Annotated in this window: 45 protein-coding genes and 5 tRNA genes (1 of these 50 running past the window's edge); 43 read left to right on the top strand and 7 right to left on the bottom strand. The window is 34.4% G+C overall.

The features are described from left to right. From ICJ83_RS00250 to ICJ83_RS16900, 11 genes are all read left to right on the top strand, one after another. Positions 1–714 carry the end of a tetratricopeptide repeat protein gene (locus ICJ83_RS00250; RefSeq protein WP_188228365.1) on the top strand. Its footprint begins 2313 nt before the window's first position, so 714 of the gene's 3027 nt are visible here — the last part of the coding sequence; the start codon falls outside the window, past its left edge; the stop codon is at positions 712–714. Beyond that, positions 671–2491 carry a TonB-dependent receptor gene (locus ICJ83_RS00245; RefSeq protein WP_223154551.1) on the top strand — a complete coding sequence of 607 codons (1821 nt, stop codon included), beginning with the start codon at positions 671–673 and terminating at the stop codon, positions 2489–2491. Before ICJ83_RS00250 ends, ICJ83_RS00245 begins: the two co-directional genes overlap by 44 nt. Positions 2492–2683: 192 nt before the next feature. Next, positions 2684–3229: an RNA polymerase sigma-70 factor gene (locus ICJ83_RS00240; protein WP_188228364.1), complete on the top strand. Its 546-nt coding sequence runs from the start codon at positions 2684–2686 to the stop codon at positions 3227–3229. Between the two features lie 110 nt (positions 3230–3339). Then, positions 3340–4527: a FecR family protein gene (locus ICJ83_RS00235; RefSeq protein ID WP_188228363.1), complete on the top strand. Its 1188-nt coding sequence runs from the start codon at positions 3340–3342 to the stop codon at positions 4525–4527. A gap of 165 nt (positions 4528–4692) precedes the next feature. Beyond that, entirely contained in the window at positions 4693–7944 is a 3252-nt protein-coding gene (locus ICJ83_RS00230; RefSeq protein WP_188228362.1) for a SusC/RagA family TonB-linked outer membrane protein, read from the top strand. A 22-nt stretch (positions 7945–7966) separates the two neighbouring features. Beyond that, positions 7967–9394, top strand: a complete 1428-nt coding sequence (locus ICJ83_RS00225) for a RagB/SusD family nutrient uptake outer membrane protein (protein WP_188228361.1) — start codon at positions 7967–7969, stop codon at positions 9392–9394. Positions 9395–9412: 18 nt separating this feature from the next. Next, positions 9413–10186 carry a DUF4843 domain-containing protein gene (locus tag ICJ83_RS00220; protein WP_188228360.1) on the top strand — a complete coding sequence of 258 codons (774 nt, stop codon included), beginning with the start codon at positions 9413–9415 and terminating at the stop codon, positions 10184–10186. Between the two features lie 14 nt (positions 10187–10200). Continuing rightward, positions 10201–11703, top strand: coding sequence for a PKD-like family lipoprotein (locus tag ICJ83_RS00215; RefSeq protein WP_188228359.1), 1503 nt, complete (start codon positions 10201–10203; stop codon positions 11701–11703). Between the two features lie 214 nt (positions 11704–11917). Further along, positions 11918–13324, top strand: a complete 1407-nt coding sequence (locus ICJ83_RS00210; protein ID WP_188228358.1) for a TlpA family protein disulfide reductase — start codon at positions 11918–11920, stop codon at positions 13322–13324. Positions 13325–13328: 4 nt separating this feature from the next. Further along, positions 13329–14750, top strand: a complete 1422-nt coding sequence (locus ICJ83_RS00205) for a TlpA disulfide reductase family protein (protein WP_188228357.1) — start codon at positions 13329–13331, stop codon at positions 14748–14750. 228 nt (positions 14751–14978) lie between these two features. Continuing rightward, entirely contained in the window at positions 14979–16385 is a 1407-nt protein-coding gene (locus ICJ83_RS16900; protein ID WP_223154550.1) for a TlpA family protein disulfide reductase, read from the top strand. A gap of 83 nt (positions 16386–16468) precedes the next feature. On the opposite strand, the gene ICJ83_RS00195 is transcribed toward ICJ83_RS16900, so the two are convergent. After that, positions 16469–17173, bottom strand: coding sequence for a class I SAM-dependent methyltransferase (locus tag ICJ83_RS00195; RefSeq protein ID WP_188228356.1), 705 nt, complete (start codon positions 17171–17173; stop codon positions 16469–16471). Between the two features lie 62 nt (positions 17174–17235). Between ICJ83_RS00195 and ICJ83_RS00190 the strand changes: the two genes are divergently transcribed. Continuing rightward, positions 17236–17727 carry a YkgJ family cysteine cluster protein gene (locus ICJ83_RS00190; protein ID WP_188228355.1) on the top strand — a complete coding sequence of 164 codons (492 nt, stop codon included), beginning with the start codon at positions 17236–17238 and terminating at the stop codon, positions 17725–17727. A 4-nt stretch (positions 17728–17731) separates the two neighbouring features. On the opposite strand, the gene ICJ83_RS00185 is transcribed toward ICJ83_RS00190, so the two are convergent. Then, on the bottom strand, positions 17732–18805 hold the full coding sequence (locus tag ICJ83_RS00185) for a serine hydrolase domain-containing protein (protein ID WP_188228354.1): 1074 nt from the start codon (positions 18803–18805) through the stop codon (positions 17732–17734). A 5-nt stretch (positions 18806–18810) separates the two neighbouring features. After that, positions 18811–20049, bottom strand: a complete 1239-nt coding sequence (locus ICJ83_RS00180; protein WP_188228353.1) for an exo-beta-N-acetylmuramidase NamZ family protein — start codon at positions 20047–20049, stop codon at positions 18811–18813. 8 nt (positions 20050–20057) lie between these two features. Between ICJ83_RS00180 and ICJ83_RS00175 the strand changes: the two genes are divergently transcribed. Further along, a complete protein-coding gene (locus ICJ83_RS00175) occupies positions 20058–21293 on the top strand; it encodes an ABC transporter permease (protein WP_188228352.1) in 1236 nt (411 codons plus the stop codon). Between the two features lie 16 nt (positions 21294–21309). Here ICJ83_RS00175 and ICJ83_RS00170 read toward each other — a convergent pair whose 3' ends face one another. Beyond that, on the bottom strand, positions 21310–22182 hold the full coding sequence (locus ICJ83_RS00170; RefSeq protein ID WP_188228351.1) for a hypothetical protein: 873 nt from the start codon (positions 22180–22182) through the stop codon (positions 21310–21312). 18 nt (positions 22183–22200) lie between these two features. Next, positions 22201–22596 carry a DUF2721 domain-containing protein gene (locus ICJ83_RS00165; RefSeq protein WP_188228350.1) on the bottom strand — a complete coding sequence of 132 codons (396 nt, stop codon included), beginning with the start codon at positions 22594–22596 and terminating at the stop codon, positions 22201–22203. 84 nt (positions 22597–22680) lie between these two features. Here ICJ83_RS00165 and ICJ83_RS00160 point away from each other — a divergent pair, with 84 nt between their 5' ends. The 24 genes from ICJ83_RS00160 to ICJ83_RS00045 all read left to right on the top strand — a co-directional run bounded on the left by ICJ83_RS00160 (position 22681) and on the right by ICJ83_RS00045 (position 44587). After that, on the top strand, positions 22681–23961 hold the full coding sequence (locus tag ICJ83_RS00160) for a DUF2851 family protein (protein WP_188228349.1): 1281 nt from the start codon (positions 22681–22683) through the stop codon (positions 23959–23961). Between the two features lie 125 nt (positions 23962–24086). Continuing rightward, positions 24087–24314, top strand: coding sequence for a PspC domain-containing protein (locus tag ICJ83_RS00155; protein WP_188228348.1), 228 nt, complete (start codon positions 24087–24089; stop codon positions 24312–24314). A gap of 66 nt (positions 24315–24380) precedes the next feature. Beyond that, positions 24381–25403, top strand: a complete 1023-nt coding sequence (locus ICJ83_RS00150; protein ID WP_223154549.1) for a potassium channel family protein — start codon at positions 24381–24383, stop codon at positions 25401–25403. 115 nt (positions 25404–25518) lie between these two features. Beyond that, entirely contained in the window at positions 25519–27141 is a 1623-nt protein-coding gene (locus ICJ83_RS00145; RefSeq protein ID WP_188228347.1) for an alanine/glycine:cation symporter family protein, read from the top strand. Positions 27142–27161: 20 nt separating this feature from the next. Next, positions 27162–28031 carry a ComEA family DNA-binding protein gene (locus ICJ83_RS00140; RefSeq protein ID WP_188228346.1) on the top strand — a complete coding sequence of 290 codons (870 nt, stop codon included), beginning with the start codon at positions 27162–27164 and terminating at the stop codon, positions 28029–28031. Between the two features lie 13 nt (positions 28032–28044). Next, positions 28045–29211 (top strand): acyl-CoA dehydrogenase family protein, encoded by a 1167-nt coding sequence (locus tag ICJ83_RS00135; RefSeq protein WP_188228345.1) that lies wholly within the window; start codon positions 28045–28047, stop codon positions 29209–29211. Between the two features lie 85 nt (positions 29212–29296). Continuing rightward, complete coding sequence (gene rpsU / locus ICJ83_RS00130; protein ID WP_188228344.1) at positions 29297–29491, top strand: 30S ribosomal protein S21; 195 nt, start codon at positions 29297–29299, stop codon at positions 29489–29491. A gap of 187 nt (positions 29492–29678) precedes the next feature. Next, positions 29679–30569 (top strand): tyrosine-type recombinase/integrase, encoded by an 891-nt coding sequence (locus ICJ83_RS00125; RefSeq protein ID WP_188228343.1) that lies wholly within the window; start codon positions 29679–29681, stop codon positions 30567–30569. A gap of 36 nt (positions 30570–30605) precedes the next feature. Continuing rightward, positions 30606–30908, top strand: a complete 303-nt coding sequence (gene hpf / locus ICJ83_RS00120; RefSeq protein ID WP_188228342.1) for a ribosome hibernation-promoting factor, HPF/YfiA family — start codon at positions 30606–30608, stop codon at positions 30906–30908. Positions 30909–31009: 101 nt separating this feature from the next. Then, positions 31010–31083 (top strand) — tRNA-Thr (locus tag ICJ83_RS00115). Positions 31084–31125: 42 nt separating this feature from the next. Then, positions 31126–31207, top strand: a tRNA-Tyr gene (locus tag ICJ83_RS00110). A gap of 40 nt (positions 31208–31247) precedes the next feature. Next, positions 31248–31320, top strand: a tRNA-Gly gene (locus tag ICJ83_RS00105). A gap of 12 nt (positions 31321–31332) precedes the next feature. Further along, positions 31333–31404: transfer RNA gene (locus ICJ83_RS00100), tRNA-Thr, on the top strand. 71 nt (positions 31405–31475) lie between these two features. Continuing rightward, a complete protein-coding gene (gene tuf / locus ICJ83_RS00095) occupies positions 31476–32663 on the top strand; it encodes an elongation factor Tu (protein WP_188228341.1) in 1188 nt (395 codons plus the stop codon). A 63-nt stretch (positions 32664–32726) separates the two neighbouring features. Further along, positions 32727–32799 (top strand) — tRNA-Trp (locus ICJ83_RS00090). 111 nt (positions 32800–32910) lie between these two features. Further along, positions 32911–33105, top strand: a complete 195-nt coding sequence (gene secE / locus ICJ83_RS00085; RefSeq protein WP_188228340.1) for a preprotein translocase subunit SecE — start codon at positions 32911–32913, stop codon at positions 33103–33105. An 18-nt stretch (positions 33106–33123) separates the two neighbouring features. After that, on the top strand, positions 33124–33678 hold the full coding sequence (nusG, locus tag ICJ83_RS00080) for a transcription termination/antitermination protein NusG (protein WP_188228339.1): 555 nt from the start codon (positions 33124–33126) through the stop codon (positions 33676–33678). A gap of 71 nt (positions 33679–33749) precedes the next feature. Continuing rightward, positions 33750–34187, top strand: a complete 438-nt coding sequence (rplK, locus tag ICJ83_RS00075; protein WP_188228338.1) for a 50S ribosomal protein L11 — start codon at positions 33750–33752, stop codon at positions 34185–34187. Positions 34188–34206: 19 nt separating this feature from the next. Further along, positions 34207–34896: a 50S ribosomal protein L1 gene (rplA, locus tag ICJ83_RS00070; protein ID WP_188228337.1), complete on the top strand. Its 690-nt coding sequence runs from the start codon at positions 34207–34209 to the stop codon at positions 34894–34896. Between the two features lie 19 nt (positions 34897–34915). Next, the gene (gene rplJ / locus ICJ83_RS00065) at positions 34916–35437 is read left to right on the top strand and encodes a 50S ribosomal protein L10 (RefSeq protein ID WP_188228336.1); all 522 of its coding nucleotides are present in this window, start codon (positions 34916–34918) and stop codon (positions 35435–35437) included. Positions 35438–35502: 65 nt separating this feature from the next. Then, a complete protein-coding gene (gene rplL, locus ICJ83_RS00060; protein WP_188228335.1) occupies positions 35503–35877 on the top strand; it encodes a 50S ribosomal protein L7/L12 in 375 nt (124 codons plus the stop codon). Between the two features lie 124 nt (positions 35878–36001). Beyond that, positions 36002–39814: a DNA-directed RNA polymerase subunit beta gene (rpoB, locus tag ICJ83_RS00055; RefSeq protein WP_188228334.1), complete on the top strand. Its 3813-nt coding sequence runs from the start codon at positions 36002–36004 to the stop codon at positions 39812–39814. Between the two features lie 62 nt (positions 39815–39876). After that, positions 39877–44178, top strand: coding sequence for a DNA-directed RNA polymerase subunit beta' (rpoC, locus tag ICJ83_RS00050; protein WP_188228333.1), 4302 nt, complete (start codon positions 39877–39879; stop codon positions 44176–44178). Positions 44179–44269: 91 nt separating this feature from the next. Next, positions 44270–44587 (top strand): DUF3467 domain-containing protein, encoded by a 318-nt coding sequence (locus ICJ83_RS00045; RefSeq protein WP_188228332.1) that lies wholly within the window; start codon positions 44270–44272, stop codon positions 44585–44587. Positions 44588–44654: 67 nt separating this feature from the next. On the opposite strand, the gene ICJ83_RS00040 is transcribed toward ICJ83_RS00045, so the two are convergent. After that, the gene (locus tag ICJ83_RS00040; RefSeq protein WP_188228331.1) at positions 44655–44924 is read right to left on the bottom strand and encodes a (4Fe-4S)-binding protein; all 270 of its coding nucleotides are present in this window, start codon (positions 44922–44924) and stop codon (positions 44655–44657) included. A 126-nt stretch (positions 44925–45050) separates the two neighbouring features. Continuing rightward, a complete protein-coding gene (locus ICJ83_RS00035) occupies positions 45051–46637 on the bottom strand; it encodes a peptide chain release factor 3 (RefSeq protein ID WP_188228330.1) in 1587 nt (528 codons plus the stop codon). A gap of 953 nt (positions 46638–47590) precedes the next feature. Here ICJ83_RS00035 and ICJ83_RS00030 point away from each other — a divergent pair. The 6 genes from ICJ83_RS00030 to ICJ83_RS00005 all read left to right on the top strand — a co-directional run. Beyond that, complete coding sequence (locus ICJ83_RS00030; protein ID WP_188228329.1) at positions 47591–49018, top strand: T9SS type B sorting domain-containing protein; 1428 nt, start codon at positions 47591–47593, stop codon at positions 49016–49018. A gap of 13 nt (positions 49019–49031) precedes the next feature. After that, positions 49032–49949 (top strand): PorP/SprF family type IX secretion system membrane protein, encoded by a 918-nt coding sequence (locus ICJ83_RS00025; protein ID WP_188228328.1) that lies wholly within the window; start codon positions 49032–49034, stop codon positions 49947–49949. 13 nt (positions 49950–49962) lie between these two features. After that, complete coding sequence (locus ICJ83_RS00020; protein ID WP_188228327.1) at positions 49963–51912, top strand: OmpA family protein; 1950 nt, start codon at positions 49963–49965, stop codon at positions 51910–51912. A gap of 49 nt (positions 51913–51961) precedes the next feature. Further along, positions 51962–52714, top strand: a complete 753-nt coding sequence (locus ICJ83_RS00015) for a response regulator transcription factor (protein ID WP_188228326.1) — start codon at positions 51962–51964, stop codon at positions 52712–52714. A 43-nt stretch (positions 52715–52757) separates the two neighbouring features. After that, complete coding sequence (locus ICJ83_RS00010) at positions 52758–53519, top strand: response regulator transcription factor (RefSeq protein ID WP_188228325.1); 762 nt, start codon at positions 52758–52760, stop codon at positions 53517–53519. Positions 53520–53742: 223 nt separating this feature from the next. After that, positions 53743–57671, top strand: a 3929-nt coding sequence (locus tag ICJ83_RS00005) for a DUF4347 domain-containing protein (protein ID WP_188228324.1), incomplete at its 3' end; no start/stop codon positions are given.

The following is a 57671-nucleotide window of genomic DNA, read 5'->3' as shown; positions in this document are numbered from 1 at the left end:
AAACAAAATTTGGCGGCCAATGCAGCCCCACACTACGAATATGTTATCAATACACCTCAAAATGAATTTACCGAAGTAGCTTTATCACGATTATCGCAATACCATTTAGAGGCTAAAAATTGGGAGAAGGCGATACCGCTGCTTAAGCGGCTAGAAGATGAAGCGAGTCTTCCTCAAAATGTTGTTTTTGCACAGTCAAACTTAATGAAGGCAAACTATCAGTTAGAGCTCTATTCTGAAGCCGTAACTTATGCTGAAAAAGTCCTGACAAATTCTAAAATAGATAACAAAATTAAGGGCGATGCCCATATTATAATAGCCCGTTCAGCCATGAAAACAGGTCATGAAAATAAGGCTAAATTGGCATATACTCAAGTTGAATCGGTTGCAACGGGCGAAACTGCCGCTGAAGCCCTTTATTATAATGCCTATTTTAAACATAAGGAAGGTGCTTATGAAGCATCTAATGCTACGGTGCAAAAATTAGCTAAAGATTTTTCTGGATATAAATACTATAGCGCTAAAGGTTTGGTGCTAATGGCTAAGAATTTTTATGCCCTGAACGATGCTTTTCAGGCAACTTATATTTTGGAAAGTGTTATAGAAAACTTTAAAGAATTTAGTGATGTTGTCGATGAAGCCACGAACGAATTGAAGTCTATAAAGGCTAATGAAGCAAAAACAAATTCATCAGTACAACCAGATGGGAATTAAAAAACATCAATCTTATAAAAACGAAAATAAAGACTATATGCGAAAGCAAGTTAAATATATTATATGTTTAGGCTTAGGATTTACTGGTTCTGCAATATTTGCCCAAACAAAACCTAAAGATACGCTTAACACCGGAGTAATAGATGTAGTAAAACCGTATACCCCCAGCATTTCAGATGCTTTTAAAGTAAAGGAAGTACCTACTTTAGATGATGAAACGACAGAAACCAAAAAGGATATTCAATATAATATATTCTCATTTCCAGTGGCTTCAACTTTTACACCTGCAAAAGGTAAAGCCGAGGGGATTGAAAAAGCAAAACCAATAAAGTTATTCGACAATTATGCTACTTTGGGTTTTGGTTCGTATACAACGATATTAGGCGAGTTGTACGTTAATCATGCGTTAAGCAGAAATGAAACTGTAGGTGGTTATTTTAGTCATCATTCATCAGGAGGAGGTATTGAAGATTTAGTTTTCGACGATAATTTTTCAGATTCAAAAATAAACCTGAATTATACTTCACAATTACGCTATATGTCCTGGAAGGTTGAAGGTGGTTTTCAGTATCAAAATTATAATTGGTATGGTGTACCCGAAAGTCAGATAGATCAGGCGCAATTAAATGGGGCTCTTATGGATCATAAATTCAATAACGCACATCTTGGAGGCGAGGTGTCGTTTCAGGATACGTATTTGGAGTCAGGAAGTTTGTTATTTAGGCATTTTGGTGACAATCGAGGATCAGGAGAAAATCGATTAGTTTTAAAAGGTAACGCAGATATTCCTATAAATTACGAAGAAATAACTACTGAGATTAAATTGGATTATTTGGGCGGTAAATTTGAGAGAAGTTATGCGGCTGAAACAGGGCTAAATTATAGTAATTTTCAAATAGGAGTTTCGCCAACCTATCAGTTAAAGCAAGACGATTTAACGCTCGATTTGGGGGTTTCGGTTTATTTTATGAGTGATATGGAAGCGAGCGATAATAAGCTGTATTTGTATCCAAATATTACAGCAAGTTACCGTTTGGTTGATGATGTTTTAATAGCTTATGGAGGTATTAAAGGGGATTTAATTCAAAATTCATATTACGATTTTGCTAAAGAGAATCCGTTTGTTTCTCCAACTTTATTCATTCAACCAACCGATCAATTATATAATGCATATGCCGGAATTAAGGGGAAAGTAACCAGTTTTATGAGTTATAAATTTGCAGGACATTATATTTCAGATAAAAACAAGGCACTTTTTAGAAACAATATCATTCAAACTGAAAATCAAATGGATTATTCGTATGGAAATTCATTCGGAATTGTATATGATGATATGAAGTCCTTCGGAGTATCTGGTGAATTAAGTGTAGATTTAAATAGAAACTTTACCATGGCCTTAAAAGGACAGTATTTCGCTTATTCTTTAGATAATGAAGCTGAAGCCTGGAATTTACCTGATTTTAAAGGATCTTTATTTTTAGATTATCAAATTGATGCGAATTGGTTTGTAGGTGCTAACCTTTATTTTGTAGGAGAGCGTAAAGATCAGTACTATATAGCACCAGGGTCTGAGTTTATGAATGCTGAACCTCCGGTTGTACTTACCTTAAATAGTTATTTCGATGCCAACGCACATGCCGGATATCATATTACAGAGCAATTTTCTATTTATGCTAAACTAAACAATATGGCTAGCCAAGGGTATCAACGCTGGCAAAACTTTCCAGTGCAAAGTTTTCAGGCTTTAGCCGGAGCCACTTATAAATTCGATTTTTAGAGTAATTACAAATATTGGAAAAAAAAGACTTCATTTAGGTGAGGTCTTTTTTTTTATTTTTTATGTTTAGTGGTATTAATTATGGTTTTGCTTACCTTATAAAAATATTTGATGGAGATTTTGATTTAACGAAAGTTAATTTATATTTAGCAAATATTTAACAAATCCTTAGAATTAATAAAAAAAAACAAGTTGATAGCTGAAAATACAGAAATTACAGCAATAAAATTTCAGGAAATATACTACACATTGTATCCGCGTTTACTTTCTTTTAGTTTAAAGTACGTCAAGGATCAATTTGTTGCTGAAGAAGTTGTTGAAGACTGTATGTTGTATTTATGGGAGAAAAGAAAGGAATTGCAGGCTGTTAACAATTTAAAATCTTATTTATACACAATGGTTAAGAATAGGAGTTATGCCTATCTTCGGAATAACCATAAGGAAATACCTTTGGAAACGGTAAATTACGAATCTATCTCTCAGGAAGATCAATACATTATTGAAGAAGAAGCTCATGCTATTCTACTTAATGCTGTTGAAGAATTACCGGATAAATGCAAAAAGGTGTTCAAAATGTCCTGCCTTGATGGTGTTAAATATAAAGATATTGCACAAGAAATGGATATCTCTGTAAATACGGTTAAATCGCAAAGATCTCGGGCTATTGAATTGCTTAAAAGAAGTCTAAAAGACAAGCCTTTTGTTGTGCTTTATTTATCACTGTTGTTAAAAATGTAATTTTTTAAAACTTTTTTTCCACCCTTTTTGCATTTAATTTACTCTTAATTAAAAGACGATGTTTTTTTAACAATCGTATAATGTTTTTTTCATATAAATAATTGTAACAATTGCATTCAAAATTTAAAATAGCTGAATTAATAAGTAAGTCGCTTTCGCAGACCATAACTTCGGAAGAACAGATTGAACTTAATATTTGGCTGCAAGATAAAGAAGCTCAAAAATTATATAAGGAAATTATTGATGAACGAAATTTAAACGCCAAGTATGAATTTTATAAATCGATAAATACCAATAAAAAATATAATAAGCTTCAAGATCGCATTAAAGCCTCTAAACGAACTAGACGTATTAAACAAGTGTTTAAATATGCAGCTATACTGGTTTTAATGGTATCGGTAACTTTTTATTGGCAATATCGTTCCAATCAGCAAGATATCATAATTACTCAAGAAACCTTAAAGGAAATTCAGCCTGGCTATTCGCGTGCTACATTAATTCTAGCCGATGGAACCGAGGTGGCTTTAGATGCGAGTAAAAACCAAAACATTCAGTCTAGTGGTGTGAGTCTAATTGAAAATAAAGATGATGTGTTGCAGTATAAATCATCAAACGAAAAACATAAGGCATTGCACGTGGGATACAATACTTTACACGTACCACATGGAGGGATTTACAGTGTTGTATTGCCAGATGGGACTACCGTTTCGGTAAATTCGGCATCTTCAATTACATATCCTGAGGCTTTTGTTGGAGATACTAGAGAAATAGAATTAGAGGGTGAAGCTTACTTCGATGTTGTTAAGAGCAATAAAAAATTTATAGTAAAAACAAAGTCCTGCAATGTTACGGTACTAGGTACATCATTTAATGTAAGCGCCTACAGCGACGATGATTATTTTGCAACAACACTAGTTGAAGGTAAGGTAGAATTAACGCAGGGGCATGATGGAAAAGTTATGCTAGCACCTAATCAGCAAGGATACTTCAAAAAGGGAGAAGAAACGATTAAAATTTTAAATAATGTTAATGTTCGGAATTATACAGCATGGAAGGATGGTAGATTTTACTTCGAACATGAATCTTTGGATAACATTCTTAAAAAATTGGGTCGATGGTATGGTTTCGAATTTACGTTTGCAGATGAAAATGCTAAAGATGTGATATTTACAGGTTTAGCAAGAAAGGACAACAAGTTAAGAGACTTGATGGATATGATAGCAAAAACAGCCAGAATAGATTATAAAATTTATAAAAATGAAAATAATAAGATAGAAGTAGAAATATCGAAAAACTAACAGTGAAAAACCGACTGATATTGGTAGTATCAATCGGTTGTAATTTACTGTTGATTAACTAAGTGACTAAAAATAATTAACCAATTTAACAAAAGTATGAAAAAAAACTTTTCAAGAGGAGTGTATTTTCTTCTCAGGCGATTTATGCCACAAATTTTGAGCATTATGAGGCGATCAATCTATTTGTTTATTATTTTATTCAATGTCGGTGCGTTTGCATTTTCACAAAAAATCACATTAAATCTTAAAGAAGTTCCGCTTCACGAAGCGTTGAGAACCGTTAGCGACAAGGCTAATGTAGATTTCTTTTACAGTGATAATGAATTGGATATTGATAAAATAATTAATGTAGATTTTGTCGATACCGATGTAGAAGTGATTGTAAGTTCAATTATAGGAGCTCAATATAAATTAGAAAAACAATACGATGGCTTGTTTTTAATTGTTCCCGTTAAAAATGCGGCACAAGCCTTTAGTGTAATAGGTGCCGTAACTGATGAAACAGGGCAGCCTTTGCCTGGAGTTACCGTTTTAATTGAAGAGACAAAACAAGGCGTAAGTACGGATTTCGATGGTAAGTACCGTGTTATAGTAAGTAAGGGGCAAACTTTGGTTTTTAGCTATGTTGGCTTTAAAAGTCAAACCGTTGTTTTCGATGGTCAAAAAGAAATCAATATTTCGCTTGAAGAAGATATTTCAGCATTAGAGGAGGTCATTGTTACCGGTATCGTTGAAAGGAAAAAGGAAACCTATACGGGAGCGGTGAATACCGTAACAGGTGAAGAGTTAAAAGCTATAGGTAACGTAAATGTTATCGAAAGTTTAAAAACTTTAGATCCGTCATTCATTGTACTTGAGAATAATCTTCAAGGGTCTAACCCCAATGTGCTACCAAACATTGAAGTTAGAGGGCAAACCAGTATTTCAAACGAAGATTTAAGAGACGAATTTGGAGCCGATCCTAATAGTCCATTGTTTATTTTAGATGGTTTTGAAACCAACCTAAGAACCATTGTGGATTTAGATATGAACCGAGTAGCATCCATAACTATTCTAAAAGATGCGGCCTCAACAGCTTTATATGGTTCTAAAGCAGCAAATGGTGTTGTTGTAGTTGAAACCATTAAACCAAAAGAAGGACAGATACAATTAACGTATACAGGAGATTTTACCGTAGAAATTCCAGATTTAACAGATTATAATCTAATGAATTCTTCAGAGAAATTGGAGTATGAGAGGTTAGCAGGTATGTGGACGTATTACATTAATGATATGGGGCCTCAAATAAGGCTGGATAGTATTTATAATTCTAAGTTAGCTGAAGTTCGTCGTGGCGTAGATACCTATTGGTTGAGTGAACCGGTACGAACAGCGGTATCTCAACGACATGCAATTGCTGGGAGTGGGGGGACCGAAGCTTTAAGATTTAACGCGGGCTTTAACTTTCGTGATGGACAAGGGGTTATGAAGGGCTCTGGCAGAGATACTTGGGGAGGAAATGTTGATTTAATCTACAGACGTGGTAAAGTGAATATTGCGAATAGATTGTATGTGAATGGTTTCGAAGCGAAAGAGTCTAATTATGGATCATTCTCCGATTATGCAACTGCCAATCCATATTACAGAAAATACGATGAATTTGGGGAAATTACCAGATATTTAGATGATTCGGTAAGGGGACTTTTAGTAAATCCACTTTACCAAACCTTATTGAATAGCAGTGATCAAACGGTTGGCTTTAGTATTTTAAATAATTTGGGAATAATAGTTGATTTAACTTCCAAATTTAGACTTCAAGGTGGGGTACAAATAAGAAAAGAAACTACCGAAAGAGAAGCTTTTGTTTCTCCTGAAGATCCCATATTTGACGATAGTAGCTTCTTTGAAAAAGGAACCTATACCAACACGCAAACCGAAAACTTTAGTTATATGGCTAACGCTATGCTTGTTTATAATAACGTTTTTGCAGATAAACACAGTGTAACGGTGAACCTTAGAACTGAAATCGAAGAGCAAAACAATGAAAGTTATGGAACAAGAGCTGTTGGTTTTCCGGCAGGTGCCAATCCAAACCCAAGTTTCTCTTTTAGCTATCAAACAGATGCAAAACCGTCGTATAGTACAAGAAAGTACCGTCGAAATAATGTTATGGGATCTGTAAATTACGCGTTCGATAATCGATATTTACTCGATTTAAACTACAGGTTAGATGGTTCTACGGCATTTGGTTCTAACGAAAAATATTCACCATTCTGGTCTGCTGGTTTTGGTTGGAATATTCATAAAGAAAGAGGGTTCAATTCTAATGTTATTAACTTATTAAGACTTAAGCAAACTTTTGGGTATACCGGAAATCAAAACTTAGGAAGTGTGGCTTCCACGTCAGTATACTCCTATGGAAATACGGTAAATATATTAGGAGTTGGAACACAGTTAACCACTTTTGCTAATGCTAATTTAGAGTGGCAACGTACGTTCGATTCCAATCTTGGTTTAGACATAGCTATGTTTAATAGACGATTAGATGGGCGATTCAACTTATTTAAAAAGAATACCGATCCATTAGTAGTACCTGTTAGTTTGGCTTCGTCAACAGGTCTGGTGTCTTACCCTTTAAATGTAGGTCGTTTAGAAGTTAATGGGTTCGAGGCTATCGTTAATTATAAAATCATTAACAACATTCGAAAAGATTTTATGTGGCGCGTAGGTTTAACAGGCTCTGTAATTAGAATGGAGTACGATGATTTTGGAAATAAATTACAAAACCTAGACGAAGAGAATATCGATAGCGGTTCTTTAGTAAGGTATAGAGACGGATACAGTCCTAATGATATTTGGGCGGTACCTTCTTTAGGCATCGATCCGGCAACAGGACAAGAGGTGTTTTTAAAGAAAAACGGACAAACCTCTTTCGATTATGATTACAGCGATGAAGTTGTAGTTGGTAATACGAGGCCAGATGTGGAGGGTGTATTTAGTAACTTTGTAAGTCTTAAAGGGTTTACACTAGGTGTTAATATAAGATACCGTTTCGGAGGTGAGCAATTTAATAATGCTTTATTTAATAAAGTTGAAAATATCGGTTATTTCGGTGTAGTAAATAATCAAGACCGAAGAGCGCTTTACGACCGATGGCAACAACCAGGAGATGTTGCCAAATTTAAAGATATCGCCGATACCGATGCCGTACCAATTTCATCAAGATTTGTTCAAGACGAAAACGTATTAATAGGAGAGTCTATAAACTTAGGGTATAGAACTACCGATAAAAAATGGGTGAAAGCCTTAGGTATGAATTCATTTAGATTTAATGCGTATATGAATAATATTTTCAGAGCGTCTTCGGTTTTAGCCGAACGAGGAATAGATTATCCGTTTGCACGTTCTGTATCATTCAGTATAAACGCAACCTTCTAATAAGTAAAACTATAAAGATATTATGAAAAACATTTTAAATAAAATAACATGTATAGTAATGATAGGGGCTTTAAATGTAGCTTGTAGTGATTACTTAGATGTTACCCCAGAAGATAAACTACTGGAGTCACAGTTATACAGTACCGAGGCTGGTATTAGAAATCAGCTCAATGGTGTCTATCATAAAATTACATCCGAGCCATTATATGGAGGAAGATTAACCTTGAATATCATGGAAGTGTTGGGGCAACGTTACACCATTCCACGTTCCGATTCTTATTACACACCATTTCGTACTTATGATTATGCAGATGGAGATGTTCGCAATGTATTCGAAGGTATTTGGTCTAACGCTTATATCGCTATTTTAAATTTAAACGATTTAATTACAAATATCGATAAGTATGACGTTCTTAACGAGAACTTATCGAACCAGTTTAAAGGAGAAGCCTATGGTTTACGCGCCATGATTCATTTCGATTTGTTAAGAATATTTGGGCCGATATATAGCGAAAATCCCGACAATATTGCCATACCTTATTATACTAAGGCCATGGCGCAAAATGGTGAGATTTTATCTGCAAGCGAAGTTATGGCTTTGGTCTTAAGTGATTTGGAAATGGCCGAAACATTATTGCAAAACGATCCAATAATTGGTAGTACGCCTCCATCATCAGATTATGATGCAAATATTAGACAATTACGTTTTAATTATTACGCGGTAAAGGCATTGCAGGCGAGAGCTAATTTGTATGCAGGAAACAAAGAAGCTGCTAATACCGCTGCTAAAGTGGTAATCGACGAAGCTGCCTCAACCTTTCCTTGGACGGCACCATCGGATATTATTTCGGCAGGAGGAAGTCCAGATCGCATTTTCTCAAAAGAGGTTATTTTCGGCCCTCAAAATGTGAATTTATACAACAGACACAATGCTTTATTCTCAGATCAGCTAAGAGCAATAAATGTTCTTTATTATAGCGAAGCGAGATTAGAACAAATGTTCGAAGCTAATGAAAATGATTACCGATATAATTCAACTTGGATTAGACCAACTTCGGGAGAAATTACATTTCGAACATTTTACAAATTTGCCGATGTAGCAGAAAATAGAATGGCTTTTAGGTTTATGCAACCTTTAATACGAATAAGCGAAATGTATTATATCGCTGCCGAAACAGAAGCGGATCAAATAATGGCATTGGAATATTTAAATACCGTAAGATATAACCGTGGTTTAATAGATCTTGAAGCCGATGCCGATTTACAGGATGAAATCCGTAAGGAATATATGAGAGAGTTTTATGGTGAAGGTCAAATGTTTTTCTATTACAAGCGTTTAAATGTGGATAGAATACCAAATGCCAATTCTAATTCATCACGATCGTTTATAACGATGACGCCAGAAAATTATGTGATTCCATTACCAGATTCAGAATTGAAATATCAATAGAATTAAAAAAACAGAATTATGAAAAAAATCATTCTATATATAACCATGTCGTGTTTGTGCTGTTTTATGATGGCATGCGACGAAGATACTTTAGACACCTATAGTGCAAAAGATAGTATTTATTATACCTGGCCTGTAGATGGTGCCTGGATTGAGGGAGCGCGTGTTTATCCCGATAGTCTAGGAACAACATTTGCCTTTAAACCAGCAGAAATTACAGAAACCATTTTTCCATTGGGAGTTTCGGTTCAAGGTAATGTGGTTGACTACGATAGAGAAATTAATGTGAAAGTAAAAGAATCTAGTACCGCAGTACAAGGTGTTCATTTTGATTTACCTGAAAAAATCATTTTTGGAGCAAACAAAGCAGTCGATTCTATTCCAATAACATTATACAGAACCGCAGATATGAAAGACAACTCCTTTACTCTGGTTTTAGAATTGGTAGAAGGAGCCGATTTTGCTGTTGAAATGAGAGATGAGATAATAGATGTGTTAACTGAAGAAAAAAGAGATTTTACCGTTTTTCAGCTTACAGTAAACGACATTATAAGAACACCTAAATACTGGTATTTTTATTATTTGGGAGATTTTTCAGCCAAAAAAATGCTTTTAATCTCTGAGGTTTTAGACGTGCCGTTAGACATATATGAAAATACTCGAGATTACAACTTGATGCGCTATCACGGGTATTTTATACAGCGCTACTTAAATGAAAAAGATAAAGCTGGAGAGCCTATTTTAGAAGAAGATGGATCCCCAATGGTGATGGGACCTAATGTTCAAAATTAAAATTTAAAACGATTATGATTAAAAAAATAAAATATCTGGCATTACTTGTTTTAAGTGCAGGCCTGCTGAATGCTTGTTCAGAAGATTTAGGTAATTATGATTATAACGATATTAACGAAGTTGTATTCGGTAATATGGATACGCATTACGAAGCTTTATTAGGAGAGCCTTTTGAAGTTAAACCAGAATTAAGCTTTACACAAGATGCTATAGGAAATGAAGAAGATTACGAGTACAATTGGTCGGCTGTAAGGATAGCAGCACAAGTACTACCTGCAGAAAGAGGTACTGTAATTGGTTCTGATAAGGATTTAATTTTGGAAGCCGTTCAGTTGCCTCCCGGCGAATATAGTGTGCATTATCGTGTAACCGATAAAAAAACAGGCGTACAATGGAATGCTCAGTTTTACTTAAACGTAAACAGTGCGATTTATGAAGGTTATATGCTATTATGTGACGATAATGGTACGGCACGATTAGATATGTTATCATTAATTAGTGGAGAATACACACCTATTAAGGATGTTTTAGATTATGCAGGTTCTTCGTTAAAACTTGAAGGTGCACCTAAATTTGTATACTGTTACCCTTATGAATATGGTTTTTATGGTGTTTACGTAAGTACAGATGGAACAGGGACAACAAAAATACATCCTGACACTTTCGATTGGAAGCCAGAGTATTACTTGTCGTATGAAATGTTAGATGCCTCGGCACCAACCGATTTTGAGGCGGATTTTATAAACATATCATCATTTGGATCGAATACATCTTTAATGGGTAAGGATGGTAATCTATACTATTATTTTAGAACGTTTCAATATCAGTATTCAATTCCAATTAATACGGTGGTAAGTGAGGCAGAGTACTTTAAAGCAGCGCCATTTGTGGCCGATTGTTATTTGTTTTTAAATATTCTTTACGACGAAGATAATCAACGCTTCCTTAAACACACCTATAACCAACAAAGTTGTAGTTTGTTACCTAATGGCACATTGTTCGATTATAACACAGGGAAAGATTTACTTTATATGACCCGTACCGAATACAATGGTGGAGAGGTTCATGCTATATTAAAAGACCCTGCAGATTCGAAACTTTATTTAGCTAGAATGACAGTAAGTCTTTTTGGAGCCGTAAATCAAGCGTATTATGCAGAAATACCAGCCGAAATTGCTGCCGATATGAATCAAGCAGAAAATTTTGCGGTAAGTCCTGAATTTGGTTATTTACTTTATAATGTTGGAAGTAAAGTGTATGAGTACGACTTTAGTTTAAAAACATCTAAACTGGTATTAGATAAAGGTAATGAAGAAATTACTTTAATGAAGTTTGAAGGAAGAAATAGAATACCACGTGAATATGCCAACGATTTACATGTGTATACTTACGATAGCGGTGCCCAGAACGGCGCAGTAGAACGTTACACCGTACCACCGGTTAATGGCGATTTAATTTTAGAAACAAGACATGATGGTTTCGGTAAGATTGTTAGTGCATCTTACCGCATTCGATAATCAATTTAAATAGAGGAAAGGATGTATAAATCCTTTCCTCTTAACTATATTATTGTGCACTTTTATAATAAATAGATCATGTTTATTATATAAGGTTTAGGAGTTTATGGCCTTATTTTAAGGCTATACATCATAAAAGAAGCCCCTCCAAAGATTAAAATTCGAAAGCGAATTTATATTTCAACAATCAAAAAACGAAAAATTTTTAAAAACGATGAAAAGGCAATTTCTATTTGTTTTAGCCAGTGCATTATTTCTTGTAAATGTGTTGCATGCGACAACTAAAACAACCCAAACAACAATAACCGGACATTTTAATTTCAAGCCCAAAACCAATAAAATTACCTTACAATATGTGGTTAACGGAAAAGCAGCAGAGCATTCTACGACTTCGTTGAGCTCTAATGGCGACTTTGGATTTCAGCTACCTGTAGATCAGCCTGGTTTTTATTATCTCGACTACGGGCAAAATGAGCGAGGATCGCGCGGTCAGGTGATTCGATTTTATTTGGAAGCAGGGTTAGATTTAAAAATTGATGTTAACGAAACACATTACCTGCTAAAAGGAAGTAAAACGGGTAAAAACAGTTTAGTGCAAAAGGCGAATGAAATTCATAATAAATTTAGAGTATATAATAAGCTTGGAGGAGCTATAACCTACAAAGATTTCTTTCCATTTTTAGAAAATGAAGGTGTGGAAATGGTTGAGAATTTTAAAAAATTGATAAACACAAAAGATGAAGCATTTAATAAACTTTTAAAATTGGCGGTGCAGTCTGATTTTGAAAACGAATTATATTATTTCTTTCGCTTGCCTCGCATGGCTCACCCTAAACAAGAAGAACATCCGCAACTTTATAAAGATATGTATGTGTCTGGAATTAAATTTTCCGACCCCGATATTTTAAAGCTTGATAATGGTTTAACCTGGATGAATGGTTATTGTTACTATTTTAATCGATTTTTTCCTTCAGTAAGAATGGATAAAGTAGATATTATCGATACCGATCTTAAAAGTATATCGCATGAAGCTTTAAAAGAAGTTTATATCATGGATGCACTTAAAAGTTTACGCTTAAAACCAGAAGAATACAAAAAGGTTATGCCTCCATTGTATCAATATCTAACATCCGAAGAAAGTAAGAACTATATCGTAGAGTACGAAAAGGATATGCATAAAGAGGTAGGACAACCCGGTTTTGAATTTGAATATCAAGATGTTAATGATAAACCAGTGTCTTTTAACGATTTTAAAGGTAAATACTTGTATATCGATTTATGGGCTACCTGGTGTAAACCTTGTAAAAATGAAATTCCATTCTTAAAGGAATTAGAACATGACTATAAAGGAAAAGATATTGTGTTTATGAGTATTTCTTTAGATAAACCGGAAGATATTCAAAAATGGAAAGATTTTGTTAATACCGAAAGTCTTGGAGGCGTTCAATTAATGGTCGATAATGCCTTTAGTTCTGGAATAGCTAAAAATTATGAAGTTCGTTCTATTCCAAGGTTTTTACTATTCGATAAAGAAGGTAAAATTATTTCTACCGACGCCTTAAGACCTTCAAATAAATTAATTAGAGAACAATTCGATTCTTTATTAAAACAAAAAAACTAAAAACATGAAAAAAATACATTTAATACTAGGATTGTCAGGCTTGATACTTGTAGGTTGCTCTTCAGTAAAAAAAGCAAGCGAGATCACTCAGGAACAATTAAATCAATTAAATACTGAAGAAGCTAGCAAAACAATTAAACTTCTTTTAAAGAGTAAGGATGAAGGCGATTATAAAAAAGTAGTTGCTTATTATAGTTCTAAAAAGAATAAAGAAAAAGTAACAGAGGTTAAAGATGATGCGGTCGATAAATTTCCAAATGGTTACTATGCTTCGCTTAGGGCAACCTCGGTTATGAACGCAGAAACCAACCCGGAAGAAAAAGTGAGACTTTTAGATGACATGAAAAAAAGGTTTCCGAGTAAATATATGAACAGTGCTTATTATTCTATGGTTAGGTTTCAGGTGGATAATGGAAATTTAAATGAGGCAATAGGGTATCAGCAAGCAATGGAGGAGTCAAATGTGTTTCGATATTTAGCTTTGGATGTCATTTCTGGCGAAGCTGCAAAATCCGATATCGATTTGGATATTACTGATTTACTGGAGAGCGAACTTTCTAAGTATAATAAAAACAAGGAAACCTGGGGAAATCAAGCTTGGAATAAGGATAATCAAATTTTTAAACGGGTTAAGTATAATTTGGCTATTGCACAGTTTCAACAAGGAAATAAAGCCGAGGCGGTAAACATAATCCATGAATTAAAAAGTATGTCGTCTGATGCATTTGGTTCACAAAATTTAAATTATGCAACGATGTTGGCAAAATGTGAGGTGTACGAGGAAGCTGTACCTGTTTTAGAACAAGCCGTTATTAAAGGTAGACCCCGAACAGATACGAAATATTATCTTCAAAAAGCTTATGAAGCAAAAGGTAAATCTAATTTTAAAGTTTACTACAATGGCTTAATGAAAGAAATGAATGAAGACATTCTTTCTCATGTAAAAGAAATTGTAATTAATGAACCTGCACCTAAGTTTGTCATTAAGGATGTAAACGGTAACGAAGTAACTAATAAAGATTTAAAAGGTAAAACATTAGTGATAGACTTTTGGGCAACGTGGTGTGGGCCATGTAAAGCATCTTTCCCGGGTATGCAGGCCGCTGCCAACAAATTTAAAGATGATGAAAGCGTGATGTTTTTATTTGTACATACATTCGAAAAGAGTAAAAATGCTTTAGAAGAAGCTATTAATTATTTAAAAGATAATAATTACGATTTCGATTTGTACATGGACTATAGAAATGCAGAAACAAGATCCAATCAAGCAGCTGCTGCTTTTGAGGTAAGAGGAATACCAACTAAAGTAGTCATAGATCCTAGCGGAAATTTAAGATTTAAAGTCGTAGGTTTTAAAGGCGGTAAAGATAGCATGGTTGCCGAATTGTCGGCCATGATAGACATGGCGAAAGGAAACCAAATATAATATGCACTGAGTTAGTCGTAAGAGGCTGTCTAAATAGAAATTTTATTGTTCTTCTAAATTCAGTACGCCAATTTCAAATATATTTTAGATAGCCTTTTCTATATCCAAGACGTTATAGTTATGTTAAAATTTAAAATACCATAATGGTATTGAAAAAAAACAAAGTATAACTATTAGAGATGTATAATCTAAAAACACATCAAAATATAAACAACTTAAACAAATAAGATGATTACAAAACAATTACTAAATGTGCTATTATCCAGCATATTTGCATTAAACCTGTTACAGGCTAAATCAAAATCAAATTTAACGACCATCACAGGGCATTTAAATGTCGAGTTGAAAGCAGAAGCCGTAACATTACATCATGTCGTTGATGGAAAAGCCGAAGTTTACGCAACAACAAAAGTAAATAATGAAGGTGATTTTGGATTTCAAATACCAGTAACAGAACCTGGGTTCTTCTATGTTGATTACGGCCAATATAACAACCGATCAAGAGGTCAGGTTATTCGATTATATATTGAGCCAGGATTAGAAGTTAAAATGGATGTTAATGAAAATGATTATGTTTTAAAAGGAAAAAATAATGGGCATAATGATTTAGTACAAGAAGCCAACAATCTTAATAATGCTTTTAGAGAATATAATCGATTAGGATGTTTAAAAACCTATGAAGATTTTTATCCATTTTTAGAAAATGAAGGGATTAAGAAAGTAGCCAATTTAAAGAATAAAATAAACACCAAAGATGAAGCTTTTAATGAGCTTTTAAAGCTTGCTGTTCAAACGGATTTTGAAAATGAGTTGTTTTTATTTTTCAGATTACCCAGAATAGCACACCCTGAAAAAGATAACCGCCCGAAAATATTCGAAGAAGTATACAACGCAGATATTAAGTTTTCGAATGCTGATATTTTAAAATTAGATAATGGGGTATTGTGTATGTCTAGTTATTTTACCTATTACCGTTTTCATGCCGATACGCCAACTTTAAAGCATGAGACAATAAACAGTGATATAAAACACATTTCAGGAAACAGGTTAAAGGAGGTTTATATACTGGAATCGCTTCAGAGACTAAGGTTAAAACCTGAAGAATATAAAAAGGTTATTCCGCCGCTTTATCCGTATTTAACATCTGAGAAAAGTCAGGATTATATTTTAGAATACGAAAAGCAATTACATAAGGAAGAAGGGCAAGCTGGTTTCGAATTTACGTATGAGGATATAAATGGTAAGCCAGTTTCGTTTACCGATTTTAAAGGAAAATATGTTTATATCGATATATGGGCAACCTGGTGTGGTCCGTGTAAAAAGCAAATTCCTTATTTGAAAGAATTAGAGCATCAGTACGAAGGGAAAGACATTGTTTTCGTGAGTATTTCGGTAGATAAAATGGCCGATAAACAAAAGTGGAAAGATTTTGTGAAATCGGAAGATTTGGGTGGAGTACAGTTAATGGCCGATAAGGATTTTGCATCTGGAATTACTAAGAATTACGAAGTGAATGCTATTCCAAGATTTTTACTGTTTGATAAGGCAGGTAAAATTATATCAACCGATGCCATGCGTCCTTCAAACCCATTATTAAAGGAGCAGTTGGATGAATTATTAAATGCAGCTAAATAGAAATTTGCTGCATGAGTTATTATGAGATAAAGCACCGCATTTAGCGGTGCTTTATTAATTTATGAGTTTTAAATTTAGGTGGTTCAGTGTTTTTTAGAAATTCTGGCTAAATAATCGAAATGCTCCCCTTCTAGTATGAGCTCGCAATTTAAATCCAATGATTCACAGGTCATTTTTAAATTGTTAAAATCCAGATACAACCATTTCATAGGGGTTTCTTCTACGCCTTTATAGCTTAAATAGTAATCGAGTTCGCCATAATATTCTGCATTGGTGTCTATCCAAAAACCACCGTCTTCATCTTCATACATATATTTTATGTCCGAAGAATCAATTAAAATTTGTCCGTTGGCGTTTAGTAAACTTTTTAAATGCGAGAGGTATTTTGAAACCTGCGACGCTTCCTGAAAAATTCCAGTGCCATTCATAAGTAATAAAATAGTGTCAAAAGTGTCATTTTCATCTAAAAGTGCTTTAACTTCAGTTTGTTGCACCCCTCGTTGTTTTGCGACTTCTATAGCGCCTTTAGAAATGTCGATGGCTTTTACATTTATGTTTTTATCTTGTAAATACAAACTATGACTTCCGGCACCACAACCCACATCTAAGGTTTTTCCTTTAGCTAATTGCAATGCTTTTTGCTCCAGTTTAGGCATTTCTTTAAAATTTCGAAACAGGTAGGGAAGGGGGAGTTCATCATCGCCCGAAATACTGGTTGAGGTAATAATATCTTCAGTATAATTTCCGTTTTGGAAGTCTAATAAAGCTTTTCCGAATAAATCCTTCATAGTTATTTCCTGCGAAGGCAGGATTCTGTTAATTGTTTGTAAAGTTTGCCTATTTTTGCACTATGCAAGACATTATTAAAAATCTTCCAAAGCTCGCCAAAGATAAGCATAACGAGAATAAAAAATTCTTTAAGAAACTAAAAAGTAAGCCTCCTAAAGATTTAGATTATACGATGCAGGAATTGCATGATGAAGAGTTTAGCCGAACCGATTGTTTACAATGTGCTAATTGCTGTAAAACAACAGGGCCTTTATTTACCGATAAAGATATTGAGCGTATTTCGAAGTTTTTAAAATTGAAACCACAGCAGTTTATTAATCAGTATTTGCGAATAGATTCAGATAACGATTATGTGCTACAATCGGTACCATGTACGTTTTTAGATGCCGAAAATTATTGTATGATTTACGATGTGCGCCCTAAGGCTTGTCGGGAATATCCACATACCGATAGAAAGAAGTTTCAGCAAATATCTAATTTAACGATGAAAAATGTGGCTATTTGCCCAGCAGCGTTTAATATTGTTGAAGCCATGAAAAAACGTATTAAATAAGTGGCTACTTTAAAAACACGTTTTCCAGCGATTTTCCTAACGGAATCATATTCACCCCACTTAAATTACTTAGAATAGAAATTACAATTTCTTCTTCTGGAAAAATATAAATTATGCTAGAAGCGCCAATACCTCCACCTGTGTGAAAATATTTAGGTGTTCCTTTTATTGAGGTTTGGCTCGAAAATCCTATCCCGTATCCTGTTTTGTACCCATTATTTAAGCGTTGTGATGTAGTAAGTTGATCTCGCGTTTTTGCAGAAATAATTTTAGGGTAGATTATTTCGTTTCCAAATTTAATGAGATCTTCCGAAGTGGATAAAATTCCGCCACCAGCAACTTTATATTCATTTGAAACAGGTTTGGATTCAACGGGTTTGTTCAAAAGATTTAACCGGTAAAAAGTGGTAATATTTTTGTGTGTTTCACTTGTGTGTTCCATAAATGAATGCGTCATGTTTAGTGGTTTAAAAACTAAGGAATCAACAAGCTTGTTAAAAGGTGTTTCTGCCGCAGTTTGCATCACTTCACTAAGCAAAACATATCCAAAGGTGCTGTATTTATATTTAGTTCCTGGTTTAAATAATAAAGGGTCAAATTTAAATAAGTTTAATCCTAAAGAAATACTCATTTCTTTGTTTAAAGTAAATTCTTTATTGTTTTTGTAATGCCTGATTCCTGCTAGGTTTCCACCTAATTGTTTAACAGTAAAATCGTGGTTGTTTTTTGGATAGTTGGGCAAATAATGATAAACACTTTTATTGAGTTCTATAATATCATTATCAACTAAAGTACCTAAGGTTACAGCGGTTATAGATTTAGAAACACTGGCTATTCTAAAAATAGTTTGTTCAGGATTTACGGGTGTTTTAGTGTTAATATTAGAAAAACCAAAACCTTCGGATAAGATAGTTTTTCCGCATTGTGATACCGAAATAGCCATGCCTGGAATATGTTCAGTTTTAAGAAAGTCGGTCGCTATTTTTTTTGCTTTGTCTAGCGTTATGGAATCCAGAGTTTGGGCTTTAGGGGAACCCAATGAACAACAAAGTAGTAAAATTGGGATGAATCGTTTCATAAGTTTTAATTATATAACAGATATTTTTTTCGTTTGTTTTTAAAATCATCAAGGTCTTTTTGCCAGGTTGCTTTTATAGCATTCATTGATAAACCAGACTCAATTTGTTTTTGTAGTACATCTGTTCCTGCTAGTTTAATAAAAAAGGAATTAAAAAACGTAGCTTTATCAGGAGTGTTTTTATAGGCGTCAATTAACCACTGTAAGTTTAAATGGTTTAAGTGCCTTTGATCTGTTAAATTCATACCATAACATAATGTATTTTGATGCTTTGGATACTTGGCGCCAGCGTTAGCTTTTGGGGTGTAGGTGTATTTAAAGGTATCGCTTTTTAAAAACGGACTGCCAAAAACCTGAAACTGTGTATTCGTGCCACGTCCGGCATTAACGTTAGTGCCCTCAAAAAAACATAGGCTTGGATATAAATTAATAGCAACATCATTAGGTAAATTAGGACTTGGCTTTATAGGTAAGCTATACCATTTATTATGATTGTAATGCATGACTTTAATAATGTTTAATTCGCATTGTATTCCATCTTTTAGCCAGTGTTCACCGTTTACCATAGTTGCATATTCACCAATAGTCATGCCATGCACGACAGGTATTGGATGCATACCCACAAAACTTTTGTTTTTAGGATTTAAAGTAGGACCATCTATGTAATGTCCGTTGGGATTTGGGCGGTCTAAAATAAGAACCGGAATACCTTGCTCGGCGCAAGCTTCCATAACATAATGTAGTGTTGATATATAGGTGTAAAAACGTGCCCCAACATCTTGTATGTCAAAAATAACAAGATCTAAATTTATAAGCTGCTCAGGTTTTGGTTTTTTATTATCGCCATATAATGAAATAATAGGAATTCCTGTTTTTGTGTCAATACCATCTTTAACATGCTCGCCGGCATCGGCTTTTCCTCTAAACCCATGTTCAGGAGCAAAAACTGTTTTAATGTTTTGGTTCAAATCGACTAAAGAGTCTACTAAGTGCTTATATGTATTATTAGTTTTGAAAATAACAGAGGTTTGGTTTGCAACAACTCCTATGCTTTTACCTTGTAGCATTGGTAAATAGCGTTCGGTTTGGTTAGCCCCAATTACAATAGTTTCATTGTTTCGACTTTGAAAGGCAGCTTCGTGCTTGTTAATTCTGTTGAAAGATATATTTTTTGTCTTATTCGCACACGAAATGATAACTAAAACAAATAATAAAACTGTATTTTTGAAAACATTAAATCGCATAACACATTTTGAATTTCGAGTATTTTATAGCTAAACGTATAATTGGTAGTAAAGCGTATAAAAGTAGTGTTTCGGCACCAATTATAAAAATAGGTATTGCAGCAATTACCATAGGAATTGTTGTTATGATGATTGCCATTGCCACAGGTGTAGGACTTCAGCAAAAAATACGAGATAAAGTCGTGGCATTTAATGGGCACGTAAATATTACTAACTACGATAGTAACAATTCGCTAGAAAGTTTATTTCCTATTTCAAAAAACCAGGATTTTTATCCAAGTTTTAATGCTGTTGAGGGCGTAAGGCATGTACAGGCCGTAGCTGCAAAATTTGGAGTTATAAGAACAGAAACCGATTTTGAAGGAGCTTATTTAAAAGGCGTAGGCGCCGATTATGACTGGCGTTATTTTAAGGAGTTTTTAGTGGAAGGACGATTACCCGATTATACTGAAAAAAGAAATGAAGATGTTTTAGTTAGTCGTTATCTGGCAAACCGATTAAAATTTAAGTTAGGCGATACATTTCAGATGGTATTTCCTAAAGATGATCCCGAAAAATTACCAAATATTATAAGTTATCATATTGTAGGGATTTATAATTCGGGCTTTCAAGATTTAGATGCACAGTACGTTATTGGAGATATCCGCCACATGCAGCGCATTAATAAATGGGACGACGATCAAGTGGGGAGCTTCGAGGTGTTTATTGACGATTACAATCAGCTTCAAGAAAAAGGTATAGAAATATATCAGAATACTCCATCAACATTAAATAGTTTAACCATAACTGAAAAATACGCTTCTATATTTGAGTGGATCGGCATTTTCGATACCAATATTTATGGTATTATTGGGATTATGATTTTGGTGGCAGGTATTAACATGATAACAGCGTTACTGGTTTTAATTCTTGAACGCACCCAAATGATAGGTATTTTAAAAGCCTTAGGAAGTAACAACTGGAGCATTAGAAAACTGTTTTTGTATAATGCCAGTTATCTTATTTTACTGGGGTTATTCTGGGGAAATTTAATAGGATTAAGTCTTTTGTTTGCTCAGAAATATTTAAAATTGTTTCCGCTCGACCCAAGTGTTTATTATGTAACTGAAGCACCTGTTTATATAAATGTGGGTTACATTATTGCTTTAAATGCTGGAACCTTAGTATTATGTTTATTCATGCTGTTGGTACCTTCGTACATTATCACTAAAATTTCACCAGTAAAAGCGATTCGATTTGAGTAATCAGTTCATTGCTATTTTATTTTTGAAGTAAAACATTAATAGAACCGGCTAATAATTCTTCTTCGGAATACTTCTTAAAATCTTCGTGAATATGTAGTTTTTTAAAAGCTTTGTATTTAGGACTTGATGTGTCGATTTTCTCAAATTCTAAAAAGGAAACCTTAAAGCCTGCCTGTTCAAAAATGTCCAAATAGTCAGGTAAACGCAAGCGATTATGATAATCAAATTTTGTTTGTATTCGCTTCCATTCTTCTTTTGAGTATTTTAAAAAATCATATACTGAAAGTGTTTTATCGCTGTAAGCACGATGATCGCTAGGTGATATTAAATGAATAATATTCGTGTTTTGTGGTGTATTAGCATACAATGCTTTGTGCATCGCTAATAAATCGGAAGGTGAAACATGTTCTAAAGCGAAACGGGATAAAACGATATCAATATTTTTGGGCAGGTTTGAATCAATGATATTGGTATTTGGATAGTAATGAATAAAATCTGGAAGTTTTAGTTTGTGCTGTTCAATTAGTGTTGGACTGTAATTATGTTCTTTTTTAAAATAATTATAACACTTATCAAGATTTTTCTGTTGATAATGAAAATTTAAATCATAAGTATGGATGCTATCAATTTGTGCTTTTGTTTTTAATAAAAAAGGTAAAACAGGGTGCCATCCGGAACCAATTTCGAGGACGTGTTTATGCTTTAGTTGTATGCCGTTTTTAGAAAGGAGACGAATAATATGGTTTAGACTGTTGGTATTCGGACCAATAAAATTTTGAAAATTTTGAAATGAATGGGATTGAATGTTGTGATAAAGAAAATAACCAATACGACTCGGTAAAATGTTCAATGATTTAAGGGTTAACGTTTTAAATTTATGTTTCTTCATTGCTTTTGGCTTCGAACCTTAATTCATTTCAATATCACTAATATGATGTTCTAGAGCTTTAACCGAAATTTGAATTTCCATTATAAGCAATCCAAGCGAAATGATTAACAAGATTAAGGCAACTCCAAATACCCAAATCGCCAGTGTTTGCTGCTGTATATATATTAAAAACATGGTAAATACGCATAAAAATAAGCTGCTAATGCCGTAAATCTGCATAGATCGGGTTAAATAAAGCCGTCGTTTAATATTTTTTATTTGTGCAAACAGTACCTTGTCTTTATTCTTTTTGTACTTGGCATGTAATTCTCGAATAACCGATGCATATGCTAAAAACCGATTTGTGTATGCTAGCATGATTAAGGAAATAGCCGAAAATAATAGCGCAGGTGTTGTTAAAGTAAGTTCTTCCATATGATGGTGTTTATAGAACAAATGTAAGGACTTTAATTTTTAAAACGACATTATGAAAATGTAAAAAAAGTATTACATTTGATTATGCGAGAGGAGTTTTTACACTATTTGTGGAAATATAAAAAGTTTCAGTTTAGCCAATTAACAACCGTACAGGGTGAATCGATTGTAATTTCTAAGGTAGGTGAGCACAATTTTAATTCAGGCCCCGACTTTTTTAATGCCCTTATAAAGGTAGGTGGACAGCTTTGGGCTGGAAACGTAGAAATTCATGTTAAATCTTCCGATTGGTATTTACATAATCATGAAAATGATATTGCTTACGATAATGTGGTGTTGCACGTGGTTTGGGAGCATGATACACAAATTTTCAGAAAAGATAATTCTGAATTGGCTACTTTAATTTTAAAAGACTACACGGATATCAGAACAATTGAAAATTATAATGATCTTTTTTCTAACGAACGCCGATGGATTCATTGCGAACCGTTTTTCGCTGATATGAAGCGTTTCGATTTACAACATTGGTTAGAACGGCTGTATTTTGAGCGATTGGAACGAAAATCAAAAACAATTGAATCGCTATTAGAGGATTCAAAAAACGACTGGGAAGCTATTTTGTTTATCATGCTTGCTAAAAATTTCGGGCTTAAAGTAAACGGACATGCGTTTTATACATTGGCGAATTCGATAGATTATAGTGTTGTTCGTAAATCACAAAATAATATAGAACAGTTAGAAGCTTTATTTTTTGGTCAGGCTGGTTTGCTCGACAAGGATATTCAAAACGGCTATTATCAGGAGCTTAAAAAGGAGTATCAATTTTTACGACAGAAATTTCAATTAGCAAACATTTCAGTTGCTTCAGTTCAGTTTTTTAGATTGCGCCCTCCTAACTTTCCTACCATTAGGTTGTCTCAACTAGCATCACTATATCATAATCAAAACACGCTTTTTTCAAAAATAATAGAAACTAATACTTTGGAAGCATTTTATGATTTATTTAAAGTGTCTACATCAAAATTCTGGGAAACCCATTATACATTCGAAAAATCTTCGAAAGCTTCGGTGAAAACGTTAACGCATTCTTTTATCGATTTAGTACTTATAAATACTGTTTTACCTATAAAGTTTTTGTATGCTAAGCAACATAGGAACGAATCAGAAGATAGTGTTTTGCAAATTGCCAATAAAATCGCATCCGAAAACAACAGTATCGTTCAGGCTTTTAACAATTTAAAAAAGGTATCTGAATCGGCTCTACAATCTCAGGCATTAATTCAGCTTAAAACAGAGTATTGTGATAAAAGTAAATGTTTGCAATGTGTTGTTGGTAACAAATTCATTGGGAAAATCGCTAAATAGGCTTAAAAACATTTTTGGTAAATCCTTAATGTATACCTCATAATTCATTTCAAAAGGTATAATTTTAACAATTGTCAATCTAAATAGTTAAATTGCGAGGGTGATATTTAAATTCAAATATAAATATGGATATAGTTTATAAACCATTATTGTTTTTTCAAAAACATGGTTATTATGTTTGTCAGCGTATTGCCGACCGCTTAGGTATTCGGGCCAAAGTGGTTAGACTATCGTTTATGTATTTAACTTTTGTAACTCTGGGTTTTGGTTTTGCTTTGTATTTGTTTTTAGCCTTTTGGATGCGAATTAAAGATTTATTGTATACAAAGCGATCTTCAGTTTTCGATTTATAATACATTCGTGTTTTAATATTAGACTATGAAAAAATATCTATTCTAACCATTATAAATAGTAACCTTTTGAATCCGCTACTAAAGTTTTTTAAAACAAAAATTTACACGGCATTATTTCTGTTGTTTACCACCATGTTAGTTGGAGTTATTGGTTATAAGGTGGTAGCCGATTATTCGTGGGTCGATGCTGTTTATATGACTGTTATTACCTTAACAACAGTTGGGTTTGGTGAAGTGGTGCCGCTAGATGACAATGCTAAAATTTTTACAATAATTTTAATTTTGGCCAGTGTTGTTATTATGGGTTTTGTACTATCTGTTATTACCGAGTACATTTTAAGTAAAAATAATGTTGAAGAATTAAAACAAAAACGAATGCAAAAACGTATTGACAGTTTTAAAAATCACGTTGTTATATGTGGTTATGGAAGAAACGGTAAGCAAGCGGCCAGAAAATTGTTGGCTCATAAAAAGCAATTTGTCGTTATTGAAAAAAATAAGGATATGGAAGAACGCTTGCAGCAGGATGAAGTGCCGTACATTATTGGAAATGCTAACGATGATGCGGTTTTAATACAAGCAGGAATAGACCGTGCATCCAATTTTATTTCAGCACTACCTAACGATGCAGAAAATCTATTTGTGGTACTTTCTACGCGTCAAATTAATAGTCAAATTAATATCATAAGTCGTGCGTCTCACGAATCGTCATACAATAAATTAAAGTTTGCCGGAGCGAATAATGTTATTTTACCCGATAATATTGGAGGTGATCATATGGCATCCTTAGTGGTGGTTCCTGGTTTAATGGAATTTATAGATAATCTTTCTATAGTAGGGAAAGCCAATATTAATATAGAAGAAGTCGCTGTCGAAAAATTATATAAGGATGATAAGACTGTAAAAACAATTCGTGATTTAGATTTAAGGAGAAAAACAGGTTGTTCGATTATAGGTTATAAAGACGAAAATGGCGAATACTTAGTAAACCCCGAAGCAGAATTGGAATTGGCATCGAATTCTAAAATTATTGTTTTAGGACGCCCAGAACAAATAGAAAACCTTAATTCTCTGTACAATATTACTTAAGCTTTATTACTATTTTAACAACTCATGTTTTAAAAATCGATTTTTTTTTAGCATCTTGCCGACTTTTACTGAGAAAACTTCAAAATCTTAAAAAAATTAATCTAAAAATTTATTTATGAAGAGATATCTTCTTTCATTATTTACATTAGTACTTCCAGTTTTAACATTTGCACAAGAATCAGCTTCAGAAAAGTTCGATCGTATTTTTAAAGAATACACCGGATGGTTTGTTGAAGGTATTTTTTACGAAATCCCTTTTTCTGAAGAGTATAAAATACCTTGGGTTTTAATTGTGTTAATTGGTGGCGCTTTGTTCTTTACAATCTACTTTAAGTTTATAAACTTTACAGGGTTTAGAACGGCCATTCGTGTTGTACAAGGTAAATATGAAGACATAGAAAAGCACGGTGCAGATACTTTATACGGAGACTCTACACCTAATGAGGACGCAAACATTATTGAAACTTTACGAGATGACAGTGCTCATGGCGAGGTATCGCATTTCCAGGCCCTTACCGCTGCATTATCGGCAACAGTAGGTTTAGGAAATATTGCAGGTGTTGCCGTAGCCTTATCTATTGGTGGTCCAGGAGCAACGTTCTGGATGATCGTAGCCGGTTTATTAGGTATGGCATCTAAATTTGCAGAATGTACTTTAGGGGTTAAATATAGAGATGTAGCTGAAGATGGTACCGTTTATGGCGGGCCTATGTATTATTTAACCAAAGGATTTGCCGAAAAAGGATTAAAACCTTTAGGGAAAGTTTTGGCTGTTTTATTTGCCATATTTGTTGTTGGAGGTTCGTTTGGTGGTGGCAATATGTTCCAAGCTAATCAGGCAGCAGCGCAGTTTACAAAATTATTCGACCTTCAGGGAGATAATGCCGGGATGTACTTCGGAATTGTAATGGCGGCACTTGTAGCTATAGTAATTATAGGAGGTATCAAACGAATTGCGTCGGTTACAGAAAAAGTTGTGCCATTTATGGCAGGTATTTATGTTTTGGCGGCTTTAATTATTTTAGGAGCTAACTGGCATTTAATTGATGATGCATTTGGATTAATTTATGAAGGTGCATTTTCAGGCTTAGGAATTGCCGGAGGACTTGTTGGTGTAATGATTCAAGGTATAAGACGTGGAGCGTTCTCTAACGAAGCAGGTGTTGGTAGTGCTGCAATTGCGCACTCTGCCGTAAGAACTAAATATCCTGCAAGTGAAGGGATTGTTGCTTTGTTGGAACCTTTTGTTGATACCGTAGTTATTTGTACAATGACCGCTTTAGTTATTGTGATAACAAATTTTGATGGTTCATTTATGGAGTATGGTGTGCCGATTAAAGAAGGCGTAGAGCTAACAGCAACCGCTTTCGATACTGTTATTCCGCATTTCTCAATAGTATTAACAATAGCAGTAATATTATTTGCATTTTCAACAATGGTATCATGGTCTTATTACGGTATGCAAGGTTGGGTGTTTTTATTCGGTAAGGGAAAAAAGAGTGATTTAATATATAAAATATTATTCTTATTTTTCGTAATCGTAGGGTCATCTATTAGTCTTGGAGCTGTAATTGATTTCTCTGATGCCATGATTTTTGCTATGGTTGTGCCTAATATTATTGGTGTGGTTGTGTTGTCTCCAATTATTAGTAGAGAATTAAAAAAATATATGAAGGCTGTTAATGTTAAAGAGGAAGCCCTTGAAGAAGGCGCCGAAGACCTTACAAAGCATATGTAAAAATTTAAATTATTATAATAATGAAATCCCATTTCAAGTTTACTAAACAACAAAGAAATGGGATTTTTTTATTGCTTCTTATAATTGTAATTCTGCAAGTTGTTTATTTTTATGTGTCGTTGCCAGAGGATGTCGTAAAGGTTAATTCACAACAATTGGATAAGATGACTAAAGAGCTTGATTCGCTTCGTTTAGTTAAAATGAGGGAAAAAAAGCCTAGAATCTATCCGTTTAATCCAAATTATTTAACTGATTATAAAGGTTCTCTATTAGGTATGTCTAATCAAGAAATTGATAGGCTGATACAGTATAGAAAGCAAAATAAATGGATTAATTCAGCTAAAGAATTTCAGCAGGTTACTCAAGTATCCGATTCTTTTTTAAGTTTTATATCGCCTTATTTTAAATTTCCAGAGTGGATAAACACTGCTAAGCCTAAGACTTTTGTAACTAACAATTATTCAAATAAAGCCAAGTCATACTCAGAAAAAATGGACTTAAACAAAGTAACAGCCATTGAATTGCAAAGGGCTAATGGCGTAGGAGTAGTGCTGTCAAATCGAATTGTAAAATTCAGGAACAAATTTCCAGGAGGTTTTATTGCAGATGTACAATTACACGATGTTTTCGGGTTAACCCCTGAAATTATTAAAAGAATAACCAATCAATTCACAGTAAAAACACCAAGAAGAATTGAAAAAATAGCCATAAACAAGGCAACTGTAGACGAATTGGTAACCGTTCAGCATATCGATTACGATTTAGCATATCGCATAATCGAACAACGTACACTAAGAGATGGTTTTAAATCGTTGGAGGAATTAACAAAAGTTAAGGGCTTTCCTGTGAATAAAATAGATATAATTAAATTATATTTGTCCCTCGATTGAAAAAGACACTTAAATGAATAGTATGTACTTCACTGAAGAACATCAACTTTTTAGAAAAAGCCTTCAAGATTTTTTACAAAAAGAAGTTGTACCACATATAGAAAACTGGGAAAAATCAGGAACCATCGACAGGTTTATTTGGAAGAAATTTGGAGAGATGGGATTTTTCGGTATTCACTACCCCGAAGCTTATGGCGGATTAAACTTAGATTTATTCTACACCGTAATTCTGTTAGAGGAGCTTCAAAAAATAAACTCAGGCGGTTTTGCAGCGGCAATTTGGGCACATATGTATTTGGCTATGACGCACTTAAATGCGGAAGGAGACGAGGCTATTAAACAAAAGTATTTAACTCCAAGTATTGCAGGTGATAAAGTAGGGTGTTTGTGCATTACAGAACCGTTTGGTGGAAGTGATGTGGCTGGTATGCGAACATCAGCAATTAAAGAAGGTGATTATTATATTTTAAATGGATCTAAAACCTTTATAACAAATGGAGTTTACAGCGATTATTTAATCGTTGCGGCTAAAACGAATCCCGAGTTAGGAAACAAGGGCGTTAGTATTTTTGTAGTCGACAGAGAATCATTAGGCATAACTGCTACCAAGCTTGATAAGTTGGGTTGGCGTGCTTCCGATACTGCCGAAATTGCATTCGACAATGTAAAAGTACCCGCTTCAAATTTAATGGGAGAAGAAAATAAAGGATTTGCTTACATAATGCAACATTTCGCATTAGAGCGATTAATAATGGGTATTAATGCGCATGCGAGAGCAGAATATGCTCTAGAATATGCCTTACAATATATGTCGGAACGCATGGCCTTTGGTAAGTCTATCGATAAATTCCAGGCCTTACGTCATACGATATCAGATTTGTATACCGATATGGAAATATGTAAGGAGTTTAATTACTCGGTAGCTTACAGATTAAATAAAGGTGAGTACGTAGTCAAACATGCTACAATGTCTAAATTAAAATCCACAAAAATGGCCGATGAGGTTATTTATCAGTGTCTTCAGTTTTTAGGCGGTTATGGTTATATGGAAGATTACCCAATGGCAAGATTGCTTCGAGATAGCCGTTTAGGACCTATTGGCGGAGGAACTTCAGAGATTCTAAGAGAAATAATTGCTAAAATTATTATAGATAAAAAGGAATACAAACCAGCAACATAAAATAATTTATAATTTTTAATTCAGAATTAAGAATTAATTTTATATTTGCACCCCGAAATGCTAAAAGAGAGGAGGTTAAGGCACTATGTTAATTATACCAATTAAAGAAGGAGAAAATATAGATAGAGCGTTAAAGCGTTTTAAAAGAAAGTTCGATAGAACCGGAACGAAACGTCAGTTACAATCGCGTAAACAATTTACTAAGCCTTCAGTTGAGCGTAGAGCGCAAATTCAAAAAGCACAATACATTCAAACATTAAGAGATGCTGAAGATATTTAGTAAAAACTAAAATATCATAAAATCCCGCTTAATTAAGCGGGATTTTTTTGTTTTAAACGTATCTGAGTTTAATCGTTTTTAAAACCATTGAAACCTTCTTTGGCAGAATCATATCAAATCTTATTATGCTAGAAAACTAATTCGGAAATAACTTTGTATATTTATTTAACTCGAAGCACTTAAAAATATGCCGTTTAAGCCTTTCACAGATTATTTATTATTAGAAAAGAATTATTCAGCTTTAACAGTTAAAGCTTACAAAGCTGATGTGCATACTTTTTTGGATTTTGTAACAAGGAATTATCAGTTAAATGATATAGAGCAAACAAATTACGGCGAAATCAGAGCATGGATTGTGGAATTGGTTGGAAAAGGTTTGTCCAATCGCAGTATAAATAGAAAAATATCTTCTCTCAACACCTATTATAAGTTTTTGTTGCGAACAGAAACCATTAAAATTAATCCACTCGCCAAACACAAGGCGCTTAAAACTAAAAAGAAGATTCAGATACCGTTTTCAGAAAATGAAATAGCACAGGTATTAAATCATTTTGTTGACGAGAATAATTTTGAAAGTGTTCGTGATAAATTAATCATTGAAATGTTTTATTCAACAGGAATCAGGCGTATAGAATTAGTAGAACTTAAGCTTGCTAATCTAGACTTTAAGAATAAAACCTTAAAAGTGTTAGGTAAAAGAAATAAAGAACGTCTCCTTCCGTTATTAAATTCAGTAATGGAAACCTTGGGTAAGTATATGATCCTGCGAAAAACACTTGATTATATCGAAAATGATGATTATCTTTTTTTAACAAAAAAAGGTGCTAAAATATACGAAACACTTGTTTACAGAATAATAAATGATTATTTTAGTAAAGCATCTTCTAAGGTAAAAAAGAGCCCTCATATACTAAGGCATTCTTTTGCAACACATTTACTAAATCAAGGTGCCGATTTGAATGCTGTTAAAGAGCTCTTGGGGCATACGAGTTTAGCTGCCACTCAGGTTTATACGCATAATAGTATAGCCGAGTTAAAAAAAGTGCATGTTAATTCACATCCAAGAAGCAAAAAATAGTATAGAGAAATGTTTAACCAATAAAAACTAAGTAGTATGAAAGTAAACACGCAATCCGTTAATTTTAGTGCAGATAGAAAATTAATAGATTTTATCCAAAAGCGTATGGATAAATTAGATTTGTTTTATGACAAAGTCATTCAGTCTGATGTGTTTTTAAAAGTTGAAAATACGAGTGAAAAAGCGAACAAGATATTTGAAGTGAGGCTAAGTGTGCCCGGTGATAGTTTTGTAGTAAAAAAACAATGTAAAACTTTCGAAGAAGGAGCAGATATCGCTGCTGCGTCATTAGAAAGGCAATTAAAAAAGCGAAAAGAGAAATTAAGAGCACATATTTGATAAAATTTCTCAAAAAATGTTTTGAATAAAGAAATTTATATATACATTTGCAGTCCGTTAGAAATAGCGGACTTTTTTTGTGTGAAAAAAGGTAAAAATAAGCCGATATAGCTCAGCTGGCTAGAGCAGCTGATTTGTAATCAGCAGGTCGTGGGTTCGAGTCCCTCTATCGGCTCAAGTTCTTTAAAAATAAAGTAATATAAAATAAGGTGAAATTGGGGAGATACTCAAGCGGCCAACGAGGGCAGACTGTAAATCTGCTGACTATGTCTTCGCAGGTTCGAATCCTGCTCTCCCCACTATTTTATTTTACTTGAAAAGGATTATATTTAAATAATTGCGGGAGTAGCTCAGTTGGTAGAGCGTCAGCCTTCCAAGCTGAATGTCGCCGGTTCGAACCCGGTCTCCCGCTCTAATATTTAATGCCGGTGTAGCTCAGGGGTAGAGCGTTTCCTTGGTAAGGAAGAGGTCACGAGTTCAAATCTCGTCATTGGCTCTAATTTTGAAGAAGAAAGATTAGAATACACTAATATTATTATATAACTAAGATTAAATTATTTAAAAAACATGGCAAAGGCAACTTTCGATCGTTCAAAACCACACTTAAATATTGGTACAATTGGACACGTAGATCACGGTAAAACAACTTTAACTGCTGCTATTACTAAAGTATTAGCTGATGCAGGTTTATCAGAAGCGAGATCATTTGATCAAATTGACAACGCTCCAGAAGAGAAAGAAAGAGGTATTACTATTAATACATCTCACGTAGAATATTCAACAGCAAAACGTCACTACGCACACGTTGACTGTCCAGGTCACGCCGATTACGTAAAGAACATGGTTACTGGTGCTGCTCAAATGGATGGTGCTATCTTAGTAGTTGCTGCAACTGATGGTCCTATGCCACAAACTCGTGAGCACATCTTATTAGGTCGTCAGGTAGGTATTCCTCGTATCGTTGTATTCATGAACAAAGTGGATATGGTTGACGATGAGGAGTTATTAGAGTTAGTAGAAATGGAAGTTAGAGATTTATTATCTTTCTATGAGTACGATGGAGATAATGGGCCTGTAATCGCTGGTTCTGCTTTAGGAGCTTTAAATGGTGAGCAAAAGTGGGTTGATACTGTAATGGCGTTAATGGAAGCTTGTGATGAGTGGATTGAAGAGCCATTACGTGATATGGATAAGCCTTTCTTAATGCCAATCGAAGACGTATTCTCTATTACTGGTCGTGGTACTGTAGCAACAGGTCGTATCGAAACTGGTGTTGCTAACACTGGAGATCCTGTAGAGATCGTTGGTATGGGTGCTGAGAAGTTAACTTCTACTATCACTGGTATCGAGATGTTCCGTCAAATATTAGATAGAGGTGAAGCTGGAGATAACGCAGGTATCTTATTAAGAGGTATTGATAAAAACCAAATCTCGAGAGGTATGGTTATCGTTAAGCCAGGTTCTGTAACACCACACGCTAAATTTAAAGCTGAGGTTTATATCCTTAAGAAAGAAGAAGGTGGACGTCACACACCATTCCATAACAACTACCGTCCACAGTTTTACGTACGTACAACTGACGTAACAGGTAACATTTCTTTACCTGATGGAGTTGAGATGGTTATGCCAGGAGACAACTTAACTATCACTGTTGAATTAATCAACACTATTGCAATGAACGTAGGTTTACGTTTCGCAATCCGTGAAGGTGGTAGAACTGTAGGTGCTGGTCAGGTAACTGAGATTTTAGACTAATACAGTTTAGATAGATAAATAATGTTAAGGTATTCTTAGAAATACGGATACCTTAACATATTTACGGGTTTAGCTCAGTTGGTAGAGCACTGGTCTCCAAAACCAGGTGTCGGGAGTTCGAGTCTCTCAACCCGTGCAACAAGGAACTTAATTTTAGGTTCCTTTCAATAAATAAGGATGTAAGAGTTTTAGTGTGCTTTTTTAAAGTTAAAACTGAAATTTTAATCTGTTGAAAAAAAATAAATAAATGGCTGGAATTGTAAATTACATAAAAGAATCATTTAGCGAACTTAAAAACAATGTAAGTTGGCCAACTTGGACAGAAGCACAAAGTTTAACTGTTTTAGTGGCTGTGTTCTCTATCGTATTTTCCTTAGCAATTTGGGGAGTAGATACGGTGTTTAGTAAATTTATGGCCTTTTATTTTCAATTGATTAACTAACGGGAAAACTAAAAGTTTATGTCTGACGTGAGTGAAAAAAAATGGTACGTAGTTAGAGCCGTAAGTGGTCAAGAAAATAAGATTAAAACTTATATCGAGAATGAAATTGCTCGGTTAGGGATGCAAGATTATGTTGATCAGGTGTTGGTTCCAACGGAGCGCGTAGTTCAAATAAGAAATGGTAAAAAAACACACAAAGAGAAAGTGTTTTTTCCTGGATATATAATGATTCAAGCCAACTTAACAGGGGAGGTGCCGCACATTATTAGGTCGGTTACAAATGTAATTGGTTTCTTAGGTGAGACAAAAGGCGGAGACCCTGTGCCTTTAAGACAATCTGAAGTAAACAGAATGTTAGGTAAGGTGGATGAATTAGCCGTAGAGGAAACTTCTAATGTGGCAATTCCTTTTACAAAAGGAGAAACTGTAAAAGTTATCGATGGTCCATTTAATGGTTTTGATGGTACTATTGAAAAAATTAATGAAGAAAAGCGTAAGCTTGAAGTAATGGTGAAGATATTTGGAAGAAAGACACCGTTAGAATTGAGTTATATGCAAGTTGAAAAAGTATAATAATTGTTACACTATATAAAGGATAAGCTTTTTGCTTCCAACTCGAAGCTTATCACACTAAATTATTAAAAATGGCAAAAGAATTAAGTAAAGTAGTTAAGTTACAAGTTCGGGGAGGTGCTGCGAATCCGTCGCCACCGGTTGGACCCGCTTTAGGTGCTGCTGGGGTTAACATCATGGAGTTCTGTAAGCAATTTAATGCTAGAACTCAGGATAAAGCTGGAAAAGTTTTACCTGTTGTTATCTCGGTTTATAAAGACAAGTCTTTCGACTTTGTTATTAAAACTCCTCCAGCTGCAGTACAATTATTAGAAGCGGCCAAATTAAAAAAAGGTTCAGGAGAGCCTAACCGAAAAAAAGTAGCTAAAGTTTCATGGGATCAAATCAAAACTATAGCAGAAGATAAAATGCAAGATTTAAATGCATTTACAATCGAATCTGCTATGAAAATGGTTGCTGGAACAGCAAGATCAATGGGTATCACTGTAACAGGTCAATTCCCATCTTAATCTTTAAAAACATTAGAAAATGGCAAGATTAACAAGAAAGCAAAAAGAGGCTTTAGCAAAAATTGAAAAAGGGAGAGTATACTCTCTTACAGAAGCATCAGAGTTAGTAAAAGAAATTACTAATACTAAATTTGACGCTTCAGTTGATATCGCTGTACGTTTAGGAGTTGATCCACGTAAAGCAAACCAGATGGTTAGAGGGGTAGTATCGTTACCTCACGGAACTGGTAAAGATATGAAAGTATTAGCATTAGTAACTCCAGATAAAGAAGCAGAAGCAAAAGAAGCGGGCGCTGATTACGTCGGTTTAGACGAGTATCTTGACAAGATCAAGAGCGGATGGACAGATGTAGACGTTATCATTACTATGCCTAGTGTTATGGGTAAATTAGGTCCTTTAGGACGTGTATTAGGTCCTCGTGGTTTAATGCCTAACCCAAAAACTGGTACAGTAACTATGGATATTGCTAAAGCTGTAACCGAAGTAAAAGCTGGTAAAATCGACTTTAAAGTAGATAAAACTGGTATCGTACACGCCGCGATTGGAAAAGCATCTTTTAGTGCTGATAAAATTGCTGGTAATGCAAATGAATTAATTCAAACATTAATAAAACTTAAGCCAACAACTGCTAAAGGTACTTATGTAAAAAGTATATTCCTTTCTAGTACAATGAGTCCTAGTGTTGCTGTTGATCCTAAAGTTGGTTAATTAGTTAAATACTTTTATTATGACAAGAGAAGAAAAATCACAAGTAATTGAGGAATTAACTGCAGAATTAGCCAATAACCCAAATATCTACATTACAGATATTTCAGGATTAAACGCAGGTACTACCTCAGATTTACGTCGTGCTGCTTTTAAAGCAAACGTAAAAATGGCAGTTGTAAAAAACACATTACTTGAAAAAGCAATGGAAGCTTCTGAGAAGGATTTTGAAGATCTTCCATCTGTTTTAAAGGGGAATACAACAGTAATGTATTCTGAAACAGGTAATGCGCCAGCTAAGTTAATTAAAACCTTCCGTAAGAAATCTGAAAAGCCTTTATTAAAAGGAGCATTTATTGAGGAAGCAATATATATCGGTGACAACCAATTAGATGCCTTAGTAGACATTAAGTCTAGAGAGGAGTTATTAGGAGAGATTGTTGGATTACTTCAATCGCCTGCTAAGAACGTTGTTTCAGCACTTAAATCAGGTGGTGGAAAAATAGCCGGTATTATTAAAACACTATCTGAAAAAGAAGGATAGTCTAGCATAGTACGCACTTTATTACAATTATATTAAAATTAAAAATTTATTAAAAACGATAGAAAATGGCAGATTTAAAAGATTTCGCAGAACAATTAGTTAACTTAACAGTAAAAGAAGTAAACGAGTTAGCTACTATATTAAAAGATGAGTATGGTATCGAGCCTGCTGCTGCTGCTGCAGTTGCTGTTGCTGGTCCTGCTGCTGGTGGTGAGGCTGAAGAAGCTCAAACTGAGTTTGATGTAATCTTAAAAGCAGCTGGTGGTTCTAAATTAGCAGTTGTAAAATTAGTTAAAGAATTAACTGGTTTAGGATTAAAAGAAGCTAAAGAATTAGTAGATGGTGCACCAAGCGCTATTAAAGAAGGCATCGCGAAAGACGAAGCAGAAGCATTAAAAGCATCTTTAGAAGAAGCAGGAGCTGAGGTTGAGCTTAAATAAGCTTAACTTTTATAACACATAAAGGTTTAGGTCTGGAGATTTTCTTCAAGACCTAAACCATTTTGCGTATATAATATTTACATACGCTACAACTATTTTTTTTTAATCATAATTCCGTCCATTGATGTTGTCAACACAAGCTGAAAGATTAAATTTCTCGTCTATTATCAATAGAACAGAATACCCAGACTTCTTGGATATTCAGATTAAATCCTTCCAGGATTTTTTCCAGTTAGAAACTAAATCGGAAGAAAGAGGTGATGAAGGTTTATATAACACCTTCATGGAGAACTTTCCAATTACAGATTCACGTAATCAATTTGTTTTAGAATTTTTAGATTACTTCGTAGATCCACCACGATACGCTATAGATGAGTGTATAGAAAGAGGACTTACTTACAGCGTTCCGCTTAAAGCAAGATTAAAGTTATACTGTACAGACCCTGAACATGAGGATTTCGAGACCATTGTTCAAGATGTGTACTTAGGAACTATTCCTTACATGACACCAAGCGGTACATTTGTTATTAATGGTGCTGAACGCGTTGTAGTATCACAATTACACCGTTCGCCAGGGGTGTTCTTCGGGCAATCTTTCCATGCCAATGGAACCAAATTATACTCAGCCAGAGTTATTCCTTTTAAAGGATCATGGATTGAGTTTGCTACAGATATTAACCAGGTAATGTATGCTTACATTGACAGAAAGAAAAAATTACCTGTAACTACTTTATTCAGAGCAATTGGTTTTGAGCGTGATAAAGATATCTTAGAGATATTTGATTTAGCTGAAGAGGTAAAAGTTTCTAAAACTGGCTTAAAGAAATACCAAGGAAGAAAGCTTGCAGCACGTGTTCTTAACACATGGCATGAGGATTTTGTTGATGAAGATACTGGAGAGGTTGTATCTATTGAGCGTAACGAAATTATTCTTGATCGTGATACCATCTTAGATAAAGATAACATAGAAGAAATTCTTGATGCAGACGTAAAAACCATCCTTTTACATAAAGAGAGTTCTGAACAAGGGGATTACGCCATCATTCATAACACATTACAAAAAGATCCAACAAACTCTGAAAAGGAAGCTGTTGAGCATATCTATAGACAACTACGTAATGCTGAGCCGCCAGATGAGGAAACAGCACGTGGTATTATAGATAAATTATTCTTTAGTGACCAACGTTACTCATTAGGTGAAGTAGGTCGTTACAGAATGAACAAAAAATTAGGTCTTGATATTGAAATGGATAAGCAAGTGCTTACTAAAGAAGATATCATTACCATCATAAAATATTTAATCGAGCTTATCAACTCGAAAGCTGAGATTGATGATATTGATCACTTATCTAACCGTCGTGTACGTACAGTGGGTGAGCAATTATCTCAACAATTTGGTGTTGGTTTAGCACGTATGGCACGTACTATTCGTGAGCGAATGAACGTTCGCGATAACGAGGTGTTTACACCGATCGACTTAATTAATGCAAAAACGTTATCGTCGGTTATTAACTCGTTCTTTGGTACGAATCAGTTATCACAGTTTATGGATCAAACCAATCCATTAGCTGAAATCACGCACAAACGTCGTTTATCGGCTCTTGGACCAGGTGGTCTTTCAAGAGAAAGAGCAGGGTTCGAGGTACGTGACGTTCACTATACGCACTACGGTCGTTTATGTCCGATTGAAACGCCTGAAGGGCCGAATATTGGATTAATTTCGTCTTTATCAGTATACGCTAAAGTAAATTCAATGGGATTCATTGAAACACCTTATCGTACAGTAGAAAATGGCGTAGTTGATATTAAAAACGAACCAACATACTTAAGTGCTGAAGAGGAAGAAGGTAAACTAATTGCACAGGCTACAGTAAAAGTAGATGACAACGGTAAAATATTACATGATAAAGTTATTGCCCGTATGGAGGGTGATTTCCCGGTAATTGAACCAGAAAACATTCACTACACAGACGTTGCTCCTAACCAGATCTCATCAATTTCGGCGTCGTTAATTCCGTTCTTAGAACATGATGATGCGAACCGTGCGTTAATGGGATCTAATATGATGCGTCAGGCTGTACCGTTATTATTACCTCAGTCTCCAATTGTTGGAACTGGTTTAGAGCGTCAGGTAGCGTCAGACTCCCGTGTATTAATTAATGCCGAAGGAACAGGAGAAGTACTGTATGTAGATGCAAACGAAATAAAAATACGTTACGAGCGCACTGAGGATGAAGCTAAAGTTAGTTTCGATAGTGACATTAAAACGTATCAATTAGTAAAATATAGAAAAACCAACCAAGGAACATCTATCAACCTAAAACCTATTGTAGTTAAGGGTGATACCGTAAAGAAAGGTCAAGTTTTATGTGAAGGTTATGCGACGCAAAAAGGAGAGCTTGCTTTAGGTAGAAACATGAAGGTAGCATTCATGCCATGGAAAGGCTACAACTTTGAGGATGCGATTGTAATTTCTGAAAAAGTTGTTCGTGAAGATATCTTTACATCGGTGCATATCGATGAGTATTCTTTAGAAGTTAGAGACACTAAGTTAGGTAACGAAGAGTTAACTAACGATATTCCTAACGTATCCGAAGAGGCTACTAAAGATTTAGATGAACACGGAATGATTCGCATTGGTGCAGAGGTAAAACCAGGCGATATCTTAATTGGTAAAATTACCCCTAAAGGTGAGAGTGATCCAACTCCAGAAGAGAAGTTATTAAGAGCTATCTTCGGTGATAAAGCCGGAGATGTTAAAGATGCATCATTAAAAGCTTCACCATCATTAAATGGTGTGGTTATCGATAAAAAATTATTCTCTAGAGCCGTAAAAGATAAACGTAAGCGTGCTCAGGATAAAGATGATATTATTGCATTAGAAGGTATTTACGATAGAAAATTCGATGAGTTAAAAGATGTTTTAATCGAGAAATTATTCAATATCGTAAATGGTAAAACTGCGCAAGGTATATACAATGATTTAGGAGAAGAAGTATTACCAAAAGGTAAAAAATTCACCTTAAAAATGTTAAACGCTGTTGATGATTATGCACATTTAGTGTCTGGAAAATGGACTACTGATGATCATACCAATCAACTTGTTGCAGATTTAATACACAACTACAAAATTAAGGAAAACGACTTACAAGGCGCTTTAAGACGCGAGAAGTTTACCATTTCTGTAGGAGACGAATTACCATCAGGTATTATTAAATTAGCAAAAGTTTATATTGCTAAAAAACGTAAACTTAAAGTAGGAGATAAGATGGCAGGACGTCACGGTAACAAAGGTATTGTTGCTCGTATCGTTCGCGAAGAAGACATGCCATTCTTAGAAGACGGTACTCCTGTAGATATCGTACTTAACCCACTAGGGGTACCATCTCGTATGAACATTGGTCAGATTTACGAAACTGTATTAGGATGGGCTGGTCAAAAATTAGGTCGTAAATTTGCGACACCTATTTTCGACGGTGCAACCATCGATCAGATTAATGAACTTACAGATGAAGCAGGTATTCCAAGATACGGTCATACTTACCTTTATGATGGAGGTACTGGAGATCGTTTTGACCAACCAGCAACCGTAGGTGTAATCTACATGCTTAAGTTAGGTCACATGGTAGACGATAAGATGCACGCCCGTTCTATTGGTCCTTACTCATTAATTACGCAACAGCCATTAGGTGGTAAAGCACAGTTTGGTGGTCAGCGTTTTGGTGAAATGGAGGTTTGGGCACTTGAAGCCTATGGTGCATCAAGTACTTTAAGAGAGATCTTAACTGTAAAATCTGATGATGTAATTGGTAGAGCTAAAACTTACGAAGCAATCGTAAAAGGTGAGCCAATGCCAGATCCTGGATTACCAGAATCTTTCAACGTATTAATGCACGAATTGAAAGGTCTAGGATTAGACATTAGATTAGAGGAATAATTATATCCCCTTGAAAAAGGGGATCTTTAAAGTTTACAAATAATTCGATAGCACCATATATTATGGCAAGAAAACAAGATAAGAATACAGTAAAGAGATTTAATCAAATCTCAATTGGTTTAGCGTCACCAGAGTCTATTTTAGCAGAGTCTAGAGGTGAGGTTTTAAAGCCAGAAACTATCAATTATCGAACTCATAAACCTGAAAGAGATGGTTTATTCTGTGAGCGTATCTTTGGTCCTGTAAAGGATTACGAGTGTGCTTGTGGTAAATACAAAAGAATTCGCTACAAAGGTATCGTTTGTGACCGTTGTGGTGTAGAGGTAACAGAAAAGAAAGTACGTCGTGATAGAGTTGGACACATTAACTTAGTTGTGCCAATCGCTCATATCTGGTATTTCCGTTCGTTACCAAATAAAATTGGTTATTTATTAGGCTTACCATCTAAGAAATTAGATATGATTATTTACTACGAACGTTACGTAGTAATTCAACCAGGTATCGCTAAAAATGAAGAAGGTGAACCATTACAAAAAATGGACTTCTTAACAGAAGAAGAATATTTAAACATTCTTGAGAGTCTTCCACAGGATAACCAGTATTTAGATGATTCAGATCCAAACAAGTTCCTGGCGAAAATGGGAGCTGAGTGTTTGATTGAATTATTAGCTAGAATCGATTTAGAATCGTTATCATACGAATTACGTCATAAAGCTAATACAGAAACGTCTAAACAACGTAAAACAGAAGCTTTAAAACGTTTACAAGTTGTTGAATCATTACGTGAGTCTAACAATAACAGAGAGAACCGTCCGGAATGGATGATTATGAAGGTTATTCCTGTTATTCCACCAGAATTACGTCCGTTAGTGCCATTAGATGGTGGTCGTTTCGCAACTTCAGATTTAAATGATTTATACCGTCGTGTAATTATTCGTAACAACCGTCTTAAGAGACTTGTTGAAATTAAAGCACCCGAGGTAATTTTACGTAACGAAAAACGTATGTTACAGGAATCTGTAGATTCGTTATTCGATAACACCCGTAAATCTTCAGCGGTAAAAACAGATTCTAACAGACCATTAAAATCGTTATCAGATTCGTTAAAAGGTAAACAAGGGCGTTTCCGTCAAAACTTACTTGGTAAACGTGTAGATTACTCAGCACGTTCGGTAATTGTTGTAGGGCCTGAGTTAAAACTTTACGAGTGTGGTTTACCAAAAAATATGGCAGCCGAGCTTTACAAGCCTTTCGTAATTCGAAAATTAATTGAAAGAGGTATTGTAAAAACAGTTAAGTCTGCAAAGAAAATTATAGATAAAAGAGAGCCTGTGGTTTGGGATATCTTGGAAAATGTTCTTAAAGGACATCCAGTATTACTAAACCGTGCTCCTACGTTACACCGTTTAGGTATCCAAGCGTTCCAACCTAAGTTAATTGAGGGTAAAGCGATTCAGTTACACCCATTAGTGTGTACGGCGTTTAACGCGGATTTCGATGGTGACCAGATGGCGGTTCACTTACCATTAGGGCCAGAAGCTATTTTAGAGTGTCAATTATTAATGTTGGCTTCTCATAATATCTTAAATCCAGCGAATGGATCTCCGGTAACGGTACCTTCTCAGGATATGGTTCTTGGTCTTTATTATATGACCAAAGAGCGTAAGTCTACTCCAGAAGTGCCAATTAAAGGAGAAGGATTAACATTCTACGCACCAGAGGAAGTAGAGATTGCTTTCAATGAGAAGCGTGTAGATTTGAATGCTGGTATTAAAGTTAGAACTATCGATATTAACGAAGATGGTAAATTAGCACCAACAATTATTGAAACAACTGTTGGTCGTGTATTATTTAACCAACACGTGCCACAGGCCGCTGGTTATATAAACCAAGTACTTACTAAAAAGTCGTTAAGAGATATTATTGGTCAAATCCTTAAGTATACATCTGTTCCTGAAACAGCTGAATTCTTAGACGCAATTAGAACTTTAGGATTCAAATTTGCATTCCAAGGTGGTCTATCTTTCAGTTTAGGTGATATTATTATTCCTGCTGAAAAACAAAGTATGATTGATAAGGCTAACGGTTTAGTTGAAGGTATTACAGGTAACTATAATATGGGACTTATTACCAACAACGAGCGTTACAATCAGGTTATTGATATTTGGACATCAACAAATGCTGAATTAACCGAGTTGTCTATGAAGCGTATTCGCGAAGATCAACAAGGATTTAACTCGGTATTCATGATGCTTGATTCTGGAGCGCGTGGTTCGAAAGAGCAGATTCGTCAGCTTACAGGTATGCGTGGATTAATGGCGAAACCGAAAAAATCGAATGCAGGTGGTGGTGAAATTATTGAAAACCCGATCCTTTCTAACTTTAAAGAAGGACTTTCAATTTTAGAATATTTTATCTCTACGCACGGTGCTCGTAAAGGTCTTGCTGATACGGCTCTTAAAACTGCCGATGCTGGTTACTTAACACGTCGTTTAGTAGACGTTTCTCAAGATGTTATTATCAATTCTGAAGATTGTGGAACATTAAGGGGTGTTGAAGTAGAGCCATTAAAGAAAAATGATGAAGTTGTTGAAACGTTAGCAGAGCGAGTTGTAGGACGTGTGTCATTAAATGATGTATACAATCCATTAACCGATGAGTTAATTGTTGCAGCAGGTGAATTAATTGAAGATAATATTGCTAAAGCGATTGGTGAAACGCCAATTGAAAAGATAGAAGTACGTTCACCATTAAGTTGTGAGGCATTACAAGGTATCTGTGCTAAGTGTTACGGACGTAATTTAGCTACTGGTAAAATGGTGCAACGAGGTGAAGCCGTTGGGGTTGTGGCAGCACAATCTATTGGTGAGCCAGGTACACAGTTAACACTTCGTACATTCCACGTAGGAGGTATTGCTGGTAACATTTCCGAAGAAAACAAATTAGTTGTTAAATTCGACGGTATTGCTGAGATTGAAGATTTAAAAACAGTTAAAGGTACCGATAACGAAGGTAACGACATTGATATCGTAATTTCGCGTACAACTGAAATAAAACTAATTGATAAGAAAACAGGTATTGCATTAAGTACTAATAACATTCCTTATGGTTCTACTTTAATGATTAAGAATGGTCAGGAGTTAAGTAAGGGCGACGTTGTGTGTACATGGGATCCATATAACGGTGTAATTATTTCTGAGTTCGCTGGAAAAGTGAGATATGAAAATATCGAGCAAGGTGTAACGTACCAAGTAGAAATCGATGAGCAAACTGGTTTCCAAGAAAAAGTAATTTCTGAATCTAGAAACAAGAAGTTAATACCAACACTTCATATTGAAGATTCTAAAGGTGAAACAATGCGTTCTTACAACTTACCAGTTGGATCTCACTTAATGATTAACGACGGTGATAAAATTACCGTTGGTAAAGTGTTAGTTAAGATTCCTCGTAAGTCTGCTAAGGCAGGGGATATTACAGGTGGTTTACCTCGTGTAACCGAGTTATTTGAAGCGCGTAATCCATCGAACCCAGCTGTGGTAAGTGAAATTGACGGTGTTGTTTCATTCGGAAAAATTAAGCGTGGTAACCGTGAGATTATTGTTGAATCTAAGTTAGGAGAAATTAAGAAATACTTGGTTAAATTATCGAATCAAATTCTGGTACAAGAGAATGATTACGTAAAAGCAGGTATGCCATTATCTGATGGTTCTGTGACGCCTGAAGATATCTTAAATATTAAAGGCCCATCAGCCGTTCAACAATACTTAGTAAACGAAGTACAAGAGGTATACCGTTTACAAGGGGTGAAAATTAACGATAAGCACTTTGAGGTTGTTGTTAGACAAATGATGCGTAAGGTTAGAATTATCGATTCTGGTGATACATTATTCTTAGAAGATCAATTAGTTCATAAAGCTGATTTTATTCAAGAGAACGATGCTATTTTCGGATTGAAAGTTGTTGAGGATGCAGGAGATTCTGCAAATCTTAAAGCTGGACAAATCGTTTCTGCACGTCAGTTAAGAGACGAGAATTCTATCTTACGAAGAGAAGATAAAGCACTTGTATCGGCTAGAGATGCTAGACCAGCAACAGCTACGCCAATACTTCAGGGTATTACAAGAGCTTCGCTTCAAACGAAATCATTTATTTCTGCGGCATCCTTCCAGGAAACGACTAAAGTACTTAACGAAGCTGCTGTAGCTGGTAAAATAGATACTTTAGAAGGCTTGAAAGAAAATGTTATTGTAGGACACAGAATACCTGCTGGTACAGGTATGCGTAAATACCAAGACATTATCGTTGGATCTAAAGAGGAATTTGACGAAATGATGCAAGTAAAGCAAGAATTAAATTATAACTAATAGTTAACCTGCGAAGGCAGGAATCTATAAAATAAAAGCCTTCTTGTAGTCTATACTCGAAGGCTTTTTAATTTTAAAATATTAAATAATTATGGCTGAAGAAAGCGAAAAACCAAAACAAGGACAAATAAATATAGAATTAGATGAAAAGGTTGCCGACGGGCAATATTCTAATTTAGCAATTATAAATCACTCGGTATCAGAGTTTGTGGTTGATTTTGTAAATATTATGCCTGGTGTTCCTAAGAGTAAAGTAAAGTCTAGAATAATATTAACACCGCAGCACGCTAAGCGTTTATTAAAAGCATTAGGTGAAAATGTAGCTCGTTTTGAAAATGCTCATGGCGAAATTAAAGATTATGAACAACCGCCAATTCCATTAAATTTTGGACCTACCGGACAAGCATAAAAAGCTTATTATTAAGAATTAAAAAAGTCCCGTTGTTTTTTCAATGGGACTTTTTTTTGGCTGCTATTTATACAGCGGTTACTAGTTTTGAATTTTTCTTATGTTCTACCTTTCTTATTTTCTGTATAGAATTGTATTTCAGAGCCCCGGAAGGACAGCGATTAATTTGCTTTATAATGCGTTCCGACTCGCAGGCGTCTAAATCAATCCAAGGTATAACAGAGGTTCTAAATACGTCTGATAGTTCTTTCAAACATTTTTCAGCATGTATGCAAACACTAGGTTCATAAGTCACAGTAATTTCTGAATTACTGAATACATTAGCTTCTGTTTTCATAGGTTTTAGCAATTTTTTTGGAAGCATTAGTATAAAAATAAATACTATAACGTTATAGTTTAAATTTAATTGATTAATGCGTTAAATACCCGATAATGTGTTGGTCTTTAAAGGCTTATTTTAAATTTAAAATTCTGATGTAAAATGAAATTTAATACTTGGGTATGTTTGTTGTGTCATTTGTAATGAAAATGCCGAGTCTGCAAGAAATACAAGTTGTCCATGTTTGTCTTTTGCCAAGTAGCGTTGTTTTACACGTAAAAACTCTTTGTACTCTTCATTTTTTTCATCTTCGGCTTCCACCCAACAGGCTTTATGAACATTTAAATTTTCGTAAGAACATTTGGCGCCATATTCATGTTCTAATCGATATTGAATTACTTCATATTGTAAAGCCCCTACTGTACCAATAACTTTTCTTCCGTTAAGTTCTAAAGTAAAAAGCTGTGCTACACCTTCATCCATTAACTGATCAATACCCTTATATAACTGTTTAGATTTTAGAGGGTCGGCGTTGTTAATATATCTAAAGTGCTCTGGAGAGAAACTCGGAATACCTTTGTAATTTATAGTTTCGCCCTCCGTTAATGTATCACCAATTTTAAAGTTGCCGGTATCATGTAAACCAACAATGTCCCCAGGATACGAAATATCAACAATTTCTTTTTTCTCTGCAAAGAAAGCGTTGGGGCTAGAAAACTTTAATTTTTTGCCATGTCTTACATGTAAATACGGTTTATTTCTTTCAAAAGTACCGGAAACAATTTTAATAAATGCTAAACGATCACGATGATTTGGATCCATGTTGGCATGTATTTTAAATACAAAACCACTAAAATTTTTCTCATCTGGATTTACTAAGCGCTCTTCGCTTTGTTTAGGGCGAGGTTTTGGTGCAATTTCAACAAAACAATCTAACAGTTCACGAACACCAAAATTGTTTAATGCTGAACCGAAAAATACAGGTTGCTGGTTTCCGTTTAAATATTCCTCCTTATTAAAATCAGGATATATGCCTTCTACGAGTTCAATTTCGTCACGCAGTGTATTAGCCGATTTTTCACCTACCAAATCATCTAATTCAACCGAAGATAAATCGGATATTTCTATAGTCTCTTCAATATTTTTTCGACTATCGCCACTAAACAGATTTACATTTTTTTCCCATAAATTATAAATTCCTTTGAATTCATAACCCATTCCAATCGGGTAACTTAAAGGAACTACTTTTAGTCCCAATTTTTGTTCTACCTCGTCAAGAAGATCGAAAGCATCTTTTCCTTCGCGGTCTAATTTATTGATGAAAACAATCATTGGAATGTTTCGCATTCTACAAACTTTAACCAGCTTTTCTGTTTGTTCCTCAACACCTTTTGCTACATCTATAACAACAATAACGCTATCTACAGCTGTTAGTGTTCTAAAGGTGTCCTCTGCAAAATCTTTGTGTCCCGGCGTATCTAAAATATTAATTTTTGTACCATTGTATTCAAATGCAAGTACAGAAGTAGCTACTGAAATACCACGTTGCCGTTCTATTTCCATAAAGTCACTGGTAGCACCTTTTTTAATTTTATTACTCTTTACGGCGCCAGCCTCTTGAATGGCTCCACCAAAGAGTAATAATTTTTCGGTTAATGTCGTTTTACCAGCATCGGGGTGCGATATAATTCCAAACGTTCGACGTCTGCTTATTTCTTTTTGAAAACTCATAACAATAATCTGCAAATGGGCTGCAAAGATACTATTATTAAATACAAGATTAATAACAAAATTGGTATTTAATTTTAATTATCAAGCCTGTCAAATTTTCTAGATCGTAGCTAGTACTAACGTGTTTTTTATGAGATGTAATTGATTAAAATGAATTTTATGAATAACCCTTTAATATACTGAATTCAATAAATATTTTACTGTAAAATAAGCTGCAATTTTTAGTCGGTAAAGTATTCGTATTTGTATTTAAATGAACACTGGGTTATCGGTTTACAAGGGTGATTTGGTGCCTTTTTTTATTATGATAATTGTTAATTATAAATTAAGACTTATTTGGCCAGTTTAATAATGGTGGTAATCTAAACTTTTTCTGGAAATAGTGATTACTCATTAATGGAAAATAAAATCGAAATCGTTTTCGGGAAATCGAAAACGATTTCGATTTTAATATTTTAATCTGAGTTTATTTTCCAAACTACATTGCAGTGTAATTAAGTGTTCTAAGTAATTCACTATTCAAACAATACATTTAAAATTACCATTGAATAGGGAGTTGCTAACCAAAATTTTCAAAAAAAATAGCGTAAGTATATTCTTTTTTAATAAGAAAGTTAATACGTGACTTTTGTATATGAAATTACTAATGAAAAATAACTATTTAAAGAAGTTTTATAACATGATTAGTCGAAGTTTGAAGGAAGTATAACGAAACGATTTCAGCTTCTGTTATGAGGTGTTTACTATTGTTTAGCCAAACCAATATAAACTCTTCTTAAAAAGCATTTTTTAAACATATTGCCTTTCAAGTTTAAAAAAATGTATAAAAATCTTGACCTACTTGTTCAACCTAAAATTCACATTAGACTAGACTTGTTGGTCGCTTTTATTTAATATTTAAACAAAGGTAAAAACTGATCGAGTTTTAATAAAAAGTAACTTAAAGTGTTGAGATGAAAAAATACTTACTATTAGTTTTAATGTCCTGCATGTTTAGCCTAAGTTTCGCTCAATCCGAGAGAACTTTGGAGTGGAGCATAGGGGAACCTCAAATTACTTGCGGAGATGTTATAAAAATTTGCTATCCATTAATGGTAGCAATAAGCGATGAAAACAATTCTCCAATGTTAGGGACATCGACCATGCGTTTTTTTTATGATGATAACTTAATAAAAAATTTAACCATTTCAAATTTGCAAAACGACTACGAAACAAGTGGTTTGAGCACTAGTAACTCTGTATTTGGTAATATTTTCGGATTTTCAACTCATGCAGGTATTTTAACGCAATTCAATATTATCGATAATGTTTCTGTGTCACCAATAAATTTGTCTAATATACCAGTCCACGTGCTGGATTTTTGTTTTGATGTGGTCGACGGGGCTTCATTTCCTTTATGTACCCCAATCGTTTTTGATAGTAACCACATAGGCGCAAAAAAAGGCATCAGTCAGGATGATGGTTACTTAGCTAACGATGCAGGAGTCGTTGGGAGTTACTATTTAAATGGTGATACTACAAATGCCATATCCGCCGACGATGAGGTTATTCAATTTCTATGGGAAAATAATGGTACATCCTTCGATGGTGTTGTTAATGATGCATCAGACGCAACAGGTAGCGTTGTAGCATCAAACTGTATAGAAAATGTTTGTAACACTGAAATATGTGATGGGATCGATAATGATGGCGATGGATTGATTGATGAAGATTGTGATCTGGATTTAGCAGTTAGCAAAGATGTAAATCAAGCTAGTGCGACTGTTGGAGATGTCTTAGAGTTTACTATTAGTGTAACCAACAATGGTCCAAATTTAGCAACCAATATAGTTATTGAAGAGCAGTTACCTGCTGGTTATATTTATATTTCGAGCAATCCAAGCAATGGTATTTTCGACAATGTTGCTGGTACTTGGGAAATCGGTCAGATTGATGTGGCAGCTACAGAGGTATTAACAATTCAGGTAGAAGTAATTGATGAAACTGATTATGATAATACAGCTTCGCTAATTGGTGTAGATCAGAATGATACAGATCCTTCGAATGACAGTGAAACTGTTGAAGTAAATGTAACGCTTCCTAGACCTGATTGTTTAACTGTTTATAACGAATTTACGCCAAACGGAGATGGTGTTAATGACACTTTTGTGATAACATGTGTTGATCAATATCCAAACAATACCTTAGAAGTATATAATCGTTGGGGGAATCTCGTTTACTCAACCAGCCGATACCAAAATAACTGGGATGGAACCTCTAATGGTAGAGCGGTTATAAATCAGTCAGAAAAATTACCAGCTGGTACATATTATTATGTCTTCCGATATGAGGATGGCGGCGTAATGAAGGAAAAAGTAGGTTGGATATATATTAATAGATAAGACGATTAAAATTATGAGAAGCACTTTTTATAAAGTTACTATAATAATTGTGTTACTGTTGATGTATAAAAAACAGTATGCACAGCAAGATCCACAGTATACACAATACATGTACAATACGATGAGTGTTAACCCGGGATATGCAGGACAACGGGAGGTTTTAAATGTAACTGGATTGTATCGCACGCAATGGGTTGGTCTTGACGGAGCTCCTGAAACACAAACTTTTGCTGTTCATAGTCCATTGAGAAATGAAAATATAGGTTTAGGGTTTTCTGTTGTTAATGATAAGTTAGGTCCGTCGAGTGAGGTATATGCCGACGCTAATTTTTCTTACACAACACCTTTAGATAATAATTTTACAAAATTGTCTTTCGGTCTTAAAACGGGGTTTCACAATTTGAATTTAGATTGGAGTAAAGGAATTTATCAAGATCCAGATTTGTTGTTTAACCAGCCGGTGAATTTATGGTCTCCATCCATTGGAGCGGGTATTTATTTACATTCAAGAAAGTGGTATGTAGGTTTATCGGTCCCGAATTTTATCACAACAAATCATTATGATGATTTTCAGGAATCTGTCGCTGCAGAACGCATGCACTATTTTTTAATAGGAGGATATGTTATGTATTTAAGTGACGATTTAGCTTTAAAACCTGCTTTTTTAGTTAAGGCCGTAAGTGGAGCTCCATTAATTGCTGATGTTTCGGCAAACTTGCTAATAAAGGAAAAAGTAACGCTTGGTCTGGCTTGGAGATGGGATGACTCTGTGAGTGCCCTAGTAGGTTTTCAGGTCTCAAACAATGTCTACATTGGCTATGCTTACGATTTAACATCGACCCATTTAAATAATTATAATAGCGGTACGCATGAAATCATGATACGATTTGAACCAAGTATAAGAAGATTAATCTCACCTAGATTCTTTTAAATTATATTGTTATATGAAAAGTTTACGCCCCCTAGTATTAATATTTTTGATATCGTATTTGGGTCATTCACAGAAGGCTAAGGTACAATCGGTTGTTAATAATGATTATAATAGTTTTGCATATGTAAAAACCAGCGATATTCTTCTAAAAGTAGCAGAAAACGGCTATAAGTCTCCGGAATTATTCGAAAAGTTGGCCAATTCATTTTATTTCAACAATAAAATGGAAGACGCCACCAAATGGTATTCAGAATTAATTAATTTAAAAGGAGATGATGTGGATTCCGAAGTTTATTTTAGATATGCTCAAGCCCTTAAATACATTGAAAAGTATGAAGAAGCGGACCGTTGGATGCAAAAGTTTTATGATAGTAATATTTACGACTCCAGAGGTAAGGCTTTTATATCTAATGTGGATTATTTATCTGATATAGAGCAAAATGTAAATAAGGATTTAGTACTTCATAATTTAAATATAAATACAGCCTTATCTGATTTCGGTACTGTACAGATTAATAATTCTATAGTATTTGCCTCAACTAGAGGTGATGGTAGAATATATAAATGGAACGAACAGCCTTATTTAGATTTATATTCTGCAGTAAAGCAAAATGATTCAACCTATGTACAGGTTAAAAATTTCGATTCCGAAATTAATACAAAATTCCACGAATCTACAGTAACATTTACAAAGGATGGTAAACGAGTTTATTTTACTAGAAATAACTATTACCAAAATAAGTACAGGAAGGACGATCAAAATATTAATCGATTAAAAATTTTTAGAGCCACCGTTAAGAATGATGGAAGCTGGGGAGATATTGAATCACTTCATTTTAATAGTGATAATTACAGTGTAGCTCATCCCGTATTTAATGCCAAAGGAACAAAACTTTATTTTGCTTCAGATATGCCTGGATCCATTGGAGAGTCTGATATATACGTCGCAAATGTTAATAAAGATGGATCTGTTGGAAATCCGATAAACTTAGGCCCTTCTATTAATACCGAAGGCAAAGAAACCTTCCCATTTATAAATGATAAAGGTGATTTATTTTTTGCCACTAATGGTTATCCTGGATTGGGTGGTTTAGATATTCATGTTATAAGAGATTTTGAAAATAAGTTTCAAAATCGTTCGAATGATTTTGAAATAAAAAATATTGGTCCCCCAATTAATAGTCCTCAAGACGATTTTTGTTATTACGAAAATACCCAAACCAAAGAAGGATTTATTACATCAAACAGACCAAACGGAAAAGGGGACGACGATATTTATTCCTTTAAAATTTATTCTTGTGAACAAGTTGTTGAAGGTGTCGTGGTAGATAAAATTAGTTTAGAACTTCTACCACAAGCTAAAGTTACATTATATAACAAATTTGGAGAGTTGGTGAATGAAATGGTGGTAGGTAATGATGCTTACTTCAAATTTGATGTGGAATGCAATGCAGAATATTTAGTGCGTGCTGAGAAGGAGAAATACATACCCGATGAAAAGCGATTCACAACGCCTGTGAAGCAACAAAAATTAGAACTGGAATTCACCCTAACTAGAAATGAGCATAACCTAAAACCCGGTGACGATCTTGCAAAAGTATTGGACATTCCTATTATTTATTTCGATTTCGACAAGTATAATATTCGATATGATGCTCAAGTAGAATTGCAAAAGGTTTTTGAAGTAATGAAACAGTACCCAACAATGGTGGTTGATATTCGTAGTCATACGGATTGCCGTGGTTCTTACAAATATAATGAAGCCTTATCTGAAAACAGAGCAAAATCGACAAGGCGATACCTAATAAAAATGGGTATAGCTCCAGATCGATTAACAGCTAAAGGATATGGAGAATATCGGTTAGTAAATGATTGTGGATGTGAAGGAAACGTAACAGTAGAATGCAGTGAGGAAGACCATCAGTTAAACCGAAGAAGTGAATTTATAATAATGAAAATGTAGAAGTTATTACCCATAACCTAACTAACAAATTTATCAATAGCAAATTAAAATGGAAAATTACGATTTAAACCTTTTGAGATCAGGTTGTACCCAAAAGCAAGAAGACAAGGTAGAATATAAGCATTATAAATACTATTTAGAAAGTGAAATTACTTTTAATAAGCCGGATTATGTGGCAGTAATCGATCTTAGAAATGAAAATCCAGTACTGTTCTATCAAAATTTGAATTTGTCGTTTTTAGAGACGAATAAGGACACTATTTGTGATGTTGCGGCAGTGGTTGAGCCGTCTCAATTAAGTAAAATACTAAGTGCAGATCTTAAATGTAGTGAATTTGTAAGTAAGAATTTAAAAGACATATCTAAGACTATATTTACTTTAAGGTTTGCTACTTTGGAGATAGATGGCAAAAAAAGGTCACTAATTAGAAATGTAAGATTCATTCCGAGAATAAATAAAGGGACGCAACACATTTTAATCTTAGTTTCTTTTTATGATGTCTCTAATTTTTTAGGTGTAAATAATCAACCAGTATTCGACTTTAAATTTAATGAAGTAAATAATACAGCATTTAGAAAAGTGTTGGAAAACTTAAAACGAATACTAAACAAACAATTAACCTATCGACACGAATTAACACAGCGTGAATTTGAAATTTTGAATTTAATAGGCCAAGGAAAAACAAGTGCCGATATCGCCAATGAGTTAAATATTTCCAAAAATACAGTTAATACTCATAGGCAAAATTTAATTAAAAAATTTAATGTGAAAAATACAGCATCCTTGTTAAAAGAGATGTAATTAATAAAATCCCCAAACCCAAAAAAAAACCAACGAACTTGATATGAAACGAGAATACGACCTACAGAAACTTTTCGATATACAAATATCAGAAACCATTTTTGATAAAGTTAAATCCCCAGAAGATTATAAATATTGGGTAGAAAGCTATATTGAAATTAACAAGCCCGATTTTATATGCGTAATGAGTGTTGAAAATACCGAGGAACAATTAATCTATAGTCGGAATTATAATTTAGAATTTCCAAAGGACAGTCAACAATCTCTGAAAGATATTGTTAGAGCTGTGCCAGAAAATCAAATTTCTCGAATTTATGAAGCCGATCGACTATGTGTTCGATTTTTAGATTCGAATAAAATAGTTACTAAATCTCCTTTATTTCAGTTGCGTTTTACTACCAATTTAATAGAAAATAAATCCACTACCCTGCAAAGAGATATTGTTTTTATTCCAAGTAATCAAAAAGGGAAGATTATGAATGTCTTCATAATGGCATTTACAGATATTACTGATATAGATGGCGTGCACAATTATCCAAAAATGGATATAAAATGCTTCTCTCAAGATCCTTTAGAAAATAATATGATTGAAAATTTAAAGAACAAAGTGACTAATATTTTAATGAGCAGAAAATCATTAACGCCCAGAGAAGAACAAATACTAGAACTAGTAAGCGAGGGTAAATCTAGTGAAGATATTTCCGGACTATTGCGAATATCAATTAATACAGTAAATACGCATCGCCAAAATTTGATACGAAAATTTGGAGTAAAAAATATGACGGCTCTAATAAATATTATTTAGCCAAAATATATATATATCGATTAACACTTATGTATTAGCAACACATTAGGTGGTTTAATCGAAAATGAAAAATTAGTATAGTTAACATGTTTACATTAAGGTAGTTACTCTTAGTGTGAATTATGTTGTATGAGAGTAATATTATAAAAGAGGGGTTTGTTTTAAAAAGAGATAATATCTCAGTTTAAAATGAAATATAATAAAGAAAAGTAATTTTTATCAAATGAATACAATAACCAACTTGTCAACTTTTATTATCCGTATAAGAAGCAGGGTGTTTGCTCAGTTATTTGTTTTTATAACCATAGGTATTTTTAGCGTATTTGAAAATATTTATGCTGTAAATTCAAATACGAGAAATACAGAGCATGAACAATTCTTTATAGATAGCCATGTTAAAGATGAAGCTTTAATAAAAAAAGCTTTAATTAATAATGGTAACGAATCTGTATTTCATTTGTTTACTCACGGAAAGCCAGGAGAGCTATTTATTAATAATAAATGGTTAGATGCTATTGGGATTGCTAATTTTATTAAAAACGAAATACATAGCAAACCCATAACACATATTAATATATATGGATGTGAATTTGCGAAAGGACAAAAAGGTAAAGAAGCTGTTTCGTATTTAGAAACGGCTCTAGGCGTTTCTGTTTCTGCTTCAAATAATATTACAGGAAAAGATGGTGATTGGAATCTTGAGGTAGGGAAGGTGTTTAAAATAAGGCTATTAGAAGATTATAATTATAACTTACAAAGTTGTGCAGGTGTTGTTGGAGGTACAAATCCTGGAGATGATTATGATGGTGATGGTATATGTAATTCAGACGATTTGGACGATGATAACGACGGGATTCTCGACAGTAATGAGTGTTACGAAGCTTTAGAATTAGATTTTGAACAAATTGTAAACACTACTGCTACACCTAGTTCTCCAACATCTTCTACGGTCACAAGTGTTGGAACTACACATACGGTAACTTCTTCAGTTGAATTTATTGCAGATGCTGGATCAATTTCTGCTACGACAACTAGCTTTGATAGAAACCCTACGGGAGATCTAAGCGGTATTCTTTTTAGTGGAGACATGAATCAAGGCGATTCTAAAAAGGCAATTATTACCTTTGATAGACCAGTTTATAATCTAAGTTTCGTAGTTACCGATACTGATGGTAATGATGCAATTACTTTCAACGGTAGTTTAGATGGGGTACCAATAACACTTACTTCAGACAATTTCAGTCCAATAGCAGGAGGACCTTTCCCTTCGCAAACTGGAAATACCTTTAGTTCAGACTTTAGTGCTGGTCCAGAAAATGTTTTTCAAGTAACATTTAATCAACCTGTTGATAGATTGGAAATCCTAAGTTTTAATACCACCAGTCCAGCAACACAAAATGTACAAAAAGTATATGATTTACAGTTCGAGTCAGGTTGTGATACAGATGGCGATAATATACCGGATTATTTAGATTTAGATAGTGATAATGATGGCTGCCCAGATGCATTGGAAAGTGCTTCGAGTCCTTATATATATGCCGATTTAAATGCAGATGGATCAATAAATTTAACTAGTTTTCCAGTTGATACCAATAGTTCAAGTGCAACTTATGGAGTGCCTAATAGTCAAGCTTATTTAGCCGGAAGTTCTAAAGACAGTAATCAAGTATCTCCCGAATGTGATTCTTGTAATTCTGCCAGTTCCTTATATGCAGATATCGATGGAGATGGTGTGGGTAACGATTGCGATTTAGATAACGATAACGATGGTATTTTAGATACTTCCGAAGGGTGTTATGATACAAATTTTGCAGGTAACGATTCTAATCCTGTTGGAATACCAAATACGGTTTATATTTCATATCCTTTCGGAACAGTTAAGGATGGAGCTAATAAAAATTCAAGTCGATCGAATATAGCCAACATTATTATACCATCAAGTATTTCTACTATAGAGTCGGGTCCCGGGTTTAGTACAAACGTGATGGGGTCGTATAGTTTGGATGTTACAAATATTGATGCGGTAACTTTAAACCAAGCTATAGCAAACAATGAATATTTAGAATTTTCTTTCAAAACCGTACCAGGTGTATTCGATGCAAATATCGATTGGTTTGGGTTTTTAAACAGGGTAAATACTAACCCTATGTATACTGTTACATATCAAATTTCTAACGATGGCTTTAGTTCAAATGTAACCACGTTAGGAACAGTATCTCAGGCAGATAGTGAAGGTGGTGGAGTATATCCCGTAGGAAGAAGGGCTTTTGATAACGAAAATTATAATTTATACCCAGACAAAGATTATACCGTTAGAATTTACATATATAATGTTGGAGGGCCATCAGAAGTATTAAATTTTGACGATCCTATTTTAGCTTTCGATTATTGTATTAGCGATGTTGATGGCGATGGAATTTTAAATTACTTAGATTCAGATAGTGATGCCGATGGTTGTCCAGACGCTTTAGAGGGAAATGGTGGATTTACCTATAGTGATTTAGATGGTGATGTACTAACCACAGGAACAGATGTCGATGGTAACGGAGTTCCAATCGAAGCCAGTGGAGGCCAAGGAGCTGGGACTGCTTATAATAGTGCAGAACAATCTAATGTTTGTAGTCCTTGTCATCCGGACAATCCTGAATTTATAGATTCAGATGGAGATGGAGTCGGTGATAGTTGTGATTTAGATGATGATAATGATGGTATTTTAGATGAAATAGAGTATAACTGTGGAACTATTCAACTACCTCGTTTTTACTCAACAAATGTGCAGCTTCAAGATGGTAGTTTTGATGTTAGTAGTACCTATGGATTACCTGATGGCTCTATTATTGTGAATTATACGAACTATAATGAAACGTCAGAGTATATTTATAATATAAACAATTCTATTAATACAGATCCCAAAGGGCGCACAGAATATACGATAACATCTACAGTCCCCATTAAGCTCACGTTAAATCAGGGTAAGGTTATTACTCAGGTTGGTGCAACTGATTATTTCGATATTATTTCAGGAGCAACAAGTGGCTCATTTACTCAAGAATTTACTTCAAATACCGGGTATGATGATACAATTGTAGGTAACAGACTAGGTGTAGTTCGCACTACTAGTTCAACCTCAAATATAGGAACGAATGATGGGTCTTTTAAGTGGGTTAGTAAATACTTAATTACTGATATTTCATTTGCCGTAGGAACTACCGATTATAACGGAGGTAACTCAGCTTACTGGATAGAAATATGTGTGCCTCAAGATTCAGATGACGATGGTATAGCAGATTATCTTGATACGGATAGTGATAATGATGGGTGTCCTGATGCTGTGGAATATTATGGTAGCACAGATGCTATTGGTACAGATGGAAATCAAAACTATGGTGATGGTACACCTCCAAGTGTTGATTCAGATGGAAAAGTTGATGGAGCGAGTTATTCTGGAGATAATACAAATGTTGTTGTAAATACCAATATATCAATTGATACAGCACCAACAGATCAGATTGCAGTTGAAGGAAGTGATGCTATTTTTACTGCAACGGTTTCTAGTGTAAATACAACTACTTTTTCTGGTGGAACTCCAGATTATACAACACCTTCTCCAGCTACCGATAGTTCGTCGGGATTGTTATATCAATGGCAGATTAGTACTGATAACGGAAGCACATGGACAGATTTATCTAATGGTGGAAATTATTCAGGTGTAAATACGAATGAATTAACAGTGTCTAATGTCTTGCAATCACAAAACGGAGTTTTATTTAGAGTGGTTATTACGCATACAGATTTAGTTTGTCTAGAAGAATCACTTTCAGCAGAATTACAAGTAGCGAGTATGGTAGTTACTAAGAGCTTGACCAACGCTGATGATGCTATTGTAGACACAGAGGGCGAGACTATCGATTATACGATCACCGTTAATAACGATGGAAACACAGACCTTACCAATGTCGTAGTAGGTGATGAATTACCAGATGGCAGCTTAGGCGTAGTAACAGGCCCAACGGGCGATGATGGTGATGGCATATTAAATGTAGGCGAGACGTGGACATATACGGCGAGCTATGTAGTAACCCAGACGGATTTAAATGCTGGAGCTGACTTAGTAAACACGGCTTCAGTAACCACAAATGAGATTACGACCCC

The organism is Aestuariibaculum sediminum (assembly GCF_014596945.1).
Lineage (GTDB): Bacteria > Bacteroidota > Bacteroidia > Flavobacteriales > Flavobacteriaceae > Aestuariibaculum > Aestuariibaculum sediminum.
The sequence above is the reverse complement of the archived record's forward strand: the minus strand, read 5'-3'. Positions and strand labels throughout refer to the sequence as shown.

Excerpts from the sequence above, each read along its gene's own strand:
- ICJ83_RS00245 (WP_223154551.1), top strand. The coding sequence starts at position 671 with ATGAAGCAAAAACAAATTCATCAGTACAACCAGATGGGAATTAAAAAA.
- ICJ83_RS00230 (WP_188228362.1), top strand. The coding sequence starts at position 4,693 with ATGAGGCGATCAATCTATTTGTTTATTATTTTATTCAATGTCGGTGCG.
- ICJ83_RS00225 (WP_188228361.1), top strand. The coding sequence starts at position 7,967 with ATGAAAAACATTTTAAATAAAATAACATGTATAGTAATGATAGGGGCT.
- ICJ83_RS00220 (WP_188228360.1), top strand. The coding sequence starts at position 9,413 with ATGAAAAAAATCATTCTATATATAACCATGTCGTGTTTGTGCTGTTTT.
- ICJ83_RS00215 (WP_188228359.1), top strand. The coding sequence starts at position 10,201 with ATGATTAAAAAAATAAAATATCTGGCATTACTTGTTTTAAGTGCAGGC.
- ICJ83_RS00210 (WP_188228358.1), top strand. The coding sequence starts at position 11,918 with ATGAAAAGGCAATTTCTATTTGTTTTAGCCAGTGCATTATTTCTTGTA.
- ICJ83_RS00205 (WP_188228357.1), top strand. The coding sequence starts at position 13,329 with ATGAAAAAAATACATTTAATACTAGGATTGTCAGGCTTGATACTTGTA.
- ICJ83_RS16900 (WP_223154550.1), top strand. The coding sequence starts at position 14,979 with ATGATTACAAAACAATTACTAAATGTGCTATTATCCAGCATATTTGCA.
- ICJ83_RS00195 (WP_188228356.1), bottom strand. The coding sequence starts at position 17,173 with ATGAAGGATTTATTCGGAAAAGCTTTATTAGACTTCCAAAACGGAAAT.
- ICJ83_RS00190 (WP_188228355.1), top strand. The coding sequence starts at position 17,236 with ATGCAAGACATTATTAAAAATCTTCCAAAGCTCGCCAAAGATAAGCAT.
- ICJ83_RS00185 (WP_188228354.1), bottom strand. The coding sequence starts at position 18,805 with ATGAAACGATTCATCCCAATTTTACTACTTTGTTGTTCATTGGGTTCC.
- ICJ83_RS00180 (WP_188228353.1), bottom strand. The coding sequence starts at position 20,049 with ATGCGATTTAATGTTTTCAAAAATACAGTTTTATTATTTGTTTTAGTT.
- ICJ83_RS00170 (WP_188228351.1), bottom strand. The coding sequence starts at position 22,182 with ATGAAGAAACATAAATTTAAAACGTTAACCCTTAAATCATTGAACATT.
- ICJ83_RS00165 (WP_188228350.1), bottom strand. The coding sequence starts at position 22,596 with ATGGAAGAACTTACTTTAACAACACCTGCGCTATTATTTTCGGCTATT.
- ICJ83_RS00160 (WP_188228349.1), top strand. The coding sequence starts at position 22,681 with ATGCGAGAGGAGTTTTTACACTATTTGTGGAAATATAAAAAGTTTCAG.
- ICJ83_RS00155 (WP_188228348.1), top strand. The coding sequence starts at position 24,087 with ATGGATATAGTTTATAAACCATTATTGTTTTTTCAAAAACATGGTTAT.
- ICJ83_RS00145 (WP_188228347.1), top strand. The coding sequence starts at position 25,519 with ATGAAGAGATATCTTCTTTCATTATTTACATTAGTACTTCCAGTTTTA.
- ICJ83_RS00140 (WP_188228346.1), top strand. The coding sequence starts at position 27,162 with ATGAAATCCCATTTCAAGTTTACTAAACAACAAAGAAATGGGATTTTT.
- ICJ83_RS00135 (WP_188228345.1), top strand. The coding sequence starts at position 28,045 with ATGAATAGTATGTACTTCACTGAAGAACATCAACTTTTTAGAAAAAGC.
- rpsU (WP_188228344.1), top strand. The coding sequence starts at position 29,297 with ATGTTAATTATACCAATTAAAGAAGGAGAAAATATAGATAGAGCGTTA.
- ICJ83_RS00125 (WP_188228343.1), top strand. The coding sequence starts at position 29,679 with ATGCCGTTTAAGCCTTTCACAGATTATTTATTATTAGAAAAGAATTAT.
- hpf (WP_188228342.1), top strand. The coding sequence starts at position 30,606 with ATGAAAGTAAACACGCAATCCGTTAATTTTAGTGCAGATAGAAAATTA.
- tuf (WP_188228341.1), top strand. The coding sequence starts at position 31,476 with ATGGCAAAGGCAACTTTCGATCGTTCAAAACCACACTTAAATATTGGT.
- secE (WP_188228340.1), top strand. The coding sequence starts at position 32,911 with ATGGCTGGAATTGTAAATTACATAAAAGAATCATTTAGCGAACTTAAA.
- nusG (WP_188228339.1), top strand. The coding sequence starts at position 33,124 with ATGTCTGACGTGAGTGAAAAAAAATGGTACGTAGTTAGAGCCGTAAGT.
- rplK (WP_188228338.1), top strand. The coding sequence starts at position 33,750 with ATGGCAAAAGAATTAAGTAAAGTAGTTAAGTTACAAGTTCGGGGAGGT.
- rplA (WP_188228337.1), top strand. The coding sequence starts at position 34,207 with ATGGCAAGATTAACAAGAAAGCAAAAAGAGGCTTTAGCAAAAATTGAA.
- rplJ (WP_188228336.1), top strand. The coding sequence starts at position 34,916 with ATGACAAGAGAAGAAAAATCACAAGTAATTGAGGAATTAACTGCAGAA.
- rplL (WP_188228335.1), top strand. The coding sequence starts at position 35,503 with ATGGCAGATTTAAAAGATTTCGCAGAACAATTAGTTAACTTAACAGTA.
- rpoB (WP_188228334.1), top strand. The coding sequence starts at position 36,002 with ATGTTGTCAACACAAGCTGAAAGATTAAATTTCTCGTCTATTATCAAT.
- rpoC (WP_188228333.1), top strand. The coding sequence starts at position 39,877 with ATGGCAAGAAAACAAGATAAGAATACAGTAAAGAGATTTAATCAAATC.
- ICJ83_RS00045 (WP_188228332.1), top strand. The coding sequence starts at position 44,270 with ATGGCTGAAGAAAGCGAAAAACCAAAACAAGGACAAATAAATATAGAA.
- ICJ83_RS00040 (WP_188228331.1), bottom strand. The coding sequence starts at position 44,924 with ATGAAAACAGAAGCTAATGTATTCAGTAATTCAGAAATTACTGTGACT.
- ICJ83_RS00035 (WP_188228330.1), bottom strand. The coding sequence starts at position 46,637 with ATGAGTTTTCAAAAAGAAATAAGCAGACGTCGAACGTTTGGAATTATA.
- ICJ83_RS00030 (WP_188228329.1), top strand. The coding sequence starts at position 47,591 with ATGAAAAAATACTTACTATTAGTTTTAATGTCCTGCATGTTTAGCCTA.
- ICJ83_RS00025 (WP_188228328.1), top strand. The coding sequence starts at position 49,032 with ATGAGAAGCACTTTTTATAAAGTTACTATAATAATTGTGTTACTGTTG.
- ICJ83_RS00020 (WP_188228327.1), top strand. The coding sequence starts at position 49,963 with ATGAAAAGTTTACGCCCCCTAGTATTAATATTTTTGATATCGTATTTG.
- ICJ83_RS00015 (WP_188228326.1), top strand. The coding sequence starts at position 51,962 with ATGGAAAATTACGATTTAAACCTTTTGAGATCAGGTTGTACCCAAAAG.
- ICJ83_RS00010 (WP_188228325.1), top strand. The coding sequence starts at position 52,758 with ATGAAACGAGAATACGACCTACAGAAACTTTTCGATATACAAATATCA.